At 39.1% G+C, this 57,671-nt stretch carries 50 protein-coding genes and 1 pseudogene (2 of these 51 cut by a window edge); 27 read left to right on the forward strand and 24 right to left on the reverse strand.

Translation table 11 applies throughout. The annotated features are described in order from the left end of the window. The 6 genes from H4J38_RS12420 to H4J38_RS12445 form a co-directional block, all read right to left on the reverse strand. Positions 1-1,912, reverse strand: the 5' portion of a protein-coding gene (locus H4J38_RS12420) for an EAL domain-containing protein (RefSeq protein WP_182132111.1). 224 nt of this gene lie to the left of the window's left edge; the window shows 1,912 of its 2,136 coding nt (coding positions 1-1,912); the start codon lies at positions 1,910-1,912; the stop codon falls past the left edge of the window. Further along, complete coding sequence (locus H4J38_RS12425; RefSeq protein ID WP_182132113.1) at positions 1,905-4,892, reverse strand: response regulator; 2,988 nt, start codon at positions 4,890-4,892, stop codon at positions 1,905-1,907. The genes H4J38_RS12420 and H4J38_RS12425 overlap by 8 nt, the downstream gene beginning before the upstream one ends. Beyond that, positions 4,889-5,821, reverse strand: a complete 933-nt coding sequence (locus tag H4J38_RS12430; RefSeq protein WP_220465541.1) for an ABC transporter substrate-binding protein — start codon at positions 5,819-5,821, stop codon at positions 4,889-4,891. The genes H4J38_RS12425 and H4J38_RS12430 overlap by 4 nt, the downstream gene beginning before the upstream one ends. 61 nt (positions 5,822-5,882) lie before the next feature. Beyond that, positions 5,883-7,904 (reverse strand): TonB-dependent siderophore receptor, encoded by a 2,022-nt coding sequence (locus tag H4J38_RS12435; RefSeq protein WP_182132116.1) that lies wholly within the window; start codon positions 7,902-7,904, stop codon positions 5,883-5,885. Positions 7,905-8,125: 221 nt separating this feature from the next. After that, positions 8,126-8,851 carry a hypothetical protein gene (locus tag H4J38_RS12440; protein ID WP_259365510.1) on the reverse strand — a complete coding sequence of 242 codons (726 nt, stop codon included), beginning with the start codon at positions 8,849-8,851 and terminating at the stop codon, positions 8,126-8,128. Continuing rightward, positions 8,848-9,729, reverse strand: a complete 882-nt coding sequence (locus H4J38_RS12445) for a PepSY domain-containing protein (protein ID WP_182132117.1) — start codon at positions 9,727-9,729, stop codon at positions 8,848-8,850. Before H4J38_RS12445 ends, H4J38_RS12440 begins: the two co-directional genes overlap by 4 nt. A 340-nt stretch (positions 9,730-10,069) precedes the next feature. On the opposite strand from H4J38_RS12445, the gene H4J38_RS12450 reads away from it, so the two are divergent. Continuing rightward, complete coding sequence (locus H4J38_RS12450) at positions 10,070-10,486, forward strand: hypothetical protein (RefSeq protein ID WP_259365511.1); 417 nt, start codon at positions 10,070-10,072, stop codon at positions 10,484-10,486. Between the two features lie 454 nt (positions 10,487-10,940). Here H4J38_RS12450 and H4J38_RS12455 read toward each other — a convergent pair whose 3' ends face one another. Further along, complete coding sequence (locus H4J38_RS12455) at positions 10,941-11,135, reverse strand: hypothetical protein (protein WP_182132119.1); 195 nt, start codon at positions 11,133-11,135, stop codon at positions 10,941-10,943. Positions 11,136-11,285: 150 nt separating this feature from the next. On the opposite strand from H4J38_RS12455, the gene H4J38_RS12460 reads away from it, so the two are divergent. The 4 genes from H4J38_RS12460 (at position 11,286) to H4J38_RS12475 (ending at position 16,178) form a co-directional block, all read left to right on the forward strand. Next, on the forward strand, positions 11,286-12,248 hold the full coding sequence (locus H4J38_RS12460) for a sensor domain-containing diguanylate cyclase (protein WP_182132120.1): 963 nt from the start codon (positions 11,286-11,288) through the stop codon (positions 12,246-12,248). Between the two features lie 245 nt (positions 12,249-12,493). Then, positions 12,494-13,108 carry a transcriptional repressor LexA gene (gene lexA, locus H4J38_RS12465; RefSeq protein ID WP_182132121.1) on the forward strand — a complete coding sequence of 205 codons (615 nt, stop codon included), beginning with the start codon at positions 12,494-12,496 and terminating at the stop codon, positions 13,106-13,108. Positions 13,109-13,630: 522 nt separating this feature from the next. Further along, positions 13,631-15,691 (forward strand): CapA family protein, encoded by a 2,061-nt coding sequence (locus tag H4J38_RS12470; protein ID WP_182132123.1) that lies wholly within the window; start codon positions 13,631-13,633, stop codon positions 15,689-15,691. Between the two features lie 22 nt (positions 15,692-15,713). Then, entirely contained in the window at positions 15,714-16,178 is a 465-nt protein-coding gene (locus H4J38_RS12475; RefSeq protein WP_182132125.1) for an ArgR family transcriptional regulator, read from the forward strand. A gap of 154 nt (positions 16,179-16,332) precedes the next feature. Here H4J38_RS12475 and dgcA read toward each other — a convergent pair whose 3' ends face one another. The 4 genes from dgcA to gltS form a co-directional block, all read right to left on the reverse strand. After that, complete coding sequence (gene dgcA / locus H4J38_RS12480; protein WP_182132126.1) at positions 16,333-17,418, reverse strand: N-acetyl-D-Glu racemase DgcA; 1,086 nt, start codon at positions 17,416-17,418, stop codon at positions 16,333-16,335. Positions 17,419-17,432: 14 nt separating this feature from the next. Beyond that, the gene (dgcN, locus tag H4J38_RS12485; RefSeq protein WP_182132128.1) at positions 17,433-18,431 is read right to left on the reverse strand and encodes an N-acetyltransferase DgcN; all 999 of its coding nucleotides are present in this window, start codon (positions 18,429-18,431) and stop codon (positions 17,433-17,435) included. Between the two features lie 122 nt (positions 18,432-18,553). Continuing rightward, complete coding sequence (locus tag H4J38_RS12490) at positions 18,554-19,438, reverse strand: LysR family transcriptional regulator (protein ID WP_182132129.1); 885 nt, start codon at positions 19,436-19,438, stop codon at positions 18,554-18,556. A gap of 39 nt (positions 19,439-19,477) precedes the next feature. Then, a complete protein-coding gene (gltS, locus tag H4J38_RS12495; RefSeq protein WP_182132131.1) occupies positions 19,478-20,692 on the reverse strand; it encodes a sodium/glutamate symporter in 1,215 nt (404 codons plus the stop codon). Positions 20,693-21,059: 367 nt separating this feature from the next. Here gltS and H4J38_RS12500 point away from each other — a divergent pair, with 367 nt between their 5' ends. The 3 genes from H4J38_RS12500 (at position 21,060) to H4J38_RS12510 (ending at position 26,766) form a co-directional block, all read left to right on the forward strand. Continuing rightward, the gene (locus tag H4J38_RS12500) at positions 21,060-23,909 is read left to right on the forward strand and encodes a TonB-dependent receptor domain-containing protein (protein WP_182132132.1); all 2,850 of its coding nucleotides are present in this window, start codon (positions 21,060-21,062) and stop codon (positions 23,907-23,909) included. A 99-nt stretch (positions 23,910-24,008) separates the two neighbouring features. Further along, on the forward strand, positions 24,009-25,193 hold the full coding sequence (locus tag H4J38_RS12505; protein ID WP_182132134.1) for a M14-type cytosolic carboxypeptidase: 1,185 nt from the start codon (positions 24,009-24,011) through the stop codon (positions 25,191-25,193). A gap of 7 nt (positions 25,194-25,200) precedes the next feature. Next, a complete protein-coding gene (locus H4J38_RS12510) occupies positions 25,201-26,766 on the forward strand; it encodes an amidohydrolase family protein (protein ID WP_182132136.1) in 1,566 nt (521 codons plus the stop codon). A gap of 237 nt (positions 26,767-27,003) precedes the next feature. On the opposite strand, the gene H4J38_RS12515 is transcribed toward H4J38_RS12510, so the two are convergent. Then, the gene (locus H4J38_RS12515) at positions 27,004-27,174 is read right to left on the reverse strand and encodes a hypothetical protein (RefSeq protein WP_182132138.1); all 171 of its coding nucleotides are present in this window, start codon (positions 27,172-27,174) and stop codon (positions 27,004-27,006) included. Between the two features lie 463 nt (positions 27,175-27,637). On the opposite strand from H4J38_RS12515, the pseudogene H4J38_RS17250 reads away from it, so the two are divergent. The 5 genes and pseudogenes from H4J38_RS17250 to H4J38_RS12535 all read left to right on the forward strand — a co-directional run. Next, positions 27,638-27,721, forward strand: a pseudogene (locus tag H4J38_RS17250) (repressor LexA); the annotation flags it as partial. 545 nt (positions 27,722-28,266) lie between these two features. Then, complete coding sequence (gene coxB, locus H4J38_RS12520) at positions 28,267-29,826, forward strand: cytochrome c oxidase subunit II (protein WP_404842616.1); 1,560 nt, start codon at positions 28,267-28,269, stop codon at positions 29,824-29,826. Between the two features lie 12 nt (positions 29,827-29,838). After that, positions 29,839-31,443 carry a cytochrome c oxidase subunit I gene (gene ctaD / locus H4J38_RS12525; protein WP_182132139.1) on the forward strand — a complete coding sequence of 535 codons (1,605 nt, stop codon included), beginning with the start codon at positions 29,839-29,841 and terminating at the stop codon, positions 31,441-31,443. 11 nt (positions 31,444-31,454) lie between these two features. After that, a complete protein-coding gene (locus H4J38_RS12530; protein ID WP_182132141.1) occupies positions 31,455-32,039 on the forward strand; it encodes a cytochrome c oxidase assembly protein in 585 nt (194 codons plus the stop codon). Between the two features lie 30 nt (positions 32,040-32,069). Continuing rightward, positions 32,070-32,954: a cytochrome c oxidase subunit 3 gene (locus tag H4J38_RS12535; protein ID WP_182132142.1), complete on the forward strand. Its 885-nt coding sequence runs from the start codon at positions 32,070-32,072 to the stop codon at positions 32,952-32,954. Positions 32,955-33,024: 70 nt separating this feature from the next. Here the strand turns inward: H4J38_RS12535 and H4J38_RS12540 are convergent, their stop codons facing one another. Further along, positions 33,025-33,234, reverse strand: coding sequence for a DUF2909 domain-containing protein (locus tag H4J38_RS12540; RefSeq protein ID WP_182132144.1), 210 nt, complete (start codon positions 33,232-33,234; stop codon positions 33,025-33,027). A gap of 51 nt (positions 33,235-33,285) precedes the next feature. On the opposite strand from H4J38_RS12540, the gene H4J38_RS12545 reads away from it, so the two are divergent. The 5 genes from H4J38_RS12545 (at position 33,286) to H4J38_RS12565 (ending at position 37,275) form a co-directional block, all read left to right on the forward strand. Then, the gene (locus tag H4J38_RS12545; RefSeq protein ID WP_182132146.1) at positions 33,286-34,032 is read left to right on the forward strand and encodes an SURF1 family protein; all 747 of its coding nucleotides are present in this window, start codon (positions 33,286-33,288) and stop codon (positions 34,030-34,032) included. Positions 34,033-34,114: 82 nt separating this feature from the next. Further along, entirely contained in the window at positions 34,115-34,675 is a 561-nt protein-coding gene (locus H4J38_RS12550; protein WP_182132148.1) for a hypothetical protein, read from the forward strand. Further along, the gene (locus H4J38_RS12555; protein WP_220465542.1) at positions 34,676-35,683 is read left to right on the forward strand and encodes a heme A synthase; all 1,008 of its coding nucleotides are present in this window, start codon (positions 34,676-34,678) and stop codon (positions 35,681-35,683) included. It begins immediately after the preceding gene. Between the two features lie 9 nt (positions 35,684-35,692). Then, on the forward strand, positions 35,693-36,610 hold the full coding sequence (cyoE, locus tag H4J38_RS12560) for a heme o synthase (protein WP_081179651.1): 918 nt from the start codon (positions 35,693-35,695) through the stop codon (positions 36,608-36,610). Next, a complete protein-coding gene (locus tag H4J38_RS12565; RefSeq protein WP_182132149.1) occupies positions 36,610-37,275 on the forward strand; it encodes an SCO family protein in 666 nt (221 codons plus the stop codon). Before cyoE ends, H4J38_RS12565 begins: the two co-directional genes overlap by 1 nt. A gap of 241 nt (positions 37,276-37,516) precedes the next feature. On the opposite strand, the gene H4J38_RS12570 is transcribed toward H4J38_RS12565, so the two are convergent. Continuing rightward, positions 37,517-38,566, reverse strand: a complete 1,050-nt coding sequence (locus tag H4J38_RS12570) for a polysaccharide deacetylase family protein (protein WP_182132151.1) — start codon at positions 38,564-38,566, stop codon at positions 37,517-37,519. Positions 38,567-38,665: 99 nt separating this feature from the next. Between H4J38_RS12570 and H4J38_RS12575 the strand changes: the two genes are divergently transcribed. Continuing rightward, positions 38,666-39,997 (forward strand): MATE family efflux transporter, encoded by a 1,332-nt coding sequence (locus H4J38_RS12575; protein WP_259365512.1) that lies wholly within the window; start codon positions 38,666-38,668, stop codon positions 39,995-39,997. Positions 39,998-40,046: 49 nt separating this feature from the next. Here the strand turns inward: H4J38_RS12575 and H4J38_RS12580 are convergent, their stop codons facing one another. Together H4J38_RS12580 and nfuA are read right to left on the reverse strand one after the other, a co-directional pair. Next, positions 40,047-40,283 (reverse strand): hypothetical protein, encoded by a 237-nt coding sequence (locus H4J38_RS12580; protein ID WP_310733476.1) that lies wholly within the window; start codon positions 40,281-40,283, stop codon positions 40,047-40,049. Positions 40,284-40,310: 27 nt separating this feature from the next. Beyond that, a complete protein-coding gene (gene nfuA / locus H4J38_RS12585) occupies positions 40,311-40,889 on the reverse strand; it encodes a Fe-S biogenesis protein NfuA (RefSeq protein ID WP_182132207.1) in 579 nt (192 codons plus the stop codon). A 252-nt stretch (positions 40,890-41,141) separates the two neighbouring features. Here nfuA and H4J38_RS12590 point away from each other — a divergent pair, with 252 nt between their 5' ends. Beyond that, entirely contained in the window at positions 41,142-43,694 is a 2,553-nt protein-coding gene (locus H4J38_RS12590; protein ID WP_182132153.1) for a M14 family zinc carboxypeptidase, read from the forward strand. Positions 43,695-43,702: 8 nt separating this feature from the next. On the opposite strand, the gene H4J38_RS12595 is transcribed toward H4J38_RS12590, so the two are convergent. Further along, a complete protein-coding gene (locus H4J38_RS12595) occupies positions 43,703-44,470 on the reverse strand; it encodes a ComF family protein (RefSeq protein WP_182132155.1) in 768 nt (255 codons plus the stop codon). A gap of 54 nt (positions 44,471-44,524) precedes the next feature. On the opposite strand from H4J38_RS12595, the gene bioH reads away from it, so the two are divergent. From bioH to H4J38_RS12610, 3 genes are all read left to right on the forward strand, one after another. After that, the gene (gene bioH / locus H4J38_RS12600) at positions 44,525-45,319 is read left to right on the forward strand and encodes a pimeloyl-ACP methyl ester esterase BioH (RefSeq protein WP_182132157.1); all 795 of its coding nucleotides are present in this window, start codon (positions 44,525-44,527) and stop codon (positions 45,317-45,319) included. A gap of 78 nt (positions 45,320-45,397) precedes the next feature. Then, positions 45,398-45,697: a hypothetical protein gene (locus H4J38_RS12605; protein WP_182132158.1), complete on the forward strand. Its 300-nt coding sequence runs from the start codon at positions 45,398-45,400 to the stop codon at positions 45,695-45,697. Positions 45,698-45,702: 5 nt separating this feature from the next. Next, positions 45,703-46,692: a putative metalloprotease CJM1_0395 family protein gene (locus H4J38_RS12610; protein ID WP_182132160.1), complete on the forward strand. Its 990-nt coding sequence runs from the start codon at positions 45,703-45,705 to the stop codon at positions 46,690-46,692. 88 nt (positions 46,693-46,780) lie between these two features. On the opposite strand, the gene pyrE is transcribed toward H4J38_RS12610, so the two are convergent. Together pyrE and rph are read right to left on the reverse strand one after the other, a co-directional pair. Next, positions 46,781-47,422: an orotate phosphoribosyltransferase gene (gene pyrE, locus H4J38_RS12615; protein ID WP_182132162.1), complete on the reverse strand. Its 642-nt coding sequence runs from the start codon at positions 47,420-47,422 to the stop codon at positions 46,781-46,783. Positions 47,423-47,442: 20 nt separating this feature from the next. Continuing rightward, positions 47,443-48,156, reverse strand: a complete 714-nt coding sequence (rph, locus tag H4J38_RS12620) for a ribonuclease PH (RefSeq protein ID WP_182132164.1) — start codon at positions 48,154-48,156, stop codon at positions 47,443-47,445. Positions 48,157-48,323: 167 nt separating this feature from the next. On the opposite strand from rph, the gene H4J38_RS12625 reads away from it, so the two are divergent. From H4J38_RS12625 to H4J38_RS12640, 4 genes are all read left to right on the forward strand, one after another. Further along, positions 48,324-48,872, forward strand: a complete 549-nt coding sequence (locus tag H4J38_RS12625; protein WP_259365513.1) for a thioredoxin family protein — start codon at positions 48,324-48,326, stop codon at positions 48,870-48,872. Then, on the forward strand, positions 48,850-49,620 hold the full coding sequence (locus H4J38_RS12630; RefSeq protein ID WP_182132168.1) for a gluconate 2-dehydrogenase subunit 3 family protein: 771 nt from the start codon (positions 48,850-48,852) through the stop codon (positions 49,618-49,620). The genes H4J38_RS12625 and H4J38_RS12630 overlap by 23 nt, the downstream gene beginning before the upstream one ends. Next, positions 49,617-51,341, forward strand: a complete 1,725-nt coding sequence (locus tag H4J38_RS12635) for a GMC family oxidoreductase (RefSeq protein WP_182132170.1) — start codon at positions 49,617-49,619, stop codon at positions 51,339-51,341. Before H4J38_RS12630 ends, H4J38_RS12635 begins: the two co-directional genes overlap by 4 nt. A 122-nt stretch (positions 51,342-51,463) precedes the next feature. Further along, the gene (locus H4J38_RS12640) at positions 51,464-52,327 is read left to right on the forward strand and encodes a YicC/YloC family endoribonuclease (RefSeq protein ID WP_081179664.1); all 864 of its coding nucleotides are present in this window, start codon (positions 51,464-51,466) and stop codon (positions 52,325-52,327) included. A gap of 81 nt (positions 52,328-52,408) precedes the next feature. Here the strand turns inward: H4J38_RS12640 and H4J38_RS12645 are convergent, their stop codons facing one another. From H4J38_RS12645 to H4J38_RS12665, 5 genes are all read right to left on the reverse strand, one after another. Beyond that, the gene (locus H4J38_RS12645; RefSeq protein ID WP_182132172.1) at positions 52,409-52,813 is read right to left on the reverse strand and encodes a hypothetical protein; all 405 of its coding nucleotides are present in this window, start codon (positions 52,811-52,813) and stop codon (positions 52,409-52,411) included. Between the two features lie 96 nt (positions 52,814-52,909). Further along, complete coding sequence (locus H4J38_RS12650) at positions 52,910-53,989, reverse strand: metalloprotease (protein ID WP_182132174.1); 1,080 nt, start codon at positions 53,987-53,989, stop codon at positions 52,910-52,912. Positions 53,990-54,081: 92 nt separating this feature from the next. Continuing rightward, on the reverse strand, positions 54,082-55,275 hold the full coding sequence (locus H4J38_RS12655) for an aromatic amino acid transaminase (protein ID WP_182132176.1): 1,194 nt from the start codon (positions 55,273-55,275) through the stop codon (positions 54,082-54,084). Between the two features lie 117 nt (positions 55,276-55,392). Beyond that, on the reverse strand, positions 55,393-56,706 hold the full coding sequence (locus H4J38_RS12660) for a DEAD/DEAH box helicase (RefSeq protein WP_182132178.1): 1,314 nt from the start codon (positions 56,704-56,706) through the stop codon (positions 55,393-55,395). Positions 56,707-57,030: 324 nt separating this feature from the next. Then, positions 57,031-57,671: the 3' portion of a S8 family serine peptidase gene (locus H4J38_RS12665; protein ID WP_182132179.1), read on the reverse strand. The gene runs 634 nt beyond the window's last position; 641 of the gene's 1,275 nt are visible here — the last part of the coding sequence; its start codon lies off the right edge, out of view — the gene reads right to left on this strand; its stop codon occupies positions 57,031-57,033.

Genomic DNA, 57,671 nt, shown 5'->3' on the forward strand with positions numbered 1-57,671 from the left:
TTATATTATCAATTAAACTTTTATCAATTTTCAAAGTATCAACACTAAACTTTCTTATATAATTTAATGAAGAAAAACCGACACCAAAATCATCAATGGCAAGCTTAATGCCAAGCTCTTGAACTTCATTTAATAGTGCGATAGTCGTATCAGTTATTTCAATGAGACTGCTTTCGCTCAGTTCTATTTCTAAATACTCTGGAGATAAACCAGAATCGGTTAATGCCTGTTCGATCATTGGCTTAAGCGCACTTTTTTGAAAATGTTTTCCTGATATATTAACGCTCATTAATAGTGGTTCTAAGCCCTGATTTTGCCATGCAGCAGCTTGTTGGCAAGCCGTATTAATTACCCAATTATCTAGGGCTAAAATTAAGTTTGATTTTTCTGCTACTGAAATAAAGTCATTAGGTGAGACTAGTCCATTTTCTGGGTCATTCCATCTTACTAACGCTTCAACACCGACGAGTCGTCCCGTTTTTGTTTCTATTTGCGGCTGGTAATGAAGTTCTAGCTCATTATTTTCTATAGATTTTTTTAATCTGATTTCAAAGTTGAGTTTTTCTGCTGAATGATTGTTGAGGCTATTAGAATAAAACTGAAAGCCATTGCGACCGAACTCTTTGGCCTTATACATGGCAATGTCAGCGTACTTTAACAGCGTTTCTAAGTTGTTGCCGTCATCAGGATAAATAGCAATACCAATACTGCCAGTGATTAATAGCTCTTGCTCGTCAATATAAGTAGGTTGGCTCAGTTTTTTATGAATGCGACTGGCAATGTTTTCAAGTCCGACAGTGTCTTTAAGGCCGCTAACAATTAGGGTAAATTCATCTCCGCCAAGACGAGAAAGACTTAACTTAATTTGCTCGTCATTAGAGATATAATCAGATGGTCTTAGGCAGTCTTTTAAGTTTTGGGTCACTGATTGTAGTAATTTATCACCGGCATCATGGCCTAGTGTGTCATTAACGGTTTTGAAATTATCTAAATCAATAAACATTAATGCGGCTTTTTCGTTTTTTCTCTCAGCTCTATCAAGTGCAGTATGAACCAGTTGTTTGAACTTCTCACGATTGGGCAAACCTGTTAATACGTCATAGTAGGCTAATTGACGTACTTCTTCTTCAAATCCTTTTCGCGAGGTTATGTCTTGTACTGTACCAAGCATTTTATAAGCAGTTCCATCATCACTATAGATGACTTTTGCTTGTTCGTGAAAAACTCTTTCTTGCTGGTTTTTTAATCTAATTCGGTATTCAACATCAAAGGGTTTTTTATGATAAATAGACTGTTTAATTGTTTCACCAATAGCGAACTTATCATCGGGATGTAATTTTTCTAAAAACCTACTGTTATCGACATTAAATGGGGTGTATGGTATTTCAGATAATTGCTGAAGTTGCTCAGAAACAATGAGGTTATTGGTGATTAAATCTAGTTCCCAAGTACCCATTAACGCGATTTTTTGTGCCTCTTTTAAGTTTTCTTCACTGCTACGAAGTTCTTTAAAAAGGTTACCTGCTTTTAAATAATAGCTAACTCTATGCCCTAAAATAGGCCAATTGACTGGTTTAATCATAAAATCAGTCGCATCAACGTTAAAGGCTTTTTGAATTGAGTCGTGATCATCCATACCTGTGATTAATATAATAGGTATATCTTTACCTTGCGCTAATGATCTAATTTGAAAACAGGCATCAAAGCCATTCATTATTGGCATATTGACATCCATTAACACAATATCAATGCTCATTTGCTGAAAAGCTTCAAGTGCTTGTTTGCCGTTCTCTACAGATTTAACCAGATGACCTGCCGCTAATAATGTCGATTCAAGTAGTAACTTGTGAGCAATGTCGTCATCTACAACTAGTGCCGTCATTTGTCTTTCAAATAAATTATTATCAATCATCTGTCAGTCTCAGTAATTCGATTTTTAATGCATTTTCAACAGTACTATATTCACGCTTTAACGTGCCTATCAATTCTGTCGCGACTTCAAAAGAGCTTTCTTTACTTTCTAATATTTGACATGTTTTTGAAAGCTGTACGGCGCCCAAATTTGCGCTAGCTGACTTTAACGCATGTGCTGCGTTAAATAATTTATCTCTGTCGGTTTCTTTTACTGCTTGTTGAATAGTAAAGAGCAACGCTGGCGAAGAATCTAAATAAATAGTGATAATACGCGCGAGAATATTTGGCATTCCAGGCCGATGTAATGCAAGAATATTATCAAGCGCTTTTCTTTGCAGTATAGGTTCTTCTAACGCTGCATTGTTTAGCACGGCAATACTTTTTAACGCATCATCATTTGCTAAAGCGATAGTTTCAAATTCGTCTGCACGTTTAGCCAATAAGCTAGTACTTAACCAATGCTGCAGCATTTTTTCTAACTGCTTCCGATCGAAAGGTTTACTAAGGTAATCGTCCATACCAGCGTCATTGCATAATTGTTCTATCCCATGCTGAACATTAGCCGTTAACGCTATTATAGGCATATGTTGGTAATTATCACTTGTTTTCTCAAGAGCTCTTATCTCTTTTGTTGCTTCAATACCGTCCATTATCGGCATATGGCAATCCATTAAAATTAAATCAAAATCAACTTTATGATAAAGCATTAATGCTTCTTTACCGTTGTTAGCTATCTGGACATTGCAGCCTAATATCTCTAACAAGCCTTTTGCAACCTCCTGATTAACTAGGTTATCTTCTACTAATAAAATGGATGTGTTTTGTAGGCAATTTTTATTGCTCACGCTTGCTCCAGATTCACCACTGTTCTTGACGCAACTGTTATCAGTAATAAGTCTATTTTTCAATATTTTGTGCGGTATAGACTGTATTTCTGTGGCAGTGTCATGTGACTCAGCACTTTCTAACTGAGTAAAGTCTGGCTGAGCTAGCTCGTAAGTAAGACAATCAAATAGCGCTTTTTGCTTTACCGGTTTAATTAAGTAACGTTGAATACCTGCATTTTTTGCCCGACATGACTCTTCATCAAAAGCAGCAGAACTGAGCATGACCAATTTAGGCGTTTTGATCTCAGAGTCACTTACAATAATCTCAGCCACTTCGATACCGTCCATGTTTGGCATATGCCAATCGAGTATGACTAAGTCAAATGGTACTTTATTTTGCTGTGCTTTCTTTATTTTCATTATCGCACTCAAGCCATCGTTGGCCAGCTCGATAATGGTTTGCCAGGATGTTAACTGGAGTAACAGTATTTCGCGATTTACTTCATTGTCATCTACCACCAATATACGTTTACCATTAAGCTCTTCAGGTATCGACCAAGACTCGGCTTGTACTAGTCTACTTTGAAACTGCACTGTAAAACTAAACGTTGATCCTTGACCAATTTCACTTTCAAGTGTGAGTTCTCCTCCCATTAGTGCGATTAATTGACTTGATATCGCTAAGCCTAACCCTGTGCCACCATATTGACGGGTTGTTGATCTATCTGCTTGAGAAAAAGCTTCAAAAATATGAGCCTGCTGTGACTTATCAATTCCTATCCCTGTATCGGTAACACTAAAGGTAAATCGCGCATTATCATTTTTAGATTCGATTAAGCTAACAATGATGTTGCCAGTTTCGGTAAACTTAATAGCATTACTCATTAAGTTTAATAGTATTTGCCGCAAGCGTACTTCATCGCCTTCAACCAATATAAGGGGTTCAAGCGGAAGTTGAATGTGTAATTCAAGGCCTTTAGATAGTACGGGTTCTGCTAATAATTCAGCAGCATCCTCAAATAGCTTCCTTAAATCAAATTGATGGTTATCTATCTCAAGCTTGCCTGCTTCTATTTTAGAAAAATCTAAAATATCATTAATTATTGTTAATAATGAATCACCAGATTTTAAAATGGTTTCAGCGAAATGAAGCTGGCGTGCATTTAGATTTGTGCTGATGAGTAATTCAGCCATACCTAAAACACCATTCATTGGGGTGCGAATTTCGTGACTCATGGCAGCTAAAAATTCGCTTTTTGCTCTATTTGCAGTTTCAGCTAAATCTTTTGCAACTACTAATGCCTGAGTTCTTTCTTCTACTTTATTTTCAAGATTTTCTTGATGTTCTTTAACGGCAAGGTTAGAACGCTGAAGCTGATCAACCATATAATTGAAATTACGTGTTAACTCACCTAGTTCGCCGTCATTAGTTTTTTGCAATTTTTTGTCTAGTTGTCCGAATGCAACTTTCTTAGTTGCTTCAACAAACTCTGCTATTGGGCGAGTGATTTTTCGGGCAAGTAGAAAAGTTAACAAGGTCGCTCCAGCGAATATGACCAAAACAATCATTAATACTGTAACGAGGGATTTTTGCTTTAGTTGTTCCATTTGTGTGGTATTTAAAACCAGACGAACATAACCAAGTAATTCAGGTGTTTGTGCATTACTTTCACTTTCAAGCATATGTCCATCAAATAAAGTAGAGCGAGTTGACAACACGGGCACCATAAACAGTATTTGGCTTTTATTTTCACTGTATATCGGTGCATCTATTAAATGTTGACTGTTGTTAACAAAAGCTAGCAGGGGCGTTGTTGACTCGATAAACCACCGTTCAGCTAAAACTGTTTTGTCTTTTCGCACTAATGCTAAGTAGCTTACTGCTTTGTCATCAAGGGTATTGAGTACTAAGTTAAGTGACTCTGAATCTTCTGAATACAGTGCAAACTCACTAAATTTTGCCAGCACTTGCGCGATTGAGTAGCCGCGGTTAAGTAATTCTATTTTTCGAGTTGTTTGTTCAATACTCACCATTGAGGTGGTGAGTACAATGGCTGTTAATGCCACCAATAAATTGGTGACTAAATTAAACTTGGTGGTTAGGCCAACCTTTTTAAGCCTATCCTTAATGCTGCTTCCTGTTTTTATCACTGAAAAACCTCTATAGCACCATTAATTATTTCATTACTGAATTCAACTTTTAACTGTTTTGCCGTTTTTAAATTCAGTAAATATTGTTCTGAAATTGGGTATTGTAATGGGATTGAGTTTGCTTTTTTACCGTCAAGAATTGCCATTGCTATTTGTGCACACTGTTGACCTAAACTAATGTAATCCCAATCTAAGGCATAAATTGCTCCCGCTTTTACCCAAGATTTAGACATGCCAATAAATGGTATGCGATTACGATAAGAAAATAACAATATTGCTTTTGCTGTTTTCCCTGAGTAGACGGTTTTATCAGGGATACTGAAAATAGTATCGGCTTCACGCCCCAAAAGCTTTAATGCTGAGGTTAATTCTGTAGGCGAACGAACGGCTGCGGCAATAATTGTCAAGCCTAAAGTCGGTGCGATTTTACTAAGTTCATTTATTAATTTTTGGCTATTTTCAGGATCATATAGCACCCCGATACGCCTTGCATCAGGTAAAATACGTTTATGCCAGTTCAATTGTGTTTTTGCACTTGCTTGAATAGCTATACCCGCCAAATGAGGTGTGTTCATCAACAAATTATTGTTCAAGGTTAGGGTCGAAATAATATCTGGCGACACCGTAAAGTTATCGCGCTTTGAAGGGATTAAATTTATTGCTTTTGAGCCTAAAGCAAGGATAAGGCGTGAGTTATTATCAATCGGGCTATAGTCGGTGTTATCGACATAACTCACCTTGAAATTACTGTTATTTAATACAGATTTAAAGCCTTTTACTACATCTTGATAGGGCTTTAATTGTTCATTATAAATAAGGCTTATTAACGAGTTTTCTTGTGAAATAGCTTTGGGCACACCCATAGCCATTGTTGTGGTCAAAACAATTAAGCAGTATGTCCATTTTTTCTGCAGTTTATTAATAGTCATCATCCATTACTAACTTATCGACGTTAAAAACTAAATTGCCGGTGACAAGATTTTCTTTGTATTATAAATCAAATGTATAAGCTAGACGTAAACGCACAGTACGGCCGTCTTGGGCTATTTGATCCTGTAAGTGTTCTTCAGACCCCGGAAAACTATAATGCTCGTCAAACAAATTATAAATACCGAATGACAAGTCTAAGTTATTAACTAAGGTTTTATTTAATACCGTCAAATTAGTCAGAAGATAACTTTCTGCATGGTTGTTTTGCAGGGTTTTTCGAGCACTTTCATATTGCAAATTTAAACCTGCAGTAAAACCATAAGCAAGCTCAGGCGTGGTAATATTCAACTTAACTTGGTCTTGTGGAACATTGGGTAAAGTTATAGCGCTGATGTCAAATTCGCTATTTTGATAAGTATAACTAAATGCGCCATTCCAGCCGTTTTGCCAGTGCCCTTGCAGTTCAATCTCGAAGCCTTTAGCTGTCACATCATTTTGATTTTCAAACACGAGTAAATCATCACTAGGATCTGTGGTTAACGCGATTAATTTTTCGATTTTGTTTTGGTAAAGAGAGGCAACTAAATTAAGACTATTGTTTAAGCGCTGCTCTAAAATTAGTTCAATGCTGTTAATAGTTTCAGGGGAAAGCTGATCTGGCGCTTTCTGGGATATACCAATATCATCATAGTAAAGCTCATATACATTGGGCGCGCGATAGGCGCTACCATATATTAACTTCACGGTAGTATTATCAATTGGATCCCAAATGGCGGCAATTCGAGGGTTGGTGCTGTTGTCTAGCTCTGAAAAATAGTCATATCGTAGACCTAAATTCAATACTAAATTTTCGTGTAATTGAATATTATCTTGCAGGTAAACACCCCAAGTATAACTGTTAGTATCTATGACCTGAAAAACTTCATAAATATCCCAACTTTTTGACTTTTCATCAAAGTTATTGCGATATTCACCACCTAAGGTGACACGATGATTTTGAAAAAATTCTTTGGTAACCATGAGCTCAGACCCCCACCATTTACCATTTGCCTCATCTTGCCAATTAACAATGTCTGAGAGGTCACCTTCATCAGAGTAATCATAGGCCCAGTGGCCCATATAGTTATATTCATCATAAAAAATGCGTGCGCTAATATCGGTGCCATCACTTAATAGTTCTTGGTATTTTGCGTCAACATAAAAGGTTTGCTCCCATCCTCTAGTGATAGGGCTATTAAACACAGTTTCATAAGAACCAGTAGGGTTAACCTTTTCTTGCTCTTGATAGCTGGCCGTTACCGTGAAGTTATTATAAGCAAGCTTGGCAAAGAGGTTGTCATTTTTACCACTATCGACACTAGTGGCAAAACCATTATTGGTGGTAGGGTCGTCAAACTCAGGATAATAAAGCTTGTCATCGCCATCACTTTCGTAATATGAGCCTGAAAGTAGTACTTCAACACCATTGTCAAAGCGATTACCGTAACTTACGGTTGCGGTATGGGTATTTTGGCTGCCAGTAGAAACTATGGTTTGAACGCCTTGAAGATCTCGTCCACGTTTTGTCATAATATTAATAACGCCAAAAAAAGCACCGTTACCATAAAGTGACGAGCCCGAGCCTCTTACCACTTCAATACGGTCAATAATATCGATATTAACGGCTAAACCGTTATCAATAATCATACCGCTGTATATATTCTCATTCACTCGGTGGCCATCAACTAGCAAAAGGATACGAGAATTGTAGTCACCAGGAATAGCAAAACCGCGTGCGCCAACATAGCTGAAACTGCGGTCATACGATGTTTGAAAACCCGGCAAGGTATTAAGCACATCAACCATGGAACGATAGCCATATTGCTGAATTTCTTTTGCGGTGACTATACTGATGCGAGCAGGAGCTTCAGTTACTTTTTGAGAATACTTAGAGGCGGTAAAAACCGATTCAATATCAGCAAACAATAAGGACTCATCATCAAAACCAAAGGCTTCTTCAGAGGCATTAACATAAAAAGAACTAGCTAAAATAAGCGAGGCTATTAACGCTTTATGCTTAATCTTACTTTTTAAAAAAGACATTAAATGACACCTTAATTTCATGGTGATGTTTATGATTGTTATTAACTTAACTTAACTTAACTTAACTGATTTCAGTCAATTTACAACAATTTATCGAAGTGGCGCTCGTTAAATCGCAAGTAATATGTAGGTAATAAATGCTTTTATCCAGATCTTTGCGCTGGATTATATGAAATTTAAAAGCGCTTTATGCTTAATTACCGCAGTGACTTTTGGTCACACTACAATTTTTTTACACGGTATTTGCCCTTTCGCAGCATATGTATGGTCCATATTAGTCCTGAAAAAGTTAGCCATAAAGTGATAAAAGCGAATAGCATCATTTGAACCGTGTTAAAGCTACCTTCGGTGCCATAATCCATAAAGTGCAACATAAAGAAAAAATCGGCAAAACGTTTATCACTATTACTGTGCCCCACCAATCGCCCCGAGCCTTGCTCAACGTAAACACTGGTTTCTAAGTCATCATCAAAATTAATTTGCCAACTTGGATTTTGTTGTTTGGGATAGTCTGAAATAGTCGACGCTATTAATACAACAGACTTAATATTGCCGGGGCCATTATAACTGGCCTTAGCAATGGCGGTGGCGAGTTGCTCGTCAACCAAAGTTAACTCACCTGTTATGGCATTAACGATGTGGTAACTATTGGGCAAGTGTCGATATAAGCCATGTTGTTGAGTTAATAAATAATAAGGCTGTGAAAGGATATTAGCTTGATTGAGCTCAATAGTGTCGGGATATGATTTTAGGATAACTTCAACCGGTAACAGGTCTTTGTTTGCTATTGTTGATTGCTTTGTTATTAACGTTTGGCGATAGACATTACCGCGAGCTTTATCGTGATCAATAACATTGAATGTTAAACCACTCGCTACCCAAATAAACACTTGTAAGCCGATAAGTAATGAGGCCCATTTATGAATTTTTCTAACCCAAATCATCATGCCTTATCTCCAACAGATAATTGACTATCTTGTGGTGTCTTTTTAGCGGTATTGGCCCTTTTTTTACCTGAGCTTATCATCGGTTTGATCACTTTAAAGTAAGTGAGTACTAAGCCGCTAAGTGCAGCGAAAAATGCTAACGAAGCAATGAAAAACAATAACCAGTTACTGGGGTCTTGCTCGTCGCCATAATCCATAATATGGAGGCGGAACATCCAATCGAATATATACCAAAACTGGTGACGCTTACCGACAGCTTTGCCGTTATTCGCTGAAATATAAAGTGTGGGTGAAGAAAAATGGTCAAAATTAACCTGCCATACCGGCAAATGTCGCTCCCTTAAGCCAAACGGTGGGTTGGAGGAAATTAGCTCAGCATTAATAACGCCACCATCGCCAGTATAAAAGTGCTTTGCTATCGCCGTTGCGGTGTTTTTAGTTAATGGCGACAATAGTTCACCACTGTGTGCATCGATTATATATTGCTGTTTTGCTATGTTAAAACGATACACTTCTCGGTCGATTAGCAAGCCAACACTTAAATTTTTTGCCCGCGGATATTGTTGAAATAATGCTTGTGAAGGGTAGGTTAAATTTTCTGGATTTATTTTACTTTGATGAGTGACCACCAAGCTATCACCGTGAATATAGTCAATATCAAAAAACACCATATAAGTGCCGGTGACAGACCAAATAACAAATTGTGCACCGATAAATAACATCAACCATTTATGAAGTTTATGGCTGAAATTAAATAGCTTAAAAGGCTTTTTTCTTATTGTTTTAGGTTTGATTTTTTTAGTGTTAATTGTGTCGTTCTCCACAATAAATATTCCGCTGGCATTGGTCAGTAGGGTTAATGCTGCGGCACAAACCATACAATTTAAGTGCTGGCGCGACAGTGTGGTTAATAATTTATCAAGCTAGGCTTTTATTACATAGCTTTTATTACATAATATCGATAAAAGGTGAATAATAGCAACTGATTAACTTTGAGCAAATATGCATTTTCACAAAACGTTAATGTTGTTAGGTAGGGTATATGGAGATAATACTTTTTAGCCAAATTGAAACTTATGCACGCAAACACCCAGTGAATAATTTAGAAAGTGAGCGTTGATATTGATATAGTTGTTTTGGTAACGTCAGAAAAGTGACCGCTGTGGCAATAGCTTATTATTTACCAACTAATTATTTATTAAAAAGGCGACAAACTTTATGGATATTATGACTGAATCTTTGCCCATTTCTATTCAAGTTAATGATGATTTAGTTACTGAAATAAAAAACATTGCCTCGGTGAGTAATAAACTAGAAGCGCAGTTGAATTTTCATACCATGACAGCTAATTGGTATAACGATGAAGAGCATATTCTGCTGATTAACTTTTATCTTATCAGCATGAGTGAATTTAGCAGTGCAATCACGCAAGCTGATAGTGTTGATGTAGAAACGCTTGCTGATGATGTGTTGCTAAGTTCAAAAAATAGCTTACTTGATTGCCATGTTGCGATTACACCTGCGGAATTAATATTGATAAAACAACAGCCAAAACTGTTGTCAGGCTATCTTGCTAAAAAACTGACTAAGGTACTTAATTTGATTGCTGATCGACAAAAGCTTACGCATATATAAAGTTATTGTGACGCTGGGTTTTTATTTTTAAGAGATTAAAAACAAGTAGTTAGTAGCTAAGTTATTATTAATTGAATTTATTTTTCAATGAAATTGAACTAACAACTATTTAAACGCTCTTACTTAGCAAGAGATTCTCCCCTCGATTTTGTTTTTATTATTGTTTTATATTAGTGCTTTATATTATTTGTATACGCTCCTCAATTGAGGGGCGTTTTTTTTGCCTTAATTTTTCGAACAATGCCCAGTGATATAAAAATAAAGTATTTTAATAAAAGACCTTCCACGCCAAACCGCTCTAAGTAATATTAAGGCTTGAGTGATCGATAAAATATAATGCTATCAACCACCAGAACAATAGCTCTCATTACAGTAATAGTTTATTGGTAATAGGTAATAACTATAGAGATGATAAATTCAAACGTTTGCAGTGAAGCATAAATTTTTTCAGTGGTTAGTTGTTTCTATTTTTTCGAGCCGCAATACTTTCACCAAACACCTCAGAATGAGCTTGTTCCATTACTTCGGCTGCGTCTTCATGAGAGATAATGGCTAAAACTTTAACGGCATGGATAAATCCTTCAGTTCTGAATTTTTGTTTATCATTCGCATGTACCCTAATAATTGGTGGAAAATCATTAACTGACAAATTGATTATATTAAGTTTTAATTTTTATGTATAACGTTAAGATCTATTATCAGCAAAAGTTAACTTTATAGGTATTATCAATATAACAGGGCAGTATTCACATCACGTGTTACTCTATAATTAACTAAAAGTATTACTAAAGAGCTTTGAATGATTGAACCTAAAATTCCAGATAACGAAGCAGAGCGTTTACATGCTTTGAGATCCTTAAAAATTCTCGATACTTCACATGAAGAAAGATTTGACCGCGTAACACGTATGGCCAAAAGAATGTTTGGTGTTTCTATATCTTTGGTCAGCTTGGTTGATGAAAACCGTCAGTGGTTTAAATCGAGCGAGGGGTTAGATGCTTCAGAAACTCCTAGAAATATTTCTTTTTGTGGTCATGCGATTAATCAAGATGGCCTATTTATTATTCCAGACACCTTGAAAGATAAACGTTTTTTTGATAATCCATTAGTCACCGAGGCACCAAATATTCGTTTTTACGCAGGTTATCCATTAAAACTTAGGCAGGGCTTAAATATTGGTACTTTGTGTTTGATTGATCCTAAGCCTAGAGAAATGGAAGCAGAAGATCAGCAATTACTAGAAGATTTAGGTGCCATGATCGAACAAGAAATCAAATCAATTCAAATGGCCACATTAGATGAATTAACCTTGATTTCTAATCGTCGTGGTTTTTTAACCTTGGTTGATCACAGCCTAAAAGTTTGTCGCCGTAATAAAACCTCGATGTCTTTTGTATTATTTGATCTAAACAAATTTAAACTGATTAACGATGAACATGGCCATCATGAGGGTGACTTTGTGTTAACCACGTTTGCAAAAATAATGCTTGAGTCATTTCGAGACAGTGATGTGATCGGTCGACTCGGCGGCGATGAATTCGTTGCCATGTTAACAGATTCAAATGATGAAAAAATAGACTTAGTATTAGCAAGGTTTGCGAGCGCAATTGACAAGCAAAACCAATCGTTGAATAAACCATACAAAATAGAGTACAGCGCAGGGTTAGTGCGTTTTGAACATGACTCAGACTTATCGATAGAGCAAATGATTCAACAGGCTGATGAAGCCATGTATGAACAGAAAAAAGGCAAAGCAAGGTAACTATATCTAGTTTTTACTTTACTTCATTAGTTACTTTAACTTGTGCGTTTTTTTATATTGCATTGATAATAAGCCTATGAAATGTATGGTGTATATTTACGTTTACGGCAAAATTTCATTAAAAATAAAAACTCAGACAAAAAGGTTCGCCCCATAATAACAACTTGCGTTTATCCAAAGCCTGTATACAATAACAATACTGTTTAAAAATACAGGCTTGCTTTGAAGTAGCTTAAGGAATAAATATGCGCCCTTTAACACCAAGACAACAGCAGATTTTTGATCTGATCCGAGAAAAAATTTCAGACACGGGCATGCCACCAACACGTGCCGAAATTGCTACTAATTTTGGTTTTAAGTCAGCAAATGCAGCAGAAGAACATTTAAAAGCGCTGGCTAAAAAAGGTTACATTGAAATGTTGCCAGGCACATCGCGCGGTATTCGTCTTGCAGAAGAGTTTATTGAAGAAGATGGTTTGCCCTTGATTGGCCGAGTTGCGGCAGGCGAACCTATTTTGGCGCAAGAGCATGTTGAGCAGCATTATAAAATTGATGGTAGTTTATTCCATCCTGCGGCTGATTACTTATTACGTGTTCATGGCGAAAGTATGAAAGACATTGGCATTTTAGATGGCGATTTACTGGCAGTTCATCAAACTACTGATGTGCAAAACGGCCAAGTGATTGTTGCTCGTGTTGAAGACGATGTTACGGTTAAGCGTTTTAAACGTGAGGGTAATGTGGTTTACTTACATGCTGAAAATGAAGACTTTTCACCAATTAAAGTAGATTTAACATCTCAGCAATTCAACATTGAAGGTTTAGCCGTAGGTGTGATTCGCGCTGCCGACTGGATGTAATAAACGATGTAATTATTTCAGGCTGTCTAAGCAATAAATCAAACCGAGTAGTATTAGTGACTTACGCCACTCTCTATTACGTAGGTTTAATACCAATCTCACTGATTAATTGAACATTTTTACTGGTTAAAATACTCTATGACAGCGTTTTTTACATGGATGTAATTACTTAGATTTTTTTGGAACCAAAAATATGTGCTCTCAATCCCAATAACGAGCTATGGCTCAATCGAGCAGGCCTTAATGATAGCCCGATAAAAAACAGATTAAGCAAATATTTTTAATCAATTTGAACTTGGCGACTTTATTCAGCTCTTATTTAGTAAGAGATTATTCCCTCGGTATTGTGTTTTATATTTTTGTTATACGCCCCTCACTTGAGGGGCGTTTTTTTTGTCTGCAAATATTGAACGGTTATTATTTTTTACCATGCCCTAACGTTATAGCCCACATCTAATTAGGAATGAAATCTACATGTTTAAAACGATATACTAAGACAAACTCTTAAGCCTTGGACGCTTTATGTCTCGTATTCTATTTTTTATTTTGATTATTATCGCCGTAAATTTAAACATCAGTGCGTTTGCTGCAACACACTTTGCTTTAAGTGGCAGAATCATTGATGAAGAAAATCATGCCTTAAAAGATGTCGTCGTTGAAATAAATAAGGTCAAGGCTGTAACCAATGAAATTGGCGAATTCAGTGTGAATGCGGCCATTAATGATGTTTATCAGCTAAAATTTACTAAAGATGGCTATTTTCAATCAATTCAAACTTTTAGCCACTTTGAGTTGCAACAACAATCATCAAAAATTACTGATATTAGTCTCGTGAAAAAGGCCTCTAAACGTGTCATGTTAGCTTTTGGCGGTGATGTGATGATGGGGCGTAGATATTACCGACCTTACTTTGATGATCCTGTACTTATTCATCTAGATAATAAGCTCGATAATAGTAAAGCGATAGTACAGCATATTAAACCTTACATGAGTTTAGCCGATTATGCGGCGGTTAATTTGGAGACCCAAATAGCGGACGAAAAGCCTGAGGAAAGTGCGCCTAAGTCAGTGACTTTTTATTCAGAGCCTGAAGTGCTGGCAGCACTTACCTGGGCAGGTATTGACTACGTTTCGTTAGGTAATAATCATACGTATGATTATATGGACTCTGGCCTTCAATCAACATTAGCTTTTCTTAAACAAAGCGAGCTAGGTTATTCAGGCGCAGGTGTTGATGAAGAATCAGCCCTAAAAGCACATACTGAAACGATTAAAAACACTGAATTTGCTATGTTAGGTTACGTAGGTTGGGAGGGTAGTGCGAACCCGACACAAACGGCAAATGACCAACATGGTGGTGCAGCTTATGGTTCTATGAAAAATATACTGAAATCTGTTAGTGAGCAGGTAGAGAAAAATAAAGTCACCATAGTGCAATATCACGGTAGTCAAGAGTACGCTAACAGCCCAACCGGAGTTACTGAACAACGTTTAAAATCATCACTAGATGCTGGCGCTGCTCTGGCAATTGCACATCACCCGCATGTCACTCAAGGTCTAGAGTTATATAACAATAAACTTATTGCTTATTCGATGGGGAATTTCATTTTCGACCAAAACTTTAGTGCAACTCAACATAGCTTTATTCTTTATGTTTGGCTGGACGATGGTAAGTTTCACCGTGCTGAAATTGTGCCGCTATATGTTAAAGGTTACAAACCAACGCCAGCCACAGGTATGCATCGTTATACCGTAATGAAGCGATTAACTGAGCTTTCTAAACAAAGAAATACCCTGATCATGCCATCAGGTGGTCATGGTGTTATCCGAGCAAATAATCAAACACCGAGTGAAAAATTGACATTAGCGATAGATCCGGTCAATGGTGAGAAAGTCATTCCACTCTACCAATTGCCGTGGCATAGAACGATAACTCATGTCGAATTGCCAGATGACAATGTTGGATACCGCCTGGGCACTAACTTAATTAACGGCAGCGATTTTGAGAGTTTTGCGACATTTGATAGCCCAGAACGGGGTTGGATATTTCAACGCAGCGCTACCACACTGAACGACTTCGGTGCCAGTGGGCAGCGTAGCTTACATATTAAATTAGCGGCCGCCAAGCCAAGTACTTTTGGTATGCAAAGTTTTAGACGTGTGTATAAAGCTAGCAGCGCAATGACAGTCAAAGCTAAATTTAATGTGCAAGCAGCAGTGAAAATTAACTTTTATTGGCAAGGGCGTAAAACGCGCCAGAAACTATTAGATGCCTTTGACAACAGCCCTAAACATTTAATTGGCACAACTGAGTTGACAGCAAATGAAAAATGGCAGCATGTTGAGTTAGATTTTAATTCTCCGCGTATTGGTTATAAAAGTTATCGAGTGATTGCAGAAATAACGTTACAAGATGGTACTAGTTCCGCGATTGACATTGATGATTTTGCTTTAATTGAATGGCAGAGCGCCTTCAGTAAAAATATACAGCCTAATTTTTATAATACGCTGAGCTATCAAACGGCCTATATTGGTGTTGATAAAGTGATATCGGCGCCGGTTATGATTAAATTTAGCCACTAACAAGCATAGGAAATTAAATAGCATGAAAATTGCCGAGCCAGAGTTACTCGACACGTTTAAAACATTGCTGCAAGACCAGCGCTTTGGTTCTCAGCTGCAGCTTGCTCAAGCTTTATCTTTGCGAGGTTTTGAAAATGTTACACAAACACGCGTGTCTCGGTTGTTGCATAAAGTCGGCGCGATAAAAATTAGAAATCATAATAATGATGCCGTTTACCGTCTACCTGAAAAACAACATATTCCGTGTGGTCAACAAGCGATAGATTCAGTGGTATTGGATATTAAGCATAACCAGGTGCAAATTATTATTAAGACGGTAATAGGGGCCGCGACGTTGATCTCTAAAATGATTGAAAGTATGGGCGAACAATCAGGTGTACTCGCTTGTATGGCAAGTGATAGTACTATTTTGGTTATTCCCACTGATGTGAATTATATCGAGGTAACTATGGCGAGTATTGTTGCGCACTTGGATGTAAACCGCTAATAACAAGGGCTTTTAAAAATTCACTTAATTACTTTAGTGAAACATTATTTTGGCAAAATTTATGTAGCGGTTAGTCACTCAATTGCTAAAAAAAAGCCCTGTGATCAGGGCCGACATTGCGTTAATAATGTCAAAGGGAAACTAGAGTCACTTACTACGTACTAGTATAGTTACTAGTACACCCCCAAAGTTTGCCTGATAGTGGCTGCATCAACCCTTGATTGAATTCAAAACCATTTTCTCTATCAGTGCTAATTAAAAGCGGCCCGTCTAAATCAACAAATTTTGCTTCGTTAACCAGTAGTGCCAATGGCGCCATGGCAAGTGAGCTACCCACCATGCAACCTAGCATAAGTTCGAAACCATCTTCTTTTGCTGCTTGAGCGAGTAATACTGCCTCTGTTAGGCCTCCGGTTTTATCGAGTTTTATATTCACCACTTGATAGCGGTTTTTTAAATATTCAAGTTCTGCACGGGTATGGCAGGATTCATCGGCACATAAGGGTATGGGCGATGAAAAATTGATGAGGTCTTGGTCTTCGCCTGCAGGTAAAGGCTGTTCAATCAATACCACATTAAGGGCTTTTAATTGCAGGCAACAATGACGCAAATCATTAATAGTCCAAGCTTCATTGGCATCGACAATAAACTGACTGTTGGGAGCTGCTTGAGCGATAGCGGTCATTTTTAAAATGATGTCTTGATTATCTAGTTTCACTTTAACTAATGGTGGGTTATCTAATGCCAAAACTGCTTTAGCCATAGCTTCTGGGCTATCTATACTTAAGGTTTGTGCTGTTATACAGGGCAATGCTGGCGACAACTCTAATAATGCCGCCACAGTCGTTTTGTTTTGCTTTGCTTGTAAATCCCACCATGCGCAGTCTAGGGCATTGCGCGCTGCGCCAGAAGGTAATGAGGCAATAAGGCTAGTAATATTTTCAGTGTTAAGTGCTGATTGTGACAGAGTGTTTATTTGCTCTATTACGCTATCAAGAGATTCTTGGTAACGTGCGTAAGGCACCGCTTCTGACCAACCAGTATTATGATTATCGCTAATGGTTACTACAACCACATCTGCTTGGGTTTTTGCGCCGCGGGCAATGCGAAAAACATGTTGCAATGAAAACTGCTCTTTTGCCACTGTAATGGTTAAATTACTTGGCTTAGCTGCTTTTGTCACATTATTTTTTTGGGTATTGTTTAGCGTATTACTCAGATTTTTTTTTTCAATAGTCATGTCGATATTGCCATTTATGTCAAGGTTTTTACTATGCTATCAGTGCCATCACGCATTGGGTCAACACAAGGTAATGAAAATTCTTCGCTTAATTGCTGACAAATACGTTTTCCCTCTTCAACGCTAACGCTGGAGGTATTCACAGTAATGCCAACCACTTTAACATCAGGGTTAGTGAGCCTAGCGGCTTGCAGGTTTAAGCTGATGGTTGTGGCAATACTCGGGAATTGGCTACTGGGTAGGCCACGCATATGTGTACGGTTTAAATCGTGACATATAACCAAGGCATCGGGTTGTGAGCCATGTAATAAGCCAAGACTGACGCCAGCAAAAGCTGGATGAGATAATGAACCTTGACCCTCGATAATGTCCCAATGTCCGGGATGATTGTTGGGTGAAAGTGACTCGGTTGCGCCGGACAAAAAATCTGAGATGACGCAGTCAATCGCAATACCTTGGCCGGCGATTAAAATACCACATTGACCTGTGGCGCGAAAATCGACATCAAAGTTTAATTTTTTCATCGACTTTTCGAGGCTGAGCGAGCTATACATTTTACCTACCGAACAGTCAGTACCTACGGTAAGTAAACGTTTACCTGAGCGTTTTACTCCTGTGCCGGTCACAAACTCTGCTTTTGGATGGCGAATATCTAACAGTTGTTGTTGGCATTGTTGAGATTTTTCAACCAATTCAGGAAAGTCAGTAAGCTTGTTGTGCAACCCGGAAACTATATCCATGCCATGGTCCATGGCCGAGAGAATATAAGGTAGCCATTTCTGTTCAAGCACGCCACCGCTATTAGCAAAACCAAGAATAAATGACTTAGCTCCTTTTTTAGCGGCTTGTTCAATCGACATTTTTTCGATGCCTGTTGTCACTGTGCAGCCTGCAACGCTATATTCTCCAATGCAAAGCTCTGGGCGCCAGTCTGCTGCACCACGTGCCATTTTTATCGAAAGTTGATCGGTGGCATCACCGATGAATAACAGGTAAGGAGAAACGATGTGCATAATGATGTTCCTAAAATTAAAAGCTGATATAACCGTGTTTTGTTATGTCGAGCTTATCTTAGTGGCTATGCATTGAAAGTGAGAAGGCTTTGACCGATCATAGCCTAGGGTTATGATGATATTTAACTACTTGAAATTCCTTGTGTTAAGTAAGGTATAAATTCATCGATAACTTTAGATTTGGTTCGGTTTTCTAGGTGTACAGCACTGATGTTAAAAGTTAATGCGGGTTCGAATGATGCTATAGCAACATTGTCAGATAAGTTGCCCTCAGCGGTATAGCGGTCCACAACACAAACACCCAAACCACGCGCCACCAATCTAGCAGCAATAAAATAGGTTTGTACTTTAATCGAGGATTTAAAGTCGATGTCTTCTTCCATCACACGCGCCCAAAGCATGTCAGCTAAAGGGCCGCTGTCGCTAATGTCGATAAATTCAGAATCACACACTTGGGTAAGGGTTAATTTATCGGGGCAATGAGGAAATTTTTCTTTTGGATACACAATTACTAATTCAGATTCAGCTAAAGGAATTGTGGTAATGCCTGGCATACTATGTGGTGAGAATAAAATAGCTAGGTCACATTTATGCTCAAGTAATGATTGCATAACCGCGTCATTGTGTATGGTTTGAATATCAAAGGTGACATTTGGGTAGTCTTGATGATAATTGGCAATTACATTCGGCAGGGCGTCAAAACCCAATGCCGGCGTAACCCCCAAACTCATGCTGCCAAATTCTGATTTTTTAATGTTCTGTGCGGTATTTTTTATCGAGCGCATCTGTTGATAAATTTTGTCAACTTCATCAAATAGCATTTCCGCTTCGTCGGTTGGAATGAGTCGACCTTTAACTCGCTCGAAAAGGTTAAAGCCGAGCTGTAGCTCGGCATGTGATAATACTTTGCTGACTGAGGGTTGTGAGACATGCAGTATTTTAGCTGCATTGGTAATCGAACCCGTGGTATAAATCGCGTGAAAAATTTCAATGTGTCGTAAGCGCATTCAAGGTCCTCGATAACGTTATTCGGCTAAGTTAAGTATTTAGCCAGTGACAAATGGCAAGCTCAAATATAACTGTATAATCAAAGCATTGGTAATATCAATAAAAAAGGCACCCACCAAAGGCACGACGAGGAAAGCTTGAGGTGAAGGCCCGTGACGTGAGACTAAAGACTCCATATTGGCCACTGCTGTTGGTGTTGCACCTAAGCCAAAACCGCAATGGCCGCCAGCCATGATGGCAGCATTATAATTTTTACCCATGACTCTAAAGGTAATAAAATAGGCGAAAAGCATCAATATTACTGCTTGTGCCAAAATCATAAATATCATTGGGCCGGCTAGGCTGACCAATTCCCATATTTTTAACGACATTAATGCCATCGCAAGGAAGATAGATAGAGCCATAGTTCCCCAAAGATCGATACAAGCTCGACTGACCTTATACACTTTAGTAAATTCAGCGAGGTTGGTGATGATCACGCCAAACAATAATGGGATTAAAAATGCTGGTAAGATCACATCAATTGCGTTTAGTGCATCATAACCGATGCGACCTAAATACATGCACAATAAAATAACAAATAAGGTTTCCATCATCTTTCTAGGCGTGACTAAGTCATGATCTTCGGGATCAAAGGTTATCGTATCGTCGAGATCTTCGTGATACGAGGTATCAGCTGTTAAGTTGTATTTTTTAATTAAACGTTTACTGACAGGTCCACCTGCTAGGCCGCCAAGAATAAGGCCTAGTGTTGCCGCCGCCATCGCCAATTCAAATACACTACTGTGCATACCATATTGATTTATAAATAAATCTGCGTAGGTTGCGCCGTTGCCGTGACCACCAGAAAGTGTCACTGAACCTCCGATTAAGCCCATTAAAGGTTCCATGCCAGTAGCAGCTGCAATCGACACACCAACAGCATTTTGCACCAGTAAATATAAGGTTGCTATACCAAGAAAAAGTGCTACTTTTGGACCGCCTTTGATTAATAAACTAAAGCTAGCACCTAGACCGACCGTAGTGAAAAATACCGTCATTAATGGGTTCTTAAATGCCATATTAAATTGAAAATTTATATCAAAATAAACGTGAGCAATGGCGGCAATAATAGAGAAAGCAATACCACCTACCACAGGCTCAGGAATGTTGTTATTATTCAGCACAGCAATTTTACTATTGAGGTAATAGCCAGAAAAAAGTATTAACAAAGCAATTAATAGTGTTTCTGAAGTCGAAATTTCAATATTCATATCAGTATATTACCTTTTTGATGTGGCATATTTAGTTGTTATTTGCCCATGAAGCTAATTTGATTGTAAAGAGCTAATCAATAGAACAGCAGTTCAAAAACTTTCGCATGTCATAACCAAAGGCTGTACCTGATAAGAGGAAAATCCTCCAGAAATCAGTGACGCTATTTTAGCACTGAACTTTATCGAGCAATTCTTACTATTGGCTGAATGTGTAACTTTGCTATAACTTTAGGTTATGGGTTGTAAACGAAGAGTCAATAGCAATGTTTTTCTAAATTCGGCATGGTGAACCTAATAACAAGGATCGGTAAATATATAATCGACAATTAACAATAAATTAATGCAACTTATGACGGTGACAGTGATGAAAGAAATAGCTAAAAATAGATATAAATTAAAGCACCTAAGCTTATGTGTAATAACAGCCTTAACAGCTCAAACAACTTTTATTCAACAAGCCAATGCTGAAGAAGCTGAAGCCAAGGTAGCAGCCATTGAGCGTATAAGTATTATTGGCTCCAATATAAAGCGTGCTTCAGATATTGGTGCTTTACCTATTACTGCATTAACCGAAAAAGATATTGAAAATACCGCTGCGATGTCCGGCGACGAATTGTTACGTTCAATTCCGCAAATCGGCGCGGTTAACTTCGGCGCAGCTACAGGTAATGGCGGCGTAAATGACGCTCGTGGTGACGTTGCATCTATTAACTTAAGGGGTGTTGGCTCAGGTAACACCTTGACACTCCTAAATGGTCGCAGATTAGTAACACACCCAGGTACACAATCAGAAAACTTCGTGCCGGTGTCGACCTCAAATTCAAATACTTTACCTGTTTCAGGGTTGCGTTCACTACAAGTTCTTCGTGATGGTGCAGCTGCAATTTATGGCTCTGATGCTGTTGCTGGCGTGGTGAATTATCAATTAAAAGACGATTATGAAGGTAATCAAATTAAATTATCCTACGGTGGCTCAGAGGGGACATCGCTTGATGAAACAACCTTTAGCTATTTAACAGGTTTTGATTTAAATGAAGGCCGCTCACACCTAACGGCTTCTTTTAGCTATTACGACCGAAACGGTATGATGGCCAGTGAACGTTCATATTCTGCAAGCCATGATCTGCGCGAATTTCCTGGTTTGCCTGAAGCATTTGTGGGCGATACGCAGTTAGATAATCGCTCAACAGCTACTCCTTGGGGAGACTTTCAATCAGACACCTTAGGTCGATTTCATCTACAGCCGGATACTGACTCAGGCTGTGTTGTAGCCTTAGCGGGAGGCGTTTGTGCCGACAGTGGCAGCTTTCCTCGAGATCTAAGGTTTGACCGTGGCACCACGCGATCACTTGTCTCTGATGTACAGCGACTAAATTTTTATAGCTACTTTACGCACGAAATTAGCAACGATATATCGCTATTTTCAGAATTCACATATTACGATGCTAAAGCAGAGCGAACGCGCGAGCAAACTCATAACTTAACCGCCCAACGTTTTCGAATTTCTGCTGATGCCGCATATAACCCGTTTGGTGAAGAAGTTCTATTACGTAGTTATAGAGCCATTGATACAGGACCACGAAATGTTGAAGTAGACGATTCTAGTTATCGTGTTTTGGCTGGGCTTAAAGGTTCATATCAAGATTGGGATTGGGAGAGTGCTGTATTTTACACTGCCGCCGAAACCAATGATTCCGCGAATCGAATTCAAGCCAGTAAGTTCCAAGCAGCAATTAATAGTAGCAATCCTGCATTGGCATACAATATTTTCACGGGGGGAGATGTTAACAATCCTAATCAAGGTGATTCGACATTAAATGATCGGGATGTCATTGACCAATTTATGGTTAATGTTAATAGAGACTCAAAAACGAGTTTGGCCTCAGTTGATTTTAAGGTCAGCAATGGCGCGCTTTGGAGCTTACCAGCTGGTGATGTTGGGCTTGCTATGGGGGTAGAGTTTAGAAGAGAAACCTTTGAAGACAACCGAGATCCGTTGCTTGATGGCAGTATGCCTTTTGTTGACCAAATTACTGGCGTTGAATTATCTGGCAGCGATGTTTTAGGTAGTAGCCCAACACCTGATTCCAAGGCGTCGCGCAATGTTTCGTCAGCGTATGCAGAGTTCTTAGTGCCCTTGGTCGATTCAGGATCACATTATGTTGAATTACAAGTTGCTGGCCGATATGAAAACTTCTCGGATGTGGGTAGTGCACTAAAGCCTAAAGTTGCGTTATTTTGGCAAGCAGCAGAATGGATTAGCTTTCGAGCGTCATATGCTGGCGGCTTCCGTGCTCCTGGTTTACCACAAGTGTCTGCAGAAGGTGTACCGCGTTCCAATAGTTTGTATGATCCGGTACTTGATTCAACTTATGGTATTGTCGATATACGAAGTGGTACCACAGACCTAAAACCAGAAGATGATGAAAACACCTCATTTGGTCTGATATTTGAGCCACTTGAGAACTTTACGTTCACTTTAGATACTTGGAAGATTAAGCAAAAAGATCTAGTAGGTATTTTACCCGGTTCATCGCATTTACTTTATGATTCACTATTAAGGAGTCAAGGTTCTAGTAACAGTGCAGTTGTTCGTGATGCCAACACCAATGAAGTGATACAAATCAATAATGACTATCTGAATTTAGATAAGCGTAATATTGCAGGCATTGATTTTAGTTTGATTTATGATCTTGAAACAAGCTTTGGTGAATGGGAGTTCACAGTTAATGCTGCTAAGTTAAGTAAATTTGAACAAGATGCAGATCCTATTTCTGCACAGCTTATTGCCGCTCAAGCCGCTAACAATCCTGCTGTGCCTGCGGATAGAACTGTCGCGGGTGCGGGTGATTTAATTAAGCAAAATGGTCGTCCAGAATGGCGAGCTAGAGCATCAATTGATTGGGATTATCAACAATGGGGAGCAGGAATTAATGCCAACTATGTTAGCGAGGTTGTTGATACCAGCACCACGGCAACGGTTAACGATGAAGTCATTATGTTGCCGGTAGATAGCTTCACCACCGTGAATGTTTATGCTGATTATCGCTTTGCCGATGACAGTGCGTTAGAAGGTACAAAAGTTCGCTTTGGTGTACGTAACCTTAGTGATGAAGAGCCACCAGTGGCTGATGAATTAGCACATGGATATTTTGGAGCATTACATTCTAATCGAGGCCGTTACTTCTATCTCAGCTTACGAAAAAATTTCTAATCACAAATCAGTGAATTAAGGAATAGCATATGGCTCGATTAGTACCTAATAGTCGAGCCATATTTTTCTCATATTAATTTTAATCTTGAAGATATCATTATGAAAAAAAACCACTTTACTTACCTATGGTTATTTTCTATCACTTTTTTGGTCTCATGCGCGAAAACTTCGGTATCCTATGAGGAAAATAGTGCACGAGTTTGCGATAAAGGCGCAGTGCGCTTAACGGCAAAATTTGAAGCAAGCCGTATGGATGAATGTCAGGTGTTAGCGGGTAACAATTACTTAATCACCATTACACCGGAAAATACCCCGATTAACCCCAGTCCTTGGTATGCTTTTAAGATTGAAGCAGACACACCAACAGACATTACTGTTAATATTAAAATTAGTGGTCAGCGAGATAATCGCTATTTACCTAAATTTAGCCAAGATATGAAAACCTGGTCTGTGTATCCGCATCAATACCGCAATAAGAAATTGATACTTAAAGTTAAAGCTTCAGCACAGCCAGTTTATATTGCTGGCCAAGAGGTCATTAATAATCAATATTACGTGGACTGGGCAAAAAAATTACAAAAATCTACGCAGATTTCCCATCAAAAATTAGGAACCTCTCAACAAGGTAGGCCGATATATAAAATTGAAAGTCGTGGTGAGAGCAATGAATGGCTTGTTATTTTAGGGCGTTTACATCCACCAGAGATAACAGGTGCGTTAGCATTGTTTCCTTTTGTGGAAACATTATTGGCAAGTAACCCATTAGCAGAGAATTTTCGTAAAAACTATAACTTGTTAGTTATTCCTAACTTAAATCCAGATGGCGTTGCGATGGGAAATTGGCGCCATAATGCCAATGGCGTTGATTTAAATCGCGATTGGATCACCTTTAAACAACCTGAAACTAAGCAAGTTCATCACTACCTACAAGACTTGGTCGCTGATGGGCAAAAAATAAAATTTGCTGTTGATTTTCATTCTACCCAACACGATGTTTTTTATACTATGCCGGTTGATTACGGTGTTGACAATCGCTACTTTGTGAAACATTGGCTTGGTGCATTAGATAAAGCAATGCCAAATTTTGATGTAGTACAGAAACCGGGTAATCGCCCTAATAATGGTGTTTCCAAACAGTATTTTGCTGATAATTATCAGGTTCATGCCATAACCTATGAAATGGGTGATGAAACGAATCGTGAAAACATTAACATTATTGCTAAAAACGCCTCAACAATATTGATGCAAACCTTGCTAGCTGATGTTGATCATAATAAAGAGTAAAAAATTCATGAGAAAGCAGGTTAAAAATTCCTATGTGGTTATGTTGACGTGCAGTTTATTGCTAATAACGGGTTGCTTTGATGATAAAGTAACTAAGGTTGATACTTTGATTATCAACGGTCAAGTTTATACAGGGATTAATGAGCAAGCTCAAATGCTTGATGTGGCGATTTGCGGCAGTGAAATTTGTGGTCTTTATCCGTCAGGAAAACATCACGTTGTGGCAAAATATACCCACGATGTTACTGGTAAAATTGTTAGCCCTGGTTTTATCGACCCTCATACGCATAGTTTAGAAGAACTCTACAGCAAAGATAAAAACCATAACTTAAATTACCTTACGCAGGGGGTTACTACGGTAGTGAATGGCAATGACGGTGAGGGTCCGGTAGATATAGCTAAAGCAGCGCGCGAACTTGAAGCCAATGGCATCGGTACTAATGTGGCTTTATTGGTTGGTCATGGCAGCTTGCGAGAACAAGTTATGGGGCGAGCACAGCGCTTTGCCACTACTGAAGAGTTAGGTGAGATGTCACAGCTGCTTACTACGGCTATGGAAGCTGGTGCGTTGGGCTTATCTACTGGCTTATATTATGTGCCAGGTAGTTTTGCTAATACTGAAGAAGTTATTACTTTGGCGAAAGTAGCCAGTAAATATAACGGTATTTATGACACACATTTACGTGATGAAAGTACCTTTAATATTGGTTTTCTCGCCGCATTATCCGAAGCAATCGAAATTGCTGATGCAGCCAATATTCATCTACATCTAGCTCATATTAAAGCATTAGGTGTTGATGTGTGGGGCGAAAGCAAAGTGGCCATTGAAAAAATTGAACATGCACAAGCAGAGGGTGTAAGTATTTCAGCCGACCAATATCCATGGCTTGCTTCAGGCACTAAATTACATAGTGCTGTTATGCCCAAGTGGGTAATGGCTGATTCAAAGCAAGCATTTTACCAACGCCTAAATGATGTTAATTTGGCAGAAAAGCTTACCAGTGAAATTAAAGAAAATATTCGCCGTCGTGGCGGGCCAACGTCATTACTGATCACTGCCTTTCAAGACTCTGAGCTGATTGGCTTAACGTTAGCGCAAGTAGCAGAAAAAAGAGCAATAGACCCTGTTACTGCAGCAATACAGTTGGTGCAAGAAGGCGAGGTCAGAATCGCATCATTTAATATGTCTGACGCTGACGTTGAAAACTTTATGGTACAACCTTGGGTGGTTACCTCATCGGATGGCACTAACGGTCATCCACGTAAATTTGCTAGCTTTCCACAAAAGTATCAAGAATATGTTCAGAAAAAAGCACTGATAACGCTCGCTGAATTTATTAAACAAAGTTCAAATAAAACTGCAGAAATATTAGGCTTTAAAGACCGAGGTCAACTGACCAAAGGCTATATGGCCGATATTATAGTTTTTGACGCCAAAGCATTTTCCGCGAATGCTAACTTTTCTAATTGGAATAAATATTCATCGGGCGTGGAGCAAGTTTGGCTAAATGGCCAGCAAGTGATCAAAAACGGTTATTTTCAGGAAAAACTTGCGGGTAAGTTTGTACATTAATTCAGCTATTAGCCTGCGCTATTAAGTGGTTGGTTTTCTTTTTTGGCTTGTGGTCAGGAAACTAAAAAGAGTTTTATTATCGGTTACTGTTTTATTTAACTGAATACATCATTATGGCCATGGCGGCATGACACCTATAATGTAGATTTTGGTCGCGGAAAATTTGAGTACATATTACATGCTGGATAGTAAAATTACATGACCAATCAATTTCATTATTAATTAAATTTCCCGTCGCTAATTATAACCTAGTACATAATTAGGCGTACTGTCGTCGAGCAAGGCTAAGACCTTTTCTGGTATAGGATCAGATGACTCTGAATTGTGTTTAGCCGCATTTGCCAATACGATATAATGATATTCGTAATCGTTTTGCTGTTCACTGTTTTCTATATGTGAAATATTCATGATGTCACCGATTTATTTGAAAGATAAAATTATTGGTAAAGCTATCTTCTATCTAATGGCTTTTTTAAAACAGCATTAAAATTTTAGTAAGGTATAAAACCAAGTTATAGCTTAATGATTCCTTTAGCGTATTCGATTAACAAGCCGCCGAAGAACACTAAATATATATTGCGCTTATTAGATATGACTTTTAACTATCGCTAACCTAACTAAATATTACTTATATTTTTAAACAACATAGCGCGACAGCATCTAGCAATGGTGGTTAGTTATTCTAGAAAATGAATTTCTAACAGAGTTATAATCTATTAATATTATTTAGACATCATTAGTTAATTTTATTGAGCATCACATATGAAAACGTTGCCCAAAATTCTTTGAAGCAATTTGCAGACCAATTTTAGCTTAGATCAATAACTCTTATCTTTATTTACGGCCTTTACTCTTAAGCAATAACTATGCACCCATTAAAGTAGATTTAACATCTCAACAATTCAACATTGAAGGTTTAGCCGTTGGTGTGATTCGTGCTGCCGACTGGATGTAGTAAACTTTACGCTTACCTTAAATATTTTAGAATTTACCTGCGCTACATTACGCAGATTTAACTAACGGTTTACTTAAAATCGATGAGTTAGATCTGCGCTTTTCTGACTTTTTTATTGCTATTTTTGTACTTAACGTACTTTTGATTAGCACAATTTTCATCTGTGCTAATAAATACCGCAAATAGCATGTTTTTTATACAGTAAATTTCTGGTTGATTATTTATTATTAGGCATTGAAAACACCCTTAGAACAAAAAACAAACATTGAATATACCCCATTAAAAATGGACGTACCACCCAGTTTAGGGCTTTTACTCTATTGTATTTATTGGCTTTTATTTTTCATGCATTTGAAATTTTAAATTGACCCAGATCAAGTTTTAAGTAATTCTAGTCCAGAAAACGTACAAACATAACAATAGGGCGCAATTGACACTTGTCGAATAATGCGTCACTTAAATAATAATAAATGTATGCGCGAAATAGCCGTACTTCATTGTGAAGTCGTGTTGTTTTGCCTTAAAAAGGGTGAAGGAGATGTCGAGTGAAAAGACGTAACCTAGGTTTGCTGTTGCTAGGGGGCTTGTTGTCTAGTTCGGTTTGGGCAGATATGCCGCTGAACTTAACCAAGGGTGTTACGGATGTAAGTAGAGACGTATATGATTTACATATGTTGGTTCTCTATATCTGTACAGCTATTGGTGTTGTGGTATTTGGTGCAATGTTTTGGTCTATGGTATTTCACCGTAAATCAAAAGGTTTTAAACCAGCAACCTTCCATGAAAGCACAAAAGTTGAAATTCTTTGGACGGCGATCCCGGTCGTTATTCTAATCGCTATGGCTGTTCCTGCCACTATTACGCTCATTGATATGGAAAATAACGATGATGCGGATCTGACGATTCAAGTTACCGGTTCTCAGTGGAAATGGCATTATAAATACTTTGATCAAGACCTAGAGTTTTATTCAGTTCTGTCGACACCGCGTGAACAATACGAAAACCAAGACGGAACATCGGCAGAGAAAGGTGAACATTATCTGCTAGAAGTTGATCGTCCTTTGGTTATTCCAACCAATAAAAAAGTACGCTTTGTTATTACTTCTGATGATGTTATCCACGCTTGGTGGGTACCGGCATTTGCAGTAAAACAAGATGCTAACCCAGGTTTTATAAACGAAGCTTGGACCAAGGTAGATGAACCTGGTGTTTATCGGGGCCAATGTGCTGAATTGTGTGGTAAAGACCATGGCTTTATGCCGATTGTGGTTGAAGTTAAATCAGAAGCTGATTATGCGATTTGGCTTGATGATCAAAAGCAATTGAAGGCAAACGCAGCAGCTGCTGAAGCGGCTTCATTAAATGCTTCTGTTCCTCTAGAAGAGCTAATGCAACTTGGTGAAACAACCTACACTGCTTATTGTGCAGCTTGTCACCAAGTTAGCGGTCAAGGTTTACCACCAGCATTTCCAGCGCTTAAAGGTAGTGCTATTGCCACAACGGGTCCTGCTAGCGCGCACATAGATATTGTGTTCAATGGTAAAGCTGGCACTGGTATGCAAGGCTATGGCAAGCAATTAAGCTTAAAAGAAATTGCTGCGGTTGTAACTTACGAGCGTAATGCTTGGGGTAACAATACGGGTGAAGCTGTTCAAGCTTCAGATGTAAAAGCTGTTAGCGGTGCAGAGCCAAGTATTTTAGATAATGTTGAAGAAGCAGTAGAAAATGTTTCTGAAACAGTTACTGAAGTCATTGCTGACATCATACCGGTAGAAGATTTATCTAAAGTTTATAGCCAAGATGAACTAATGGCCATGGGTGAAGATGTATATATGACAGCTTGTGCTGCTTGTCATCAAGCCAATGGTGAAGGTATGGCACCAGTATTTCCTGGACTTAAAGGTAGTGCTATCGCTACAGGTGATGTAGCAGTGCATTTGGATATGGTACTGAACGGCAGCAAGAAAAATCCAGCGATGGCGGCTTTTGCCGGCCAATTAACTAAAACGCAAATTGCCGCGGTTGTAACTTACGAGCGTAATGCTTGGGGTAACAACACGGGTGATTTAGTCCAGCCAGCAGCTGTTGCTGCTAGCGCGAAGTAGGGAGGCGTTATAATGACTACAGATGTAATTGATGATCAATCCGAGCATGATTCACATGACGGTGAGCACCATGATCATAAAATGACCGGCCTAAAACGCTGGTTATATACCACAAACCATAAAGACATCGGTTCGATGTATTTATGGTTCTCTTTTATCATGTTTTTAACTGGCGGTGTTATGGCGCTGGTTATCCGCGCTGAGTTATTTCAGCCTGGACTACAGATAGTTGAGCCTGATTTCTTTAACCAAATGACCACAGTACACGGTCTTATTATGGTATTTGGTGCGATAATGCCAGCCTTTACCGGTTTGGCGAACTGGATGATACCTATGATGGTTGGTGCGCCAGATATGGCACTACCACGATTGAATAACTGGAGCTTTTGGATATTACCCTTTGCTTTTGCTATTTTATTATCGTCGTTCTTTATGGAAAGTGGCGCGCCTAACTTTGGTTGGACTTTCTACGCACCATTATCTACCACCTACAGTAACGGTAGTACAGCGTTCTTCGTTTTTGCGGTACATATTATGGGGATTTCCTCCATTATGGGCGCAATAAACATCGTTGTAACCATAATGAATATGCGTGCACCTGGTATGACTTACATGAAAATGCCATTGTTTGTATGGACATTTTTCATTACGGCGTATTTGTTAATAGCGGTAATGCCGGTGCTCGCGGGTACCGTAACTATGGTATTAACTGATACCTATTTTGGTACTAGCTTCTTTGATGCCGCCGGTGGTGGTGACCCCGTAATGTTCCAGCATATTTTCTGGTTCTTTGGTCACCCTGAAGTTTACATTATGATTTTGCCTGCATTTGGTATTGTATCTACTACCATTCCAGCATTTTCACGTAAGCCTCTATTTGGTTACACTTCAATGGTTTACGCAACTGCATCAATTGCATTCTTGTCGTTTATCGTTTGGGCGCATCACATGTTTACCACGGGTATGCCGTTATTTGGCGAATTATTCTTCATGTATTGCACCATGTTAATTGCCGTACCTACAGGGGTGAAAGTGTTTAACTGGGCAGCGACTATGTGGCGTGGGTCTCTTAGTTTTGAAACCCCTATGTTGTTCTCTATTGCCTTTGTGATTTTGTTCACTATTGGTGGCTTTTCTGGCTTGATGCTAGCGATGACCCCAGTTGATTTTCAATATCATGACACTTACTTTGTTGTTGCTCATTTCCACTATGTATTGGTTACTGGGTCGTTGTTTTCTATTTTTGCTGGCGCTTATTACTGGTTGCCTAAATGGACTGGCTACATGTACAACGATACGTTAAGTAAATGGCATTTTTGGTGTTCACTTATCTCAGTAAACTTACTGTTTTTCCCAATGCACTTTTTAGGTTTGGCGGGTATGCCTCGTCGTATTCCTGATTATGCTTTGCAGTTTGCTGACTTTAATAAGTGGGTGAGTATTGGTGGCTTTGCCTTTGGTATTTCGCAATTAATCTTCTTGGTATTAGTTATCAAGTGTATTAAAGGCGGAGAAAAAGCGCCGATGAAACCTTGGGATGGAGCTGAAGGTTTGGAATGGACAGTGCCTAGCCCTGCGCCATACCACACGTTCACAACACCACCAAAAATTGATTAAGTGGAGCTAAAATGACTAACGGTGAATCGCAAAACAAGTTATCAAAGCAAGCACAAGCGAAAACGCATAATGCTTCAGTGAAAAAAACAGTAAAAAAGCTGATGTTGATTGTTTTTGGTATGTTTGGCTTTGGTTTTGCGATGGTGCCGTTATACGACGTGTTTTGTGATATCACAGGGTTAAACGGAAAAACATCTAATGTTGCGGCCAGTTACAACGTCAAGAGCATAGATACCGAACGTACCATTACCGTACAATTTTTGACTCGGACAGCTAAAGGTATTCCTTGGAAGTTTGAGCCAATGGTTAATGAGGTAAAAGTACACCCAGGTGAGCGCAAAACCGTTAAGTTTTATGCTAAAAATGAGTCTACAAGCGATATTGTTGGACAAGCTGTGCCGTCAGTATCACCAGGGCGGGCGGCGGTTTATTTTCAAAAGATAGAATGCTTTTGTTTTAATAGCCAGCCGTTAAAAGCCAGTGAGGATGTTGAAATGGGATTGCAATTTTATGTCGATTTAGATATACCCGATGACGTGTCCACCATCACCCTATCTTACACCTTGTACGACATTACAAGCTCGGTTGATTCTTAAGTGCTTGGCACTTAAATGAGGGGAACAACAATGACAACAAAAGAATACGAAAGTTATTACGTACCAGCGCAAAGCAAATGGCCAATAATAGGCGCGATTGCCTTATTTTTGATTGCCGTAGGTGCGGCAAATTATGTAGCAAATTTAAATAACCCTGAAAATGCAGGTGGTGGCTGGGTATTGCTGGCGGGTATCGCCTTGATTATTTATATGATCTTTGGTTGGTTTAACAATGTTATTACCGAATCAATGTCAGGAAAATATAGTCACCAAATGGACAATTCATTCCGTCAAGGTATGAGTTGGTTTATTTTTTCAGAAGTGATGTTCTTTGCCGCTTTTTTTGGTGCCTTACTTTACGCCCGTACTTTTTCGGTGCCTTGGCTTGATGGCGCAGGTAATAATGCTGCTACAGCCGCAATTTTATGGCCTGACTTTACGGCGACCTGGCCATTAATTAAAACCCCTGGTGGTACTGAAACTACTGCTATGGGTTGGTACGGATTGCCATTAATTAACACTATTTTATTGTTAACTTCATCAATTACTGCCCATTTTGCTCATGTTTCGTTAGAGCAGAATAAACGTGGATTATTGAAGTTTTGGTTAGGACTGACCGTTGTGTTAGGTGTGGTGTTTTTGTTCTGCCAAGGCCTAGAGTACGCACATGGTTATGCTGATGAAATGAAACTGTACTTAGACAGTGGCATTTATGGCAATACCTTTTATTTGCTGACAGGCTTTCACGGTATGCATGTGACCTTAGGGACAATTATGCTGCTGGTAATGCTTATTCGAGTATTTAAGGGGCACTTTACGCCGAAAAACCATTTTGCCTTTGAAGCCGCGAGTTGGTATTGGCATTTTGTTGATGTAGTGTGGGTAATACTGTTCGTTTTCGTTTATATTATTTAACGCTATTTTTCTTGAATAAGCAGTTTAAGGTACGATATTTTTCTTGATAAATATCGTACCTTTTGACTATTTAATACGGACTAGGGTTAGGTGTGATCACACCGGTGAGAATTCCCAGTAGTAGTAATAACACCAGTACAACAGAGGTCATCACCCGTCGACCTATAAATTTAGACATGGATGCTTTATTAGGGTCATTTTTATTCATAATGAATAACGCTCGAACCAGGTTATAAACCATAAAGGCTAATAAGCCGACAACAATAATTTTAATTAACACAACATTCTCTCTTTTCTAGTCTGTTTTTAGTTAGTGAACATGCGGTAGTCTATGAATTCGGTATCACTTCAGCACAAGTTAAAACAACTTAATTGGCCGATGGTTATATTTACCATGCTAGTATTTTCGTCATTAATCAAGCTTGGATTTTGGCAAATTGACCGAGCGCTTGAAAAAGAACAACGTCAACAACGTATTAGTGACTTAAGTCAACGCCAAGCCTTGTCTTTATCACAAGTATTAGCACTTGAAGGTTTACAAGATGGTATTAACGATTTACCTATTCAGTTAACGGGTAACTTTGTTAGTGATAAAGTCTTTCTCCTAGATAACCAGCCAGACAAAGGGCGCTTGGGCTATCGTGTATATCAAATAATAGAAAGTAATGAGAACGCCATACTCGTAAATTTGGGCTGGGTACAGGGCTCAATTGATCGAAATATATTACCTGAAGTTATGTCTATTAGTGGTCAACATACAATCAATGGTAACGTAAGAGAAGTGGAAGTGGGTATTCAATTACAAGCGCAAAATTTAACCAATCCATCATGGCCATTAAGGGTGCAGCAAATAGAATTAGATAAGTTTTCACAATTAATTGACAAGAAACTGTTGCCCTTTGTTGTTTACTTAGATAAAAAAGAGCCTATTGGTTTTAAAAAAAATTGGCAGCCCATCGTAATGCCACCAGAAAAACATCGGGCATATGCCTTTCAATGGTTTAGTTTGGCACTAGCTTGGATAAGTTTGATGATTTGGGCAGCAATAAAAATGAGTAAAAAAAATCCGTCAGAATAAGCACTGACAATCTGAAATAAGCACAGGTAAGTAAGTTAGAAAATACCGAAACTGAATAATAAGAATAAAAAGGCTGAGTTGTATGAGTTCTTCAGAGTTAAATAAATCGCGCCGCAGTATGCTAATTCTCCTAGCGGTATTTATAGTTCCCATTGTGTTGGCTAAGTTAGCATTAAATCAACAATGGTTTAATTACGGTGTTACGAATCAAGGGCAGCTTATCGAAAATGAATTAACCTTGGCTCAACTTGGGCTAAGTGTTGACGACTTTGACCATCAATGGCTGATGTTATATACCTTGCCAGAAAGTTGCGACCTACAATGTGAGAAAACCTTAATCAGTGTGAATAACACTTATATTGCCCTTGGCAAAGAAATGCCTCGGGTTAAGCTGGTAGCTTTAACTCAACAAGACTTACGCGCAGAGCAAGCAGAAAAAATTCAAATTAAGAAGTGGCATATTCAAACTATGCCTGCTTTAGCAAAGGCAGCTATAACGCAATCACAAGTATTGATTGTTGACCCCTTAGGGAATGTTATTCTTAGCCATGTACCGCCAAAAGACGAAGCAAAACTTTCACAGTTTGGTAAGTCAATATTAGCCGACTTTAAAAAATTACTAAAATATTCGAGGATTGGCTAAATGAGAACGCAAAGCTCTTCCGACATTAGAAAGCTTGTTTTTGTTAGTATTTTACTCGCCATTGTAGTGGTTAGTTTAGGTGCTTTCACACGATTAACGCATGCAGGGCTTGGTTGCCCTGACTGGCCAGGTTGTTATGGTTTGATTGATGTACCTCAAACTAGTGAACAAATTATTGCTGCTGAGCGAGCGTTTCCTGAACGCCCAGTTGAGCCACATAAAGCATGGAATGAAATGATCCATCGTTATTTCGCTGGTTCATTAGGTATCTTGATATTAATTATTGCGTTAATGTCACTGAAACGGCGTTCTCAAGGGGGGCCGGTTGGCTTACCTATTTTTATTTTACTAGTGGTCATATTTCAGGCAGCACTAGGTATGTGGACCGTCACCATGAAATTAATGCCTGTGGTGGTCATGGGGCATTTACTTGGTGGCTTCACCACACTGTGTTTATTACTTTTACTGTATTTACGCTTGAGTGACTTCCGAGTGCCTGGTGGTGATTTTGCTTTGAAAAAGTATGCAAAATTCGCTGTTATTGGTATTTTTATTTTAGCGGGACAAATTGCTTTAGGTGGTTGGACATCATCCAACTATGCTGCACTTACTTGTACAGAACTGCCCATCTGCCAAGCAGGTTGGGCAGAGCAAATGAACTTTGAACATGCTTTTGATCTTATCCCTCCAGAGAAAGACAGTTATGAATTTGGCCACCTTGATCATGCGTCACGTGTGACAATTCATGTTATGCATCGCTTAGGTGCTATAGTAACCACGCTATACTTATTTTGGTTAGTTATTAGCATTTACCGGAAGGCACAGTCGCCATTTTTTAAGAATGCAGCATTGAGCTTGGGCTTTATTCTCAGCGTTCAAGTTGGCTTGGGTATTAGTAATGTTTGGTTCTCACTGCCACTCAGTGTCGCGGTGAGTCACAACGTGGTGGCAGCTATGTTAATGATGTCATTAATTACCATGACATATAGTTTAAAACGAAAGATTTAGGGGCATATTATGAGTCAGAGCAACACAGTAGAGGCGAGTCATAGCGCACCTAGCACGCCAATTTGGCGAGATTATTATGAAATAACCAAACCACGAGTAGTCGCATTATTAGTATTAACCGCTCTAGTGGGGATGTGTTTATCTGTGCCAGGAGTTATTCCTTGGCATGTATTAGTGCCATCAATGATAGGTATCGGCTTTTTATCATCGGCTGCTGCAGCGATTAATCATATTGTTGATGAACGCATTGATAAGGAGATGGGGCGAACTTATAATCGACCATTGCCAAATGGCAGACTTACCGCACGCAGTGCTACGATTTTTGCCATTAGCTTAGCAGTAACAGGTTTCATAGTTTTATACACCCTAGTAAACCCATTAACGGCTTGGCTAACGTTTTCAGGCTTAGTCGGTTACAGCTTTGTTTATACCATGTATTTAAAGCGTGCTACGCCGCAAAACATTACTATTGGTGGTTTAGCCGGAGCCATTCCACCCTTGCTAGGTTGGACCGCGATGACGAATGAAGTCCACCCGAATGCGTTATTATTAGTATTATTAATATTTACTTGGACGCCGCCACATTTTTGGGCTTTGGCAATACACCGTAAAGATGAGTACGCAAAGGTAAATATCCCAATGTTACCTGTTACCCATGGTGTAAGCTTTACCAAAACTCAAATATTACTTTATACCGTATTACTGTTTGTAGTGGGTTTACTGCCATATTTAGTCGGCATGAGTAATTGGTTGTATTTGATTGGCGCGGTGGTATTGAATTTAGTGTTTTTTGCCTACGCTTGGAAATTAAAATTTAATGCTGATGAAGAAACCGCAATGGACACTTTTAAGTTCTCTATTGTGCATTTAATGGCATTATTTATTATACTTTTACTCGACCATTATCTATTGCCGGTAACAGGCTAATGAATAAAATTGTTGCTCTGATTGTAGCCTTGGGGGCGTTAGCCGCAGGCGTTATGTTATTTACTCAGCTTAATAATAAAGCCCCGGTTGATTTTGCTTTGCATTATCAACAAGCAAGAGAAATTAAAGCATTTGAATTAACTGATCATAATGGTAAAGCCTTTAACAATGAGTCAGTTAAAGGTCAGTGGAGTTGGGTGTTTTTTGGTTATACATCGTGCCCTGATGTTTGCCCAACAACCTTACAAGAAATGAACTTTATCTATGATGATTTAAAGAAGATAGCCAATAATAGCCAAGTATTATTAGTTTCTGTTGACCCAAAAAGAGATACACAAGAAAAGCTTGCTAGCTATATTGGTTATTTTAATCCTGAGTTTAAGGCTTTATATGGCGATCATGGTTCGTTATTTCCATTCGCTCGCAATTTAGGTCTGATGTATGCTATTACCGAAACAGAGCAACAATCTAATAACGATGCTATAGAAAATCATGGTGCAAGTGCAACAAACTATTTAGTTGATCACAGTGCTTCATTGGTCTTAATCAACCCCGCAGGCAAAGTAGAAGCAATATTTAAACCTAAACAAGCACTTGGTGAAATACCTGTGATTGAAGGCGATAAGCTTGTAAGTGATTTTGCAAAAATTGTCGCTTTGTATTGAGTTAAAATAAAGTAATATTAAAATGATTAACCCGCATTTCTGTAAAACCCGTGAAATTAATGGCCTATTTGACGACAAAAAATGCCGACCGATTTTGACCTACCTCTAACATCTATTGTGCTTTATTTTAGGTTGGTCTTGAGCCCGACATATTGATCTAGTTATCCTGTCAATGCTAGTTTTAAGCTATAAATGTCGACCTTTAAAGACCAATCACAGTATCCTCATTCATACTATCTGGCTATAGCGGATACCACTGGCGGTTCTCTTCTTGAATAAAAAATGGCTTTGAAAACCAGTAATAGCGCCCGGGTTTACTAATGCTCGGTGCGGTACAATTACAACGTACACGACCTGTTGGCAGCGGCGCACTATAATTAATGGTAAACACTTCTTCACCTTGCCATAGAATTTTCTGACGGCCTAAGCCAGTAATATAACAATTTAATTGCTCTGGATTAAAATCGTCAACATCAATATTAATACTTAATGAAGTAGACTCGCCTTGCTCAAAGATAGTTTGTTGATTTACCCCGTCAAGACGAATGCTAAAGGGTAATGAATCGAGCTTATCACGCAGGCTTGAAAGTTGGTCATATGGTTGCGAGGCAGGGAAACGCGGAATACTGGTTAGATCTGTATTTATACCAACCGCCCCAGATTGTTGTGAAAATCCGACGAAATTATTTTCATTTACCCACTGCTGAACTTCGGGACTAAATTCACCGTAGGGGTAAGCTAAATAACGCCAACTCTGGCCCGTTTCTGCTTCAATTATTTTTTCTGCATGTAATAAAGATTCAGTATTTTTCGCTAACCACGCTTTGTTGGTCATGCCCGCTGGTGTGCGTGCTAATGAATCATGGTTCATGCCGTGATTAGCGATAATAACCCCGTCGTCTGCCATGGCTTTTAATTGCTGCCATGATAAAAAATGTGAGGTGTTTTGTCCCACCATGCCGGGGTTTATAAATATTGTAAAAGCAAAACCGTGTTTATCTAATATAGGTTTACCATGGGTTAAAATGTCGATATAGGCATCATCGAAAGTAATCGCCACCGTTTTATCTGGTAAGGCTTTATGTTGCTTAATAGCGTCGATTAAAGTGGATAAGGGAATGACTTTAAAATTGTTGTCCTCTAAGTATTGCATATGTTTTGCAAATTGCTTGGGAGAGATACTGGTACTCGCTGGAGTTTCCTCGCTAACGTGATGGTATTGTAAAATAACAGTGGCAAAACTAGTGAGATGTAAGCAATAGCATAGCGCTGCCAACAAACGGTATTTCATGGTAATCTTCCTACAATATATGGGACTTTAAATACCTGCGTAAAATAGCTTTTTTTTAACTATTTATACAGACCAATTACTCACAAAGGTCAGCTTTTTTTGAAATTTAATGATATAGAGCGTCATAAGCAGTTATTCGTGCTCGCTTTACCGATGATTTTATCCAACATCACCGCACCTTTATTAGGTTTAGTTGATACCGCCGTTATCGGGCACCTAGAATACTCTTATTATTTAGGCGGCAGCACGGTGGGTGCCATGATCATTACGGTCATTACTTGGTTATGTGGATTTTTACGCATGTCAACCACAGGACTTTCCGCCCAGGCGTTTGGTCAAAGTAATAATAAGCTAAGTCTATTGATATTACTGCGAGGGATGATTGTTGCGTTCTGCGTAGGCTTAGTGGTTATTTTATTTCAAAATTTTTACCTAGATCTGGCACTTTCTTTAGCGGGTGGTTCTGAACAAGTGCAGTTTTATGCCCGAGAATACAGTGAGATTCGAGTTTGGGGCTTACCAGCAGCATTAGCTAATTTAGTGATTATGGGCTGGTTATTGGGCAATCACAAAGCAAAAGTGGTGATGTGGTTAATTATAGCCACTAACTTGATTAATTTAGGACTAGATTTACTGTTTGTTATTGGCTTTGCTTGGCAAGTTAAAGGTGTTGCTATGGCGACGCTAATAGCAGAATACAGCGGCTTACTGATCGGATTAGGCTTTGTATATACAAACTTTAAGCAAAAGTTTATCGGGTTATTTTCTAGTGCGAAGCAGCTATTTGATGCAGTGGTTGAGCGAGCAGCCTTATTAAGCTATTTCAAACTTAATCGAGATATATTAATTCGTACCTTATGTTTAGAAATATGCTTTGTTTTTATGACCTTTCAGGGTGCGCGATTAGGCGATGATGTTATTGCCGCCAATGCAATATTAATGAATTTTTTATTGTTAATATCGTTCGGTTTAGATGGCATTGCCAATGCTGCAGAAGTCATGGTGGGTAAAGCAAAAGGAGAGAATAATCAGAAAAGTATGTTTGTTAGTGTCAATATAGCACTATTTTGGACTGGGATATTTGCACTCGCTTATAGCCTACTTTTTTATCTGGCGGGCAACTATTTTATTCTAGCCATCTCGGATATAACTGAAGTAGTTGACTATGCACAGCAGTATTTATTTTGGATTATCGCCCTACCATTACTCGCCTGTTGGTGTTACTTATACGATGGCGTTTATATAGGTTTAATGCAGGCACATATTATGAGAAATAGCATGCTAATCGCTACTTTTGGTTGCTTCTTTCCGGTTTGGTGGTTATTGCAAGATTATGGAAATCATGGTTTGTGGGCGGCATTTTCAATATTTATGTTGGCGCGTGGAGTCACGTTAGCTTGGCATTATCAACGAAATAAGCATACATTTTAATGATTTTACGGTTAGTTATCGTAAAAATCGGCTTTTGAGGTTTATATTATTAAGGTTTGGTGCGATTGAAAATATGATACAAACGATTGGCAAATAATCCGACGTAACCATAAATGGCAAACAAGCCGCCTAGCGCAAGAAATATAATACCAATAATCTGCCAAATATGGCTTTGATAAAGCCCTAAGAATATAAAGCAGGCACCTATAGCAAAAAGACCAAGTCCACTGAGAAAACGCTGCATGCTGCGTTGTGGGTCTTGGCCTAGTTTTTCTAATAACGACACTTTATAACTAATTTATATTACAAGAGTTTAGTAATATGAATGCTCACCACGTTCGTGTTCAGTCATATCTTTCACACCTTTAATTTCGTCGCCCATCATGTCGATTAATTGCTTTTCAATACCATCTTTTACTGTGACATCAATTTGGGCACAACCGTTACAGCCACCACCAAATTGTAATACAGCATAACCGTCTTCAGTGATTTCCATTAGCGTACATTCGCCGCCATGACCAGCAAGTTGTGGGTTTACTTCAGCTTTTAAGAAGTAATCAACACGCTCAAATAATGGCGCGTCGTCGCCGACTTTACGTAATTTAGCGTTTGGCGCTTTTAGGGTTAACTGCGAGCCCATTTGGTCAGTGGTAAAATCAATTTCCGCTTCTTCTAAATATGTTTTACTGTCAGCATCGATGTAAGCTGAAAAATTTTCAAACTTTAGTTCAATGTCGTCAGCTTCTACAGCGTCAGCCGGACAGTACGATACACCACATTCTGCGCTTGCTGTACCCGGGTTTACAACAAACACGCGGATACTAGTACCTTCAGGCTGGCCCGAAAGTAGTTTTACAAAATGTTCTTGTGCAGTTTCTGAAATGTTAACCATCATACTATTTTACTCTCACTACTGGGATTGAACTTTCTATTGGGATTGAATTTTTCAATACCCTACTAATTTACTCAAGTATAACCATTTTACTCTTCTATGTCATTTATCGCTAGTCTTAGACGTCATAATTTATATACACAATGCGAAATGCTAAAAAGAAAGCAGATAAATTGTCAATTATGACGAGATAACTAGTTCAAATGCCATAATTTTGTTATTTTATCCGGTAATCAAATAAGGAAAGCTTGTATGTTGTTATCGTTGTGTCGAATTGTAATATTTTGTTTATTAAGCGCCTCGTTTACCGTTTTAGGTGCGAATGTCAGTACCTATTTGCCTAACGATGGCGTTTATAGTAAACAAGTGCCAACACCAGAGTCTGCTTTGGGCTTCGGCATTGGTGAACGCCATCCTCGTCATGACCAAGTGTTAAATTATCTACAGCAAGTGGCGGCATCGTCACCTCGTGTCAACATTGAAGAAATGGGTCGAACTACACAATTTCGTTCGCAAGCTTTGCTTACCATTTCTAGCCCTGAAAACTTAAATAATATTGATGAAATTTTAGCGAGACGATCTAACATAGCAGCATCGGCTAAAGACCCAATTGTTGTTTGGTTAGGTTATAGTGTTCATGGTGATGAAATTAGTGGTACTAATGCTGCTATGGTGGTGGCTTACCATTTAGCTGCATCGCAAGACAAAGAGGTTGTCGATATGCTTAACGATACCATTATAGTGATAGAGCCAAGTATTAATCCCGATGGTATGGATAGATTTGTTAATTGGGTGACTACCCATCGCGGTATAACCGAAAATCCAGATCCAAATCATATTGAACACCATCAAAATTGGCGTACCGGCCGTACTAACCATTTTGGTTTTGATTTAAATCGCGATTGGTTACTCTTGTCGCAAAAAGAAAGTCAGAATCGCCTGCCTTATTTTCATCAATATCAACCAAATGTTTTAGGTGATTTCCATGAAATGGGCGCAAATGGTAGCTATTTTTTTCAGCCAGGTATTCCCACGAGAACGCACCCATTAACGCCGGCTAAAAATACGGAGTTAACACAGTTATTAGCAACCTATCATGCAAAAGCACTTGATGCTAAAGACCGTTTATATTACAGCGAAGAAAGCTTTGACGATTTTTATTACGGTAAAGGTTCAACTTATCCTGATATTAATGGTGGTATTGGCGTGTTGTTTGAACAAGCAAGTAGCCGAGGCTTACAGCAAGATACAATCAATGGTTTATTAACCTTTGAGTACGGCGTACAAAACCATGTGTTAACGTCGCTATCAACCATTGAAGGTGCATGGAAGAACCAAGCAAAATTTAAAAACTATCGGAAAGACTTCTTTAAACTAGCTGAAAAACAAGCCAGTGACGAAAACTTTAATGGTTATATTTTCACTGAAACCAAAGACAATTATCGACTACAAGCTTTCTTAACTAAGTTACAGCAGCATCAAATTAAGGTTTACCCACTTAAGCAAGATTATAAAATTGACGATCGAACGTATCTTGCTGAGCATAGTTATTATATTCCGTTAGCACAGCCTCAATATCGGGTGATTAAAGCACTATTTAATCAACAAAAAGACTTTCAAGATAATACCTTTTATGATGTTTCAGGCTGGACATTACCCTTGGCGATGAATATAAGGTTTGCCCAAGTCGGAAGAACTTGGGGTCTGAAAACTCAAGAAAAACCTTGGCAGCCAAGCGCAGCAAAAAATACTGAGATAAGTGATTCAGCTTACGCCTATGTTTTTGAGTGGCATGATTTTTTAGCACCTAAACTGTTGAATGAAATCACTAACGCTGAAATCAAGGCAAAAGTAGCAACCAAAGCTTTTTCAGCAAAGGTTAATAGTGTAGTTAAAACCTTTAATCAAGGAACTATTATTGTGCCGGCCGGTATTCAGCACATGGAAAACTGGCGTAGTATTTTGTCTGATTTTGCCACAAAGAACCAAATTCCTTTGCTCGCATTAGATACAGGATTAACCGCAAAAGGTATTGATATTGGCAGTAGCTCATTTCGCCCGGTATCAGCGCCAAAAGTATTATTAGTTGGTGGTAAGGGCGTATCTCAATATGAAGCAGGAGAAATGCTTTACTATCTTGATAACCTGCTAGAAATTCCAGTTACCGTGGTTGAAATGCAAAGATTGACCGCGATCAATTTGGCTGATTATAGCCATATTATTATGGTTGATGGCAAATATGCCACGTTAACAGCCAAAGTACTTAGTCAATTTAAATCATGGTTAGCCAATGGTGGTGTACTCTTTGGACAAAAACGCGCAGCCCTTTGGTTATCAGAACAAAAATTGTTAAAAATTGATTTTGTTAGCAAAGATCATATTGACCAATTGTTTGATACTGAAAAATTAAACTACGGTGATAAAGAGCAGCTTGCGGCCAGAAAACGTATAGCAGGGGCTATATTTGAAGCAGAATTAGACACTAGTCATCCGCTTGCCTACGGCTACCAACAAAGTGAATTACCTGTGTTTCGAAATAGTACAGTGATCATGGAGCAAACAGTCATACCATTTATTAGTGTCGCGAAATACAGTAAAGCGCCTTTGCTGAGTGGTTATGCAGATCAAAATTTAGTCAATCGTTTAGCAAATAACCCAACACTTGTCGCTCATAATGTTGGCAAAGGTCGAGTTATTGCCAGTACAGACAACTTAGTTTTTCGTGGCTACTTTCTAGGTAGTATGAAAATAATTGCTAACAGCCTTTTTTTTGCTAAAGCGTTTAGCGCAAACTTAGCAGAATAAAGTGTTCGTTAGCTGGGAATAGCTAAACAAATACAGAGGAGTGTAATATTTTGCACTCCGCTATCTTTCAACAGTTTACAAATCTCATTAGCGGTTGTACCCGTGGTGACCACGTCATCAATCAAAATAACATTTGCGGGTAATTTTACCTTTGCACAGAGATTTAAACTAAAGGCATTTTTTAAATTTTTTCTGCGTTCAACCCCTGACTTTCCTACTTGGCTTTCAGTCAATTTTTCACGTGTGATAAGTTCCGCTTGGTAAACATAATCAAAACCTTGTGCAAATTTTCGAGCAATAAGGTGTGCTTGGTTAAATCCTCGTTCTTGCCACTTATTCAAATGTAGTGGTACAGCGATTATTAAGGTGTTTTCGGGTGTTAAATTTACTTTATCAACCCTAAGATATTGCTGCCAGTGATTAATGAGAAGGTAACTGAGTAACTCAGCCATTTCTGTTTTATGTTGGTATTTAAGTTGGCTAATCCAAGTATCGAAAGGCCAAACATAGGGTGCAATGGCTAATAGGTGATCAAAATGTTTTATTGGAATAAGTTCTGTAATGGCAGGCCAAGATAATAAATCATAAGGAAGATGTTGGTAATTAAAATACGGTAAATCAGCTTGGCAATATTGGCAAAGCAGTGGGTGATGCAGGCAAGCGTTACCACATAAGCTGCAACAGCTTACTTTTAGTCTGAGGTTTTTAAGTTGTTGACGAAATGTTTGTTGAAAAGTTAACATTATTTCGCTGTTGAACTTGTTGCCAAATTCCATTTTTAGCATCCTTTAGTTAAACTATGCGCCTATCCGTTATCGAGTTCACGAAGCATGACAAAAAGCATGGCAGAAAGATTGAAAATTGCGAGTCAAGGTCAAGGTATTCCTCTAGTATTTATTCATGGCTGGGGCCTCAACTCTGCTGTTTGGCAGCCGTGCTTAGCGCAATTGCAAACCAATTTTGAAGTTATCACCGTTGATCTCCCTGGCTTTGCTACAAATAGCAAGGTTCAACTTGGGCAATATTCGTTAGTTGAGATAGCCGATGCCATTGCACAAACAGTGGGTAAACCTGCGGTTTATATTGGTTGGTCTTTAGGCGGGTTAGTGGCGAGCCAAATCACCATTAAACATCCAAAGCAAGTGCTAGGATTAGTTACTGTAGCCAGTTCACCACAATTTGTTGAGCGAGATAATTGGCCGGGCATTAAAGCAAGTGTTTTAGCACTGTTTCACCAGCAACTAGCACAAGACACGACAAAAACCATTAGTAACTTTTTGAAAATTCAGGCCATGGGGAGTCCGCATATTCGCCAAGACATTAAGAAAATTCGTGATCTTGTGATGCAGCATGAACAACCCACTCGACAAGTGTTAGACGACTCATTAAGCTTATTAGAAACATCAAATTTGTCTGAACAACTACAAAATATTACTCAACCTTTTTTAAGGCTTTACGGAAAACTAGATGGTTTAGTACCTAAACAAGTTATTGCATTGATTGATGATCTTGCACCCAATAGCCAGCGTTATATATTTGAACAAGCTTCGCATGCGCCATTTATATCTCATCAAACCGAATTTTTAACTATATTGATAAGTTGGCTAAAGGAACATCTTAACTAAAAGGGTAAAGGTTTACTTTTTGGTGTTTTTGGTTAATAATTGAACAGGTGAATGCAGGTAATAATTTAGGAGAGTTTTATGGAAATTCAATCCGCCTTTAATGCTGGTGTACAAGGCTTTCAAAAAGCCAGTGAAAATGTCAATAAAGCTGCTGAAAATATAGCGACCAGCGTAGGTTTAACTCCTGAAGCCTATGGTATCGGTCAAGAAAGTAATCTTCCTATTGCAACTGCTACTAACCAGAGCAGCGAAAATGCGCTAAACCTAACTCAATCTGTAGTGGATTTGCGTGTGGCAGAGGTTCAAGCAAAAGCGTCTGCGAACGTTATGAAATCGGCCGATGAAAACCTAGGCACACTCTTGGACGTTCGAGTCTAGTCATTATGAATATCACGCCTCAAAGCAATCAACTTCCCATTACAACTGCTGTAAACTTGCAGACAGATAGCTTGCGTCGTGATAATCAGCAAAGAGAAATCATTACAAAACCTGAACCATCGAGTCAGTCAGCCGCCGAAAAAGGTGTTGCCTCAGATAAAGAGCGTGGCCGTACTCCAGCACAAAATAATCAGCAAGTAGATTTTGCTAGCTTACGTAAGCAAGCTGAACTTGCAAACGATGTTATTGGTAATGGTGGTGGGAATAATGAGCGTTCAGGACAAGACTCAGCAAAAAATTCAGATCAAGAAGCTAACCAACAAAATAGTGATGGCTCTGTAGAGTCAAAACAAGGGCAAGAAACTTCAAGTCGTTCGCAAAAATCGAGTACAGAAGCGTTAGCAGAAAAAGAAATTATTCGGAGTTTAGAAAGTCGCGATAAAGAAGTGCGTAATCATGAAAGAGCACATGCTTCAGTAGGTGGCGCATATACTGGCGCTCCGACTTATGCCTATGAAACCGGCCCTAATGGTAAAAAATACGCCGTTGAAGGTGAAGTTTCTGTGGATCTAACGCCTATAGCCGGCGATCCAAAAGAAACTATAGCGAAAATGAATAAAGTGCAAGCGGCAGCTTTAGCGCCAGCTAATCCCTCTTCACAAGATATACGTGTAGCTGCTTCGGCGTCTGCTATTATTTTAGAGGCACAAGCAGAGTTAATTAATGCTAATGCAGAAAATACAGAAGAAACACCCAAGGCAGTAAATTTATTTCGAGACAAAGATTTGCTGCAAAGTGATGTGAGCTTTGAAAGTAATGAAAGTAGCCAAGCTTTTGATCGTCAAATTGAACAAACGTTATCAGCACAGGAAGCCGTTGTGCCCAGTAGGCCAATCACTGTTGATCAGAGAGCAGGCCGAATCGAACAATTTTATTCTAATATCAATCAAGCCTATGAAAAATCGGCAAGCTATCAATTTGAATTAACAGCTTAGTCAGCTTACCAAATATCAATCATTAAAAAGCCTGCAACTGCAGGCTTTTTACGTTTAGCTGTTTGTACCAATTTCGTTAATTTATTGGTTAAATACCGTAATCTTCACGATATTTTTTTATGCTAGCTAAACTATCAGCCATGTCTGGTTTTTCTTCTAAGTAACTGATCAAATTTGCTAAAGTAACAATAGATATCACCTTAGTATTAAAATCACGTTCTACTTCTTGAATGGCAGAAAGTTCAGCTTGGCCTTTTTCTTGTCGGTCCAAAGCTATGAGTACACCTGATAATTCAGCGCCGTGGGCCTGAATGATTTCCATCGACTCACGAATCGCAGTACCGGCGGTGATCACGTCATCAACCAACATCACTTTACCTTCAAGTGCCGAACCGACTAAGCTGCCACCTTCACCGTGTTTCTTAGCTTCTTTACGGTTAAAGCAATAAGGCATATCAATATCGTAACTATCGGCTAATGCTACGGCGGTTGTGGTTGCAATTGGAATACCTTTATATGCAGGACCAAATAACAAATTGTAATCGATTTTTGAATCTTGTAATGCCGCAGCATAAAAACGGCCTAAACGTGCTAAATCACGACCAGTATTAAATAAACCTGCATTGAAAAAGTAAGGGCTAGTGCGGCCTGACTTTAAGGTGAATTCGCCAAAGCGCAATACCTGTTTAGATAAGGCAAACTCGATAAATTCGCGTTGATAATCTTTCATAATCAGCTCCTATCAGTGGTTTAATTTAAAGCGGCTTTTTGAATATCAAACAGTTCGTTAATACTGTCTTTCGCAAGTGCTAGCATTTGCTGCATTTCATCGAAGCTAAATGGTTCTTCTTCTGCCGTGCCTTGTACTTCAATTAGCTTGCCGGTTTCTGTCATTACTACGTTCATATCAGTTTCTGCGGCCGAATCTTCAACATAATCTAAATCAGAAACCGCTTCACCTTTGTAGATACCAACAGAAACTGCAGCAATCATGTGCTTAAGCGGGTTGTTGTTGATAATACCTTTAGCGCGCATATGGTTTAATGCATCAACTAAGGCCACACAAGCGCCGGTAATTGACGCAGTACGTGTGCCACCGTCAGCTTGAATAACATCACAATCTATCGTAATGGTATTTTCACCCAATGCTACTAAATCAACTGCTGCACGAAGTGAGCGAGCGATTAAACGAGAAATTTCTAATGTACGACCACTTTGCTTACCATTGGCAGCCTCGCGACGCATACGGGTATGAGTTGAACGCGGTAACATGCCATACTCAGCTGTTATCCAACCTTTGCCTTGGCCCTTTAGAAAACGTGGCACGCCAGTTTCAACCGTTGCGGTACATATAACTTTGGTATCACCAAACTCAATAAGCACTGAGCCTTCTGCGTGAGCTGTAAATTGACGAGTAATGGTTACAGGACGAATTTGCCCTAAAGTTCTGCCGCTTGGACGCATGTTGAATTTCCTATCGTAGTATAATTGCTGCGCATTATAATCGTTCGACTGCCAATTTGACATAATGACGTTACAAGTATTTTGAAATATAGTTAATTAATATAAGGTCATACTACTATACGTTTGTTGTTAATTGCCTTTGAATGTCATCGAAATAGAGAATGTTTATGAAATTTCAGCTGTTTATCGTTTTGTTTTTATCAAGTTTACTTATTACTGGTCAATCAAATGCGCAAGAGTCTGCGCACCACTCTTCTATCGCGTCAGCTAATGATTTACCGCTATACAGCAAAGTTTATGACGACAAGCGAGATCCTTTTAAAGACGCGCAAGCAGCCATTACCTTAGCGCAAAAAAGTAACCGAAATGTGCTAATTGAAATTGGCGGGAACTGGTGTACTTGGTGTCATAAAATGGATGCCTTTTTAGAAAAAAATCCTAAAATATATCAAGCCCTGCATGATAATTATGTACTGCTTAAAATTAGTGTGAGTGATAGTAATGAAAATGAAGCTTTCATGAAATCGTTGCCACCTGTGCAAGGCTACCCACATATGTATGTTTCAACGAATACAGGACAAATGTTGTTATCAAAAGATACCGCTGAATTACTGCATGATTTGGAGTATTCTGCTGAATACTGGCTGGCGTTTTTAAGAAAATGGCAGGAAAAAAATAATAAGGAAAATGCTCATGATACAAGTGCAAAAGGCTAAAACCGTGACTAGAAAGAAAATGGTTAGCAATACAGTATCGCAAGTGACGTCGTTTTTTGATGACAATTTTCGTACGCCGACATGGTTACAAAAAAAAATATCACGACGTAGCGCCTTAAAGTCTGCTGCTGGCGCCACTATGATTGCCGCTATGCCAGTGCGGGCATGGTCAGCATTAGCGAGTGATCAGTTTGCTAGTTTACTGACAACAGATCCTTGGTTAACCCTTGATGCCGTGCTAGCCCATTTATTACCTGCATCACCAACGGGCCCAAGTGCAAAAGAAATTCAAGCAACGCAATATTTATATAATGTTGTGTATCAACAACCCACAGATAACGCAGAAATAGAATTTATTTATAAAGGCGTTGGTTGGTTAAATGGTTTTAGTCAAAGCCAATTACAGAAAAATTTTGTTGCCCTTACGCTTGAAGAAAAAGAAAAAATATTGCGGGCAATAAGTAATTCGCGAGCTGGTGAAAATTGGCTAAGTAATTTAGTCAGTTATATCTTTGAAGCCATGCTTTCACCGCCAAGTTACGGAGGCAACCCTAATGGCATCGGTTGGCAATGGTTAGATCACCAAGCAGGTTTTCCGTTACCTCCAATGGGCAAGCGATATTACGAATTACCCGGTAAGCAACCTATTGTGATGAGTAATAAGGCTGCGCGTGCAAATAAAACAACCACACAGGTGGTTAGTCACCAGGAATATACTCGCTCACAAATAGGAACTAAAAAAGCATGAAATATGATATTTGTATCGTGGGCAGTGGCGCGGGCGCATCACCAGTAGCTTATACCTTAGCCAATGCAGGTGCTAAAGTATTAGTGTTAGAAAAAGGCGCTTGGTTAACCGAAAAAGAGTTCTACAAAGATGAGCTAGCCATTAGTTTACGCGATGCTTACAACCCCAAGCTTGAAGATGAACAGCATGTTATAGAAGAGGAATATGAAAACGAAGCGGGTGAAACTTTCTGGCAAGGTGAACCAACCAGTGAATCAGGTTGGAGCTTCTGGAACGGCACAGTAGTCGGCGGTTCATCAAACTTTATGAGTGGTTATTTTCATCGTTTAAAGCCAGTAGATTTTCGTTTAAAAACAGAGTTCGGCGCCATTAAAGGCGCTAATATTGAAGACTGGCCGATTACTTACGACGAGCTAGAACCTTATTATGCGATAGTTGAAAAAGTGGTGGGTGTATCAGGCAGAGTTACTGAACATCCGCATCAAGAGCCTAGGTCGACAGACTTTCCCTATCCACCGGTTGCTGAACACGCCATATCATCGTGGATAGATGAAAGCGCGACAAAAATTGGTTATCACGCTCTACCTGTGCCACGAGCAATATTATCGCAACCAGCAATGGGCAGAAATAGCTGTGATTATTCAGGCTATTGCAGTAGTTATGGTTGCTCGTCTGGAGCAAAAGGTAGTGGCCGAGCGGCGCTATTAAATCATGCAGTTGCAACGGGCAATTGTACCATTACACCTCATGCGAAAGTTTATAACATTGCGACAGATAGCGAAGGCGAAATATCGGGTGTGCATTACTACGACAAAGCAGGGCGCAAAAAAATTGTTCAGGCTAAATATTACGTTGTTGCTTGCCAAGCAGTAGAAACTTCTCGTTTGTTACTGGCATCGAAAGGTGAAAAGTTCCCTAACGGATTAGCCAATAATGCAGGGCATGTAGGTAAAAATTTGATTTTTAGTGGTGGTGGCACTGGCCGCGGAGATTTTTTTTACAAAGACTTAACGGCAGAAAAAAAGGCGGAATTAACCCAAGTAGGACCATTTATTAATCGAGCATTGCAAGATTGGTATCAAATCGATGATAAAGCCTTTAACGGCATTAATCGAAACGGTAAAGCCAAAGGCGGCACGATAGATTTCTTATTCTATCAAAACCCGATAGCGCGTGCCCAAGGCACGCAATGGCAATATGATGAAAGCCAAGACAGCGAAAAGCTACTTTGGGGCGAAGACCTGAAACAAAGCATGAAAACCGAGTTCACCAGTTATAAAACTCTACGTTTCGAAGTGTTTAATGATTGGCTACCAACAGATAATTGCTTTGTTGCTTTAGATGATGAAGTCACTGATAAATGGGGTGATCCCGTGGCTAAAATACGCATAGGCGCACATAACCACGACCTAGATGTTGGTGAATACTTGGCTGAAAAAGCGGAAAAGCTACTGCAGGAAATGGGGGCAAGCAATGTGTCGTCATCAGTGAGCAGTGCACCAGCATCAAACTTAATGGCTGGCGGCTGTCGTTTTGGCAACGATCCTAAAACCTCAGTGTTAAATAAAAACTGCCAAGCACATGAAGTTGATAATCTTTTTGTGACTGACGCCTCGTTTATGCCAACAGGTGGCAGTGTACCTTACACATTTACCATTTACGCAAATTCGTTTCGTGTTGCTGACCATATTAAAGCACGGTGGCAGAGAGCTGAGGCTTAACCTTAAAGTTAACGAAATTATTGAGCCATAATCTCGTTAACTTAACCCTATTAAAGTGGATACCAAGTATCAGCTAGGGCATAATTCACCACATTGTTCATTTTAAATATTTAGGAAATTCTATGATCCATAGTATGACAGCATTCTCACGTCATGAAATTAAAGGCGATTGGGGTAATGCCGTATGGGAAATTCGTTCGGTTAATCAACGATTTCTTGAAACATACTTCCGACTTCCCGAGCAATTTCGCAGTATAGAGCCAGTATTACGTGAAAGGTTTCGCAAGCAACTAAATCGCGGAAAAGTAGAATGTAACTTACGTTTTAATGCTAACCCATCGGCAAAAAGTAACGTAACTTTAAATGCTGAGTTAGCCGCAGAATTAATGAAGCATGCAAATACCATTGCCGCTTTATCGGATAACTCGACGGTAAATCCTGTTGAAATTATGCGTTGGCCTGGTGTTATGGAAGCTGAAGAAGCTGACATGAGCACCATTCAAGCCGAGATACTAGCCGGTTTTGACCAAGCCCTAAAAGACTTTATTACTTCTCGTACCGATGAAGGTGAAAACCTTAAAGTCCTTATCGAACAACGCTTAGATGGCATTATCGAACAAGCAGATATTGTAAAAGGCCACATGCCAGAAATTATTCAATGGCAACGTAAGCGTATTACCGACAAATTTGCAGATGCTAACATTGAACTTGAGTCAACACGAGTAGAACAAGAGCTGGTATTACTAGCGCAGAAAATGGATGTTGATGAAGAAATTGACCGTCTATTCAGTCATGTTAAAGAAACGCGCAGCATATTGAAAAAAGGTGGTGCACAAGGCCGCCGATTAGACTTTATGATGCAAGAATTTAATCGCGAAGCGAATACCTTAGGCTCGAAATCTATTAACGCAGATATCACTAATTCAGCAGTAGAGTTAAAGGTATTAATTGAACAAATGCGTGAGCAGATCCAGAATATTGAATAGTGTTTTGACATATTCATCCACGTACTGATGTGTACATAAAGCCTCGTTATTCGGGGCTTTTTTATGCCTGTTATTTTTACACTATTGCAGATGTATTAAACCTGTATCATCGCGTTCAAAACCGTGGCAAATATATCCAATTAACTGACGTTTTTTCTTGGATATTTGATGGAAATGCTCAAAGCCCACTGAAAAGGCAAATGGATTGGCGTTGTAGTCAGCATAAGATTGATCGCTGCCATTCTTTGCTTCTCTAACGCCAGATGCGAATGAACTTAAAAAGTCATCTCTGTTATTGAGTAAAATGGTTGTAGGGCCAGCTCCGCTCTCAATCAATTCAAGTGCGCCTAGTTCAATATACTTATCAACAACTGTACTATTGAAAAAACCACTGTATTGCTCTGTCTCAACATCATAAGCAACGGGCGTGTCATCGGTTGCTTCCATTAAAGAGACGAATAGTTCTCTCACTTTTTTTGAAATCACAGACTAATCCTTTTTACATGGTATTTTATTTTTCGTTTTGGACACATTCTATTAATTGCTGTTAGTCGTCACCATAGAGCTTAATAACTAAATATTTTAACTACCCAATATTTTCAGTGGTACTGACAGCGCGTCATTGCCTGTTTGACCAACCAGATAAATAATGGCACTTAAACCGCCTACGGTAATGACATACCATAACGCTGATACAATTTGAGCATAGAGATTAAGTGGCAGTAACTCGCTTAAATGTCGGCGCTTATATTCAAAGAAAATTTCAATACTACCAAGGGCGAGTAAAAAGCCTAACAGCGCTAAGCCGAAGTAATAACTAATATAAACACCTAGTGCGGCACCTAATATACAAGCAACTAAACCTACTTTAGAGTTGATTGAAAACGCGATGCTTTTCAGTACGTGGCCGCCGTCTAAGGGTAATATGGGTAACAAGTTAAATAGATTGAGCAGGGCATTAAATACCGCTAAACCGGCGAGTATTTCTAGATCGGTTAGCCAATAGCCAATTAGGCAGGCGATAGACAGTATTAGGCCGAAAAAGGGTCCCATGATCGAAATAACGATATCTTGCCAGCGAGTATTAATTTTGTCATCGCTTAACGCTAAACCGCCAACAAAGGGAATGAGGTATATGCCCTTAGTTTTTAAGCCAAAGTACTTCATCGCCCTGATATGACCATACTCATGAAAAACAAGGCAAAGTATAAGGGCGATGGCAAATTCGATAGAGAATAACCAGCTATAAGCCGCTAAACTTCCGGCTGCAAACAACACTTTAATAACCTTAGCACTTTTGAATAACTTTAAGCCAAGCCCCGCCATACCAATGAAGCTAAATTTTATTGGTTGCTTTTTACCTTGGGTTATTTGACGTTGTTCTATATCTTTTTCATTTAACGTATTGTCGTGTAACAGTTCGTTATTAACTAACAGCTGAAATTGCAGTGTAAAAGGTTGCCATTGCAATGTGCCTTTTAGCTCAACGGGTAATTCGCCTTGCTCGCTTTGCAGGGAAAACTTATGTGAAAAGGTATCACCGTTAGCATTAGCATTGATTTGTGAGACACATTGCTCATCCCAAAACAGTTCTTGCCATCCGGCCATTGAACCTTCTAACCGTAGATTTTTGCCTAAACATTCTATTTCTAATAATTGCACTTTATTGACTCAGTATATAAAACCTTGCTCGTTTATCGCTATATTGACTTGGGCAGCAAGGCTAATTGAAAAATTTAATAAATATTATTTTGTTACTTATCATCTCGTGTGACAGTTAAAATACTTTCTACTAGGTAATCGATATTTTGTTCAGGAATTGAGGCAAGATTGATGCGTCCGTTATTCAAGCCATATATGGCATATTTATCTCGCAGTATTTCCATTTGTGCCTCAGTTGCTGGCAACATAGCAAACATGCCTTCTTGAGATAAAATATAATCAAAATAATTGCCACCTGAGTATTGGCGAAATGCCGCGCAAAGTTTGGCTCTTATCGCTTTAATTTTGACATTTATCTCTGCAAGTTCATCTGACCATAGTTTTTTCAATTCAGGGTTTTTAAAAATGGTTTTTACAATTTCAGCACCGTTAGAGGGGGGCACCCAATAAGTGGCTTTACTCATAATAGCGAGTTGAGCTTGTGCCGTGTTTGCTTCAGCTTGTGTTGGGCTAAGAATATAAGCCGCGCCTACTCTGTCACTGTATAAACCGAAGTTTTTCGAGCAACTGACGCAAAGTGCGAGACGCTCAACGGTATTAGCGATAGTAATTAAGCCGGCAGCATCTTCATGTAATCCGTCGGCAAAGCCTTGATAAGCGGTGTCGATTAATGGTAAGAAATTTTTTGATTTTGCTAACTGAGCAATTTGCTGCCAGTGTCGCAAGGTTAAACGCAATCCTGAAGGGTTATGGCAAGAGCCATGAAGTAGTACAACGTCATTCTCGCCTAATTTTTCTAGTGTTTTGAACATGCCACTTTCATCAAGTGTCATAGTTTTTTTGTCAATAAAAGGGTATTCCTGATAAGCCAAACCTGCGGCTTTAATGGTGGGAATATGATTGGCATACGTCGGGTCACTTACCCAAATTTTAGCCTCAGGATTTGCAAGTTTAATTAAATCTAATATAGCGCGTAAGCCGCCGCTTCCGCCCGCTGTTTGAACACCGCTAACGTAGCCAGTAACTGTTTGGTTTGCAAACGTGAGTTCTTGGAGTAATTGCACATATTCAAGATCACCTTTTGAGCCGACATAGCTTTTATTTCGTCCTGCATTGGCGAGTTGTTGGTCTGCTGCCTTCACCGCTTTCATTAGCAGTACGTTGTTATTGGCATCTTTATAAATGCCTACGCTTAAATCAACTTTAAACGGTCGTTCATCTTTAGATGAACGTGCCATTAATTCGACAATTTCATCAGAGGCAGGTAGCGCAATATTGGCAAACATGTGTTCTCTTTAATTAAATAGTAACGAAAGCAAATAGCTTTAAATTCAGTTAAATAGGAGTATTGACTCTGCTACATTCCAATTCACAAAGAAGTAGCCAGCATGAAACCTTAAGCGTTATTCAGGCTCAGAATGTCCGGCCCAAATATCAGCATTAATGGTGGTTTTCTTTTTACGTTTTTTCTTACCGCTACCTTCTGGCGCTGCCATAGGCTTACTTTCAGCTAAGAGTTCAGCTAACAGTTTATCATTTATCTCTTTATCAACTTCAAAACCCTGAACTTGCTCACGTTCAAGGCGGATTTTATGCTTCTTTTCGATAACTTTAAAGTGATGATAATCTTCATAGTCGATCAGCGATAATGCTAAACCGACCTCACCAGCACGGCCACTTCTGCCTATACGGTGCATGTAATCTGATGGGCTTCTAGGTAAATCAAAGTTGATCACTACCGGTAATTTTTCGATGTCTAAACCACGGGCAGCAATATCGGTGGCTATTAATACGTCAATTTCGCCAGCTTTAAACTCTTCAAGTACGCGACTACGAGCGCCTTGGCCTTTATCACCATGAAAAACTTCTGCCGTAATACCGCGCTTAGAGAGTTTAGATGCTAAATGCTCACAGCTGTTTTTGGCATTAACGAAAATAAGCGCTTGTCGCCATTGATGTTGCTGAATTAAATGTGCTAAAAGTGCAGTTTTTTCGCCTTTGTTAACGGTAAAAACCCGTTGGACTAAGGTGCTGGCATCGGCACTTTGTACTTGTATTTCAATTGGATTATTTAGTAGTTCTTGCGTTAACGCCTTTACTTGCTCGGGAAAAGTTGCGGAAAACAGTAAGGTTTGTTTTTTCTTTGGCAACAAGGATAACAGCGCAGATAGTTCCTCAGTAAAGCCTAAACTTAACATTCTGTCGGCTTCATCAAGCACTAAAGTGTTGACCTTATCGAGTTTAATGGCATTACTTGAAATTAAGTCGAGTAGTCGACCCGGTGTTGCCACTAAAATATCGCTGCCGCCGCGTAATGCCAACATTTGAGTATTGGCTGATACACCACCAAAAACCGCCACTGTTTTAATTGCACCGTTAAAATGTACAGCATATGATTTAATGCTGTCTGCCACTTGCTTGGCGAGTTCGCGGGTAGGGACTAAAATAAGACCGGTAACATAGTTGCCTTTAGTGCTTTTTTCAGTACTTGATAATTGCTTTATCTGTATTTTTTGCAGTAAAGGCAATGCAAAGGTGGCCGTTTTACCCGAGCCAGTATTTGCCCCGGCAATTAAATCACGTCCGGCTAATACACTTGGAATAGCTTGCGCTTGAATAGGTGTTGGCTGTTGATATTCCAACTCAGTTAAACGAGCTAATAAAGGTGGAATAAGGCCAAGTTCAGTAAAATTGGCTGGCGCTGTGGCAGAGGTCATTAATATAAGGGCTCAAAGCTAAGGTAATAACCTGCTATTTTAGCTTATTTTTGCTCTGTTCAGTTAGTGAAATTGATCTAAAGAGTGGCGTAATTCTTTTGAGTTTTATTTAAGGTAAGCACAGCACGAGTTTGACTAGACATTGTGGCAATAGAGTTAAGGGAGATAAAATGACTCGTATTAGTACATGCGCTTTTAAGAAGCCCAGAGAGAGAAACCATCGGCACAATAAAACTGATTTACTGTCAGTGGAAGATACGTTTTGTATTTAAAGCAAACGCACTCCAAAATTAGTCAATTTTTACCGATAGTTTATTTACATTTTTATCGTGGGATTTTAGCGTTCAGGAAATCTTCCTGATGTGCATCACCCGTTGAATTGGTTAAATTAGCATTAGATTCACTATTGTTAAGTAACCAGTCTCTTGTCTCAGTAAAAGCACTTCCGTCAGGGTTTAGTGAGATGGTTTCTAAATAGAGCGCTAAAACACCAGCAACGTGCGGAGCTGCCATAGATGTACCACTCATGGTTGTTGTTCCACCACCACTTTTGGTCGATAGTATATCGACACCAGGCGCGGCAATAACCACTGGTGCAGATTGGTGGTTAGTCCAATTTGCTGCTCCATTACCCCAGTTCGAAAAGCTGGCCCAATCATCATTTATATTGGTTGCACTTACTGTGATCACTGCGTCGTCATAGGCTGCAGGCGTAGCTTGGTTAGCATTTTCACCATCATTTCCCGCTGCTACAGCAAAAATTACGCCTTGATTTTTAGCATTACAAATAGCGCGATGAAAGTTATCGTTACCAACAAACCCATTGTTGGTACAAGTACCAGTTTTAGTTCCGCTGCCACCTAAACTCATGTTAGCAACTACAGGTACACCTAGAGACGCCGCCTGTTGTGCTACCCAGTCAATACCTGCAATAACACCCGAATTAGAACCACTTCCTGCCGCAT

Source organism: Colwellia sp. BRX10-3 (assembly GCF_014077505.1).
Classification (GTDB): Bacteria; Pseudomonadota; Gammaproteobacteria; order Enterobacterales; family Alteromonadaceae; genus Cognaticolwellia.

Coding starts and splice junctions, on each gene's coding strand:
- H4J38_RS12430 (WP_220465541.1), bottom strand. CDS start 5,821: ATGACTATTAATAAACTGCAGAAAAAATGGACATACTGCTTAATTGTT.
- H4J38_RS12435 (WP_182132116.1), bottom strand. CDS start 7,904: ATGTCTTTTTTAAAAAGTAAGATTAAGCATAAAGCGTTAATAGCCTCG.
- H4J38_RS12440 (WP_259365510.1), bottom strand. CDS start 8,851: ATGATGATTTGGGTTAGAAAAATTCATAAATGGGCCTCATTACTTATC.
- H4J38_RS12445 (WP_182132117.1), bottom strand. CDS start 9,729: ATGGTTTGTGCCGCAGCATTAACCCTACTGACCAATGCCAGCGGAATA.
- H4J38_RS12450 (WP_259365511.1), top strand. CDS start 10,070: ATGGATATTATGACTGAATCTTTGCCCATTTCTATTCAAGTTAATGAT.
- H4J38_RS12460 (WP_182132120.1), top strand. CDS start 11,286: ATGATTGAACCTAAAATTCCAGATAACGAAGCAGAGCGTTTACATGCT.
- lexA (WP_182132121.1), top strand. CDS start 12,494: ATGCGCCCTTTAACACCAAGACAACAGCAGATTTTTGATCTGATCCGA.
- H4J38_RS12470 (WP_182132123.1), top strand. CDS start 13,631: ATGTCTCGTATTCTATTTTTTATTTTGATTATTATCGCCGTAAATTTA.
- H4J38_RS12475 (WP_182132125.1), top strand. CDS start 15,714: ATGAAAATTGCCGAGCCAGAGTTACTCGACACGTTTAAAACATTGCTG.
- dgcA (WP_182132126.1), bottom strand. CDS start 17,418: ATGACTATTGAAAAAAAAAATCTGAGTAATACGCTAAACAATACCCAA.
- dgcN (WP_182132128.1), bottom strand. CDS start 18,431: ATGCACATCGTTTCTCCTTACCTGTTATTCATCGGTGATGCCACCGAT.
- H4J38_RS12490 (WP_182132129.1), bottom strand. CDS start 19,438: ATGCGCTTACGACACATTGAAATTTTTCACGCGATTTATACCACGGGT.
- gltS (WP_182132131.1), bottom strand. CDS start 20,692: ATGAATATTGAAATTTCGACTTCAGAAACACTATTAATTGCTTTGTTA.
- H4J38_RS12500 (WP_182132132.1), top strand. CDS start 21,060: ATGAAAGAAATAGCTAAAAATAGATATAAATTAAAGCACCTAAGCTTA.
- H4J38_RS12505 (WP_182132134.1), top strand. CDS start 24,009: ATGAAAAAAAACCACTTTACTTACCTATGGTTATTTTCTATCACTTTT.
- H4J38_RS12510 (WP_182132136.1), top strand. CDS start 25,201: ATGAGAAAGCAGGTTAAAAATTCCTATGTGGTTATGTTGACGTGCAGT.
- H4J38_RS12515 (WP_182132138.1), bottom strand. CDS start 27,174: ATGAATATTTCACATATAGAAAACAGTGAACAGCAAAACGATTACGAA.
- ctaD (WP_182132139.1), top strand. CDS start 29,839: ATGACTACAGATGTAATTGATGATCAATCCGAGCATGATTCACATGAC.
- H4J38_RS12530 (WP_182132141.1), top strand. CDS start 31,455: ATGACTAACGGTGAATCGCAAAACAAGTTATCAAAGCAAGCACAAGCG.
- H4J38_RS12535 (WP_182132142.1), top strand. CDS start 32,070: ATGACAACAAAAGAATACGAAAGTTATTACGTACCAGCGCAAAGCAAA.
- H4J38_RS12545 (WP_182132146.1), top strand. CDS start 33,286: ATGAATTCGGTATCACTTCAGCACAAGTTAAAACAACTTAATTGGCCG.
- H4J38_RS12550 (WP_182132148.1), top strand. CDS start 34,115: ATGAGTTCTTCAGAGTTAAATAAATCGCGCCGCAGTATGCTAATTCTC.
- H4J38_RS12555 (WP_220465542.1), top strand. CDS start 34,676: ATGAGAACGCAAAGCTCTTCCGACATTAGAAAGCTTGTTTTTGTTAGT.
- cyoE (WP_081179651.1), top strand. CDS start 35,693: ATGAGTCAGAGCAACACAGTAGAGGCGAGTCATAGCGCACCTAGCACG.
- H4J38_RS12565 (WP_182132149.1), top strand. CDS start 36,610: ATGAATAAAATTGTTGCTCTGATTGTAGCCTTGGGGGCGTTAGCCGCA.
- H4J38_RS12570 (WP_182132151.1), bottom strand. CDS start 38,566: ATGAAATACCGTTTGTTGGCAGCGCTATGCTATTGCTTACATCTCACT.
- nfuA (WP_182132207.1), bottom strand. CDS start 40,889: ATGGTTAACATTTCAGAAACTGCACAAGAACATTTTGTAAAACTACTT.
- H4J38_RS12590 (WP_182132153.1), top strand. CDS start 41,142: ATGTTGTTATCGTTGTGTCGAATTGTAATATTTTGTTTATTAAGCGCC.
- H4J38_RS12595 (WP_182132155.1), bottom strand. CDS start 44,470: ATGGAATTTGGCAACAAGTTCAACAGCGAAATAATGTTAACTTTTCAA.
- bioH (WP_182132157.1), top strand. CDS start 44,525: ATGACAAAAAGCATGGCAGAAAGATTGAAAATTGCGAGTCAAGGTCAA.
- H4J38_RS12605 (WP_182132158.1), top strand. CDS start 45,398: ATGGAAATTCAATCCGCCTTTAATGCTGGTGTACAAGGCTTTCAAAAA.
- H4J38_RS12610 (WP_182132160.1), top strand. CDS start 45,703: ATGAATATCACGCCTCAAAGCAATCAACTTCCCATTACAACTGCTGTA.
- pyrE (WP_182132162.1), bottom strand. CDS start 47,422: ATGAAAGATTATCAACGCGAATTTATCGAGTTTGCCTTATCTAAACAG.
- rph (WP_182132164.1), bottom strand. CDS start 48,156: ATGCGTCCAAGCGGCAGAACTTTAGGGCAAATTCGTCCTGTAACCATT.
- H4J38_RS12625 (WP_259365513.1), top strand. CDS start 48,324: ATGAAATTTCAGCTGTTTATCGTTTTGTTTTTATCAAGTTTACTTATT.
- H4J38_RS12630 (WP_182132168.1), top strand. CDS start 48,850: ATGATACAAGTGCAAAAGGCTAAAACCGTGACTAGAAAGAAAATGGTT.
- H4J38_RS12635 (WP_182132170.1), top strand. CDS start 49,617: ATGAAATATGATATTTGTATCGTGGGCAGTGGCGCGGGCGCATCACCA.
- H4J38_RS12640 (WP_081179664.1), top strand. CDS start 51,464: ATGATCCATAGTATGACAGCATTCTCACGTCATGAAATTAAAGGCGAT.
- H4J38_RS12655 (WP_182132176.1), bottom strand. CDS start 55,275: ATGTTTGCCAATATTGCGCTACCTGCCTCTGATGAAATTGTCGAATTA.
- H4J38_RS12660 (WP_182132178.1), bottom strand. CDS start 56,706: ATGACCTCTGCCACAGCGCCAGCCAATTTTACTGAACTTGGCCTTATT.